This is a genomic window from Streptomyces sp. NPDC048590, assembly GCF_043199535.1.
GTDB lineage: Bacteria > Actinomycetota > Actinomycetes > Streptomycetales > Streptomycetaceae > Streptomyces.
This window is the reverse complement of the sequence record NZ_JBICWC010000006.1, coordinates 340624-397884: the sequence shown is the minus strand read 5'-3', so window position 1 is coordinate 397884 and position 57261 is coordinate 340624. Positions and strand designations below refer to the sequence as shown.

The following is a 57261-nucleotide window of genomic DNA, read 5'->3' as shown; positions in this document are numbered from 1 at the left end:
CTTCTTCACGAAAGGCGACCACAAAGAGCAATCGAGCGGCTACCCTAGGTGAACATGAAGATCGCTTTCGTAGGGAAGGGCGGCAGCGGCAAGACCACACTGTCCTCGCTCTTCATCCGTCACCTCGCCGCCAATGAAGCACATGTCGTCGCGGTGGACGCCGACATCAATCAGCACCTCGGGGCCGCCCTCGGCCTTGACGAGCAGGAGGCGGCCGCACTCCCAGCCATGGGAGCACACCTGCCCCTCATCAAGGACTACCTCCGCGGAAGCAACCCCCGGATCACATCCGCCGCCACGATGATCAAGACCACTCCTCCAGGGGACGGGTCACGGATCCTTCGCGTCCGTGAGGACAACCCGGTCTACGACGCCTGCGCCCGTACGGTCGCGCTCGACGACGGTGAGATCCGCCTGATGGCCACCGGCCCGTTCACCGAGTCCGATCTCGGGGTCGCCTGCTACCACTCCAAGGTCGGGGCCGTGGAACTCTGCCTGAATCACCTGGTCGACGGAGCGGACGAGTATGTGGTCGTAGACATGACCGCGGGGTCGGACTCCTTCGCCTCAGGGATGTTCACCCGCTTCGACATGACGTTCCTGGTCGCCGAACCCACCCGCAAGGGCGTCTCCGTCTATCGCCAGTACAAGGAGTACGCCCGCGACTACGGGATCGCCCTGAGGGTGGTGGGCAACAAGGTGCAGAGCCAGGACGATCTCGACTTCCTGCGCGACGAAACAGGCGACGACCTGCTGGTCGCCGTCGGCCAGTCCGACTGGGTCCGGTCGATGGAGAAGGGACGTCCGGCTCCGTTCGACCTGCTGGAGGCGGACAACCGGATGGCCCTGCAGTCCCTGCAGGACGCGGCGGAGGACTCGTACGAGCTGCGCGACTGGGGGCGCTACACACGGCAGATGGTGCACTTCCATCTGAAGAACGCGGAGAGCTGGGGCAACGACAAGACGGGCGTCGACCTCGCCGCTCAGGTCGACCCCGCCTTCGTCCTGCACGAGCAACTCACGGAGACCGCCGCCCAGCCCGCCTGAGCGGACACGGCGGCATCGGGCCCCTCTTCGTCACCCCGCACCCTCGGAGGGACTGCGGCCTGCCGCCCCGCCCCGCGCTCCTCCGGTGGGCGCGGGGCCGGCTGCGGCCGGAGCCCCGGCCGCAGCCGGCCCCGCCAGGAAGGAAGCCCAGCCCTGCGAGGGCTTCTGCCCCACCTTCAGACTCCCGAGCCTTTCGAGGACCGCCGGGTCCTGGGCGTCGAGCCAATCGGCCAGCTGCCGGAAGGACACGCAGCGAACGTCCCGTTGGGTGCAGACCGTACCGATCGTCTCCTCGACCGCACGCATGTAGGTGCCGCCGTTCCATGACTCGAAGTGATTGCCGATGATGAGCGGCGCCCGATTGCCGTTGTAGGCGCGGTCGAAGGCCTGGAGCAGTCCGTCCCTCATCTGACTTCCCCAGTACTCGTGCTTGTCCGGGTCCCCCTGGGTCGTCGTTCCGGACTGGTTGAACATGAAGTTGTAGTCCATCGAAAGCGTCTCGAAGTCCCGGCCGGGCATGGGAACGAGCTGGAGGGGGATGTCCCAGAGCCCGTCCTTCCTGGCGGGCCAGACCTGATTCCCGATGCCACTCGAGTCGTAACGGAAGCCCATGGTCCGGGCGGCCGCGACCATGTTCTTCCGGCCTTCAAGGCACGGGGTACGGGCACCGATCAACTCCTTGTCGTAGTCGAACGGCAGCGGCGCCTCGGTCTTCAAGGCCGGAGCATTCGTCTTCCAGCCCTTCACGAACGCCTTCGCCTGGCCGATCTCGCTCTTCCACTCCTCGATCGACCAGGTGCCGACGCCCCCGTCCGGCCCGCAGAAGTGGCCGTTGAAGTGAGTGCCGATCTCATTGCCGTCGAGCCATGCGGCACGCAGTTCCGTCAGCGTGTCGCGAATGCCCTCGGTGTCGTTGAAGCCGATGTCCGAGCGGCCCGCCTCGTGCTGGGGCGGGTCGTACAGCGCCTTCCTCTCCTCCGGCAGCAGGTACACCCCGCTCAGGAAGTACGTCATGGTGGCGTCGTACTTCTTCGCCACCGCGCGGAAGTGCGAGAACAGCTTCTGGCTGTCCTCGCCTGCACCGTCCCAGGAGAACACCACGAACTGCGGCGGCTTCTGGCCGGGCTTGAGGCGCTTCGGCACGGAGAGTTTCGGCTGGGCGCCGGTGAAGGCCGTGGACCCGTCGCCGATGAGGTCGACCGCCCCCTTCGGCGCCGCCGCAGGGGAATTCCCCTGCGACGACTCCCTACCGGGCCCGGGGCCCGCGACACCCGGCCCTGCGCCCGAGCATCCGGCGAGACCGACGGTCAGGGCCGCCACAGCGACCCCCAAGGTGATTCGCTTCGAGGCGGCCATCATCCGTCCACCCTCTTCCTTGCGGGATTTGTGCACTGAAGTGCCGACACGGCGCGGCCCACCTCACACGGAGCTCCCGGAAATCATTACGACAAAACAGATGAAAAGCTGCTTATTCACTTGAATGAGTGACACATACAGCCATTTGCTCGAAAACATGGACAGTACTCTTTACTCTCCATTACGATCCGTTTACGGAGAGTTGAGAAATCCCGCCATTGTGCCCACCGCCGCACGCCGTGACCCACGGCCGCCGTCACTCGAACACCGCGACCGCGCTGCCCCGGAGGAGACGGGAACATGTCTGCCTGCGCCCCTACTCGCAACGACCACTCATCCCACAGTCCGCACTCGTCCTCGGCCTCGGGACTCAAGCGTCCCCACAGCCCGCCACCCGGCCGAAGCCGCTTCCGTGTCTCAGGAGCGGACCTGTCAGCCTCGATCACCGTCTTCCTCATCGCCGTTCCCATGTCGCTCGGTCTCGCCGTCGCCATGGACGCACCACTCGCCGCGGGCCTGGTCTCGGCGGCGATCGGCGGCATCGTCGCCGGATCTCTGGGGGGCACACCCCTCCAAGTCAGCGGCCCTTCCGCCGGACTGACCGTCGTCACGGCCGAGTTGATCCAGATCTACGGGTGGCGCACCACCTGCGCGATCACCATCGCCGCAGGTCTGCTGCAGATCCTTCTGGGCTCGCTGAGAGCAGCCCGTAGCGCCCTCGCCGTCAGCCCCGCCATCGTGCACGGCACCCTCGCGGGAATCGGGGTCGCCATCGCTCTCGCCCAGCTGCACATCGTGCTCGGCGGAGCACCGCAGAGCTCGGCACTGGACAACGCCCTCGCGCTGCCCGCGTCCGTCGCGCGGTTCGAGCCGGCCGCCCCGCTCATCGGGGCACTCACGATCGCTCTCCTCGTCGCGTGGCCACGCCTGCCCGGACGGATCGGAGCGTCTCTGGGCAAAATTCCCGCCGCCCTCGCCGCCGTGGCGATCGCGACGGCCGTGGCGGCGGTGGCCACTCCCGGAATCGCCAGGGTGGAGCTTCCCTCGTGGCAGTCCCACGCACTGCCCGAGTTGCCCGAGGGACCAGTGGCGGGCCTGGCCGCCGCGGTGCTCACCGTGATGCTCGTCGCCAGCCTCGAGTCCCTTCTCGCCGCGGTCGCCGTGGACAAGCTGGCCTCCGACCGGGCCAGCGCCGCCCCGAAGGACGGATCGGTACCCACTCCCCTGAGACGGGCCGATCTCGACCGTGAACTGCGAGCCCAGGGCGTGGCCAACGCACTCTCGGGAATGGCCGGAGGACTGCCGGTGTCGGGCGGGGCCGTCCGCAGCTCCGCGAACGTACGGGCCGGTGCACAGACACGGGCCTCCACGGTGCTGCACGGCATCTGGGTGCTGCTCGCCGCCATGCTGCTGGTCACAGCGCTGGAGTGGATTCCGCTGGCCGCGCTGGCAGCGCTCGTGATGATGGTCGGCATCCAGATGGTCAACTTCGCCCACATCCGCAAGGTCCACAAGCATCGCGAATTCCTGGTGTACGGCGCGACCATCAGCGGTGTGGTGCTCGTCGGGGTGCTCGAGGGGGTGGCCATCGGCATCGTCGTCGCGGTGGCCGTCGCCCTGCACCGACTGGCACGGACGCGGATCACCGTGACCGAGAAGGACGGCAGCTATCTGGTCGCCGCTCGTGGCCAGTTGACCTTCCTGGCGGTGCCTCGGTTGAGCCGCGTCCTCGGACGGATCCCGCACGGATCCGCCGTGGTGGTCGAGTTGGACGGCTTCTTCATGGACCACGCGGCATACGAGGCCATCCAGGACTGGTACGCGGCGCAGGCCGCGACAGGCGGCCGGATCGAGTTCACCGGGCGCTCCGGCGGCCGTATCGCCGAACCTGCGTCGGCAGCACACTCCTGTTGCCGCCCGTGGACGCCGTGGCGGAACCATCACTGCCACGACAACGGCGTGCAGGAGGTCGTCCCAACCGTGGCGGGGGCTGTCTCGCACCCCGTGACGATGAAGGCTCCCGCCACCGGACCTGAGGATTCCCCTCGCGCCCGGCGGGGCGCCCATCGTCTCCTCAGCGGTCTCAGTTCATTCCAGCGGACCACCGCCCCGCTGGTACGCGAGGAGCTGGCACGGCTCGCCGCCGAGGGCCAACGTCCCTCTCAGCTGTTCCTCACGTGCGCCGACTCCCGCCTCGTGACCAGCATGATCACCGCCAGCGGCCCCGGCGACCTCTTCACCGTGCGCAACGTCGGAAACCTGGTACCGCCGCCGGACGCCGAGGGCGAGTCGGGCAACGACGACTCGGTCGCCGCCGCCATCGAATACGCGGTGGACGTGCTCGGGGTCGAGTCCATCACCGTCTGCGGCCACTCCGGATGCGGCGCGATGCAGGCCCTGCTGGGGGCGGGTCAGGAAACACCCACGACGCCCCTGTGGCGTTGGCTTCGCCACGGTCTGCCGAGCCTGGACCGGATGCGCTCCCGTCACCATTCCTGGGCCCGCATCGCCGGGCGCATGCCCACCGACGCGGTCGAACAGCTCTGCCTGACCAACGTGGTCCAGCAGTTGGAACACCTGCGTGCGCACGAGTGCGTGGCACGCAGACTGGCGGCCGGCACCCTGCAGCTGCACGGCATGTACTTCCACGTCGGAGAGGCACAGGCCTATCTGCTGACCGAAGGTGCCAGTTCCGGGACGGGGCCGGACGAAGTGTTCGCCCGCGTCGCGCCCGGAGCCGAATGGGAGGAGGCGGAGCTGGACACCGACTCCCTCGACCGGCTCACACCCGGCGCCGCAGTCGGGGCCTGAACCACTCCCCTCCCCGGTCCGTGAGACCTTGTGGTCCCGCTTCCGTCGGGCTCGCCCCCGCGCAGGAAGCGGGACCTGTGGCTCCGTTCACGAGACACAGGTCTAAACCAATTTCCGGCAGGCACTTGTCACCTGGCCCGCAGCCTGATGAGCTGTCCTCCGGGACACAACGGACACCCTGGGAATGGGAGATGTCGTGAGCAACGAAAGCCTGGCCAATCTGCTCAAGGAGGAGCGGCGGTTCGCACCGCCTGCCGATCTGGCCGCGAACGCCAACGTGACAGCACAGGCGTACGAGCAGGCCGAGGCGGACAGGCTGGGCTTCTGGGCCGAGCAGGCCCGTCGCCTGACCTGGGCCGAGGAGCCGACCGAAACGCTCGACTGGAGCAACCCGCCCTTCGCGAAGTGGTTCGCGGACGGCAAGCTCAACGTCGCGTACAACTGCGTGGACCGCCACGTCGAGGCGGGTAACGGCGACCGGGTCGCGATCCACTTCGAAGGCGAACCCGGCGACAGTCGCGCGATCACCTATGCGGAGCTCAAGGACGAGGTCTCCCGTGCGGCCAACGCGCTCACCGAGCTCGGGGTCGGCAAGGGGGACCGGGTCGCCGTCTACCTGCCGATGATTCCGGAAGCCGCCGTCGCGATGCTGGCCTGTGCCCGCATCGGCGCCGCGCACTCGGTGGTCTTCGGGGGCTTCTCCGCGGACGCGATCGCCGCCCGGATCCAGGACGCCGACGCCAAGGTCGTGATCACGGCGGACGGTGGCTACCGGCGGGGCAAGCCTTCAGCGCTCAAGCCGGCCGTGGACGACGCCGTCTCACGCATCGACACCGTCGAGCACGTACTCGTGGTCAGGCGCACCGGTCAGGACACCGCGTGGAACGAGGGCACGGACGTCTGGTGGCACGAGATCACCGCCAGGCAGTCGGCCGACCACACGCCGGAGGCCTTCGAGGCGGAGCAGCCGCTCTTCATCCTCTACACCTCGGGCACCACCGGTAAGCCGAAGGGCATCCTGCACACGTCCGGGGGCTACCTGACCCAGGCGTCGTACACCCACCACGCCGTCTTCGACCTCAAGCCCGAGACCGATGTGTACTGGTGCACCGCGGACATCGGCTGGGTGACCGGGCACTCGTACATCGTCTACGGTCCGCTGGCCAACGGTGCGACCCAGGTCATGTACGAGGGCACCCCCGACACACCTCACCAGGGCCGCTTCTGGGAGATCGTCCAGAAGTACGGCGTCACGATCCTCTACACCGCGCCCACCGCGATCCGTACGTTCATGAAGTGGGGCGAGGACATCCCCGCGAAGTTCGACCTGTCCTCGCTGCGTGTTCTCGGTTCGGTCGGTGAGCCGATCAACCCCGAGGCCTGGATCTGGTACCGCAAGCACATCGGCGCGGACTCCTGCCCGATCGTGGACACCTGGTGGCAGACCGAGACGGGGGCGATGATGATCTCGCCCCTTCCGGGGGTCACGGCGACCAAGCCCGGATCCGCGCAGCGCGCCCTGCCCGGCATCTCCGCCACCGTCGTGGACGACGAGGCCAACGAGGTACCGAACGGCGGAGGGGGCTACCTCGTCCTCACCGAGCCGTGGCCGTCGATGCTGCGCACCATCTGGGGCGACGACCAGCGTTTCATCGACACCTACTGGTCACGGTTCGAAGGCAAGTACTTCGCCGGCGACGGCGCCAAGAAGGACGAGGACGGCGACATCTGGCTGCTGGGCCGGGTGGACGACGTCATGCTCGTGTCCGGCCACAACATCTCGACCACGGAGGTCGAGTCCGCCCTGGTGTCGCACCCGTCGGTCGCCGAGGCCGCCGTGGTCGGTGCCAACGACGAGACGACCGGTCAGGCCATCGTCGCGTTCGTGATCCTCCGTGGCACGGCAACCGCGTCCGACGACCTGGTCGCCGAGCTCCGCAATCATGTCGGCGCCACACTGGGCCCGATCGCGAAGCCCAAGAGGGTCCTGCCGGTGGCAGAGCTGCCGAAGACCCGGTCCGGCAAGATCATGCGGCGCCTGCTGCGCGATGTCGCCGAGAACCGCGAGCTGGGTGATGTCACCACGCTGACGGACTCCTCGGTCATGTCCCTCATCCAGACCCAGCTGCCCTCCGCCTCCTCGGAGGACTGAGGACGGCAGAGAAGGGCGCCGAGGGCGAGGGCGTCTGAGGGCGACACCTTGCCGGTGACCCCCTTGAGACAGCCGACAGGGGCATCCGGAAGAGATCCGGGTGCCCCTGTCGGCTGTCCGGGCGCGGAGGGCCCGCCAGATGATCACCTGACCGGGACCGGATCCCGCCTCCGGAGCTCGCCCTCACCGGGCGGCGGCTCTCGTCTCCGGATACGTTTTCGATGCCCCAGGTAGAGTGAACTTTCAGCCAACGGGCACGTCTGTACGAGTGCCTCGGCATGGCGCTCGGACCGCTTCGTCGGTCCGGGCGAAGAACCACAACCGCAGAGAAAACTCCACAGGGGCGCCGGGAAGTCTGGTCGGCATGTGAGTCCGTCATGCCACCACCGCATCAACCCGACCCCGGAGGTTCGCCCAGTGGCCCCGCCCACACCCTCGTCCGAGCGCCGCAGCACCCTGTTCGACAGGCTGCCACTGCCCGAGCGCAACTACGTCGCGGAGGCGCTGCGCACCGAGACGGTCGGCGGCGTCATCCTGCTCGTCGCTGCGGTCGCGGCGCTGATCTGGGCCAACACGGCCGGCGCCAGTTATCACTCCGTCAGCCACTTCCACTTCGGCCCCGCGGCCCTCGGGCTGGACCTCTCGGTCGCCCACTGGGCCGCCGACGGCCTGCTCGCCGTCTTCTTCTTCGTCGCAGGCGTGGAACTCAAGCGCGAACTGGTCGCCGGTGAGCTCCGGGATCCCCGCGCGGCTGCCCTGCCCGTCGCCGCGGCGCTCTGCGGCATGGCCGTACCCGCGGTCGTCTACACCCTGACCACGGTGATCGGCGGGGGTTCCCTGTCAGGCTGGGCGGTCCCCACCGCCACCGACATCGCCTTCGCTCTCGCGGTCCTCGCGGTCATCGGCACGTCCCTGCCGGCGGCGCTCCGCGCCTTTCTTCTGACCCTCGCCGTCGTCGACGACCTCTTCGCCATCCTCATCATCGCGATCTTCTTCACCGAGGGCATCAGCTTCCTGGCGCTCGGCGGCGCAGTGGTCGGGCTCGTGCTCTTCTACGTGTTGCTGCGCGCAGGAGTGCGGGGCTGGTACATCTACGTTCCGCTCGCCCTGGTGATCTGGGGCCTGATGTACAACAGCGGTGTCCACGCGACGATCGCCGGTGTGGCCATGGGACTCATGCTGCGCTGCACCCGGCACGAGGGCGAGGAACACTCGCCAGGTGAGCACATCGAACACCTGGTACGTCCCCTGTCGGCCGGCGTGGCAGTTCCGCTCTTCGCCCTCTTCTCCGCCGGAGTCACCCTGAAGGGCGATGCCCTGGCAGGCGTCTTCACCCGGCCCGAGACACTCGGCGTGGTACTGGGTCTGGTCGTCGGCAAGACGATCGGTATCTTCGGCGGCACCTGGGTCGTCACCCGCTTCACCAAGGCCCAGCTGAACAAGGACCTGGCCTGGGCGGACGTCTTCGCCGTGGCCACGCTGGCGGGAATCGGCTTCACCGTCTCCCTGCTCATCGGGGAGCTCGCGTTCGACGGCGACGACACCATGATCAACGAGATCAAGGCCGCGGTTCTCATAGGTTCACTGATTGCCGCCCTGTTCGCCGGTGTACTGCTCAGGCTGCGGGTACGCAGATACAGGACGCTGTACGACGCCGAGGAACTCGACGAGGACGAATCGGGGATACCCGACATCTACGAGCAGGACGACCCCGAGTACCACCGGCGCATGGCAGTGATCCATGAGAGGAAGGCCGCCGAGCACCGGCGCCTTGCCGAAGAGGCGGGGGCAGCGAGCAACAAGCCGGACAGTCCGGCATGATCTGACATCGGATGTACGGAAGACGAGAGGGAGTCAGGGATGAGCGACCCCGGCAACTACCCGGGCAGCACCGACCGTAGCCTCGGGCAGCTGTTCGCCTCGGCAACGGCCGAGATGTCCGCGCTGGTTCACGACGAGATCGCCTTGGCGAAGGCGGAGGTGCGTCAGGACGTCAAGCGCGGCGTGATCGGCAGCTTGGCGTTCGTCGTCACAGCCGGGCTGCTGATCTTCGCGATCCCGATGCTGAGTTTCGCCGCGGCCTACGGGATCCACAACCTCGGCCTCGGACTCGCCTGGTCGTTCCTGATCGTCGGGGGCGCGTACATCCTGCTGGGCCTCCTGCTCGCCCTGTTCGGGTACGCCAAGTTCAAGAAGGTCAAGCCGCCGGAGAAGTCCATCGCGTCGGCCAAGCAGACCGCGGCCGTGCTCCAGGGCGTGAAGCCGCACCCACGCCCCGTCGCCACCGCTCGTGCCATCGAACAGGCGCAGGGCAGCACCCTCGCGGACAAGGCCATCGAGAACCGTCCGGTCACGGACAAGGCGCTCCCTGTGACACGCTCGTCCGCATGACCGATCCCGACTTCAGCGCGTACGGCCCGGTGGGGCCGCTGGCACCGTCTGCGGCGTCGGGCGGCCCCGTCCGCCTCGACGGCCCCTGGACCCACCGCGACGTCGCGGCCAACGGTGCGCGCTTCCACATCGCCGAGCTCGGTGACGGGCCCCTGGTGCTGCTGCTGCACGGGTTCCCGCAGTTCTGGTGGACCTGGCGTCACCAGATGACGGCCCTGGCCGACGCCGGGTACCGCGCGGTGGCGATGGACCTGCGTGGAGTCGGCGGCAGCGACCGTACGCCCCGGGGCTACGATCCCGCGAACCTGGCGCTGGACGTCACCGGGGTGATCCGCTCGCTCGGCGAGCCGGACGCGGCCCTCGTGGGGCATGACATGGGTGGCTATCTCGCCTGGACGGCCGCGGTGATGCGGCCGAAGCTGGTGCGGCGCCTCGTGGTCTCCTCGATGCCGCATCCGCGCCGCTGGCGGTCCTCGATGGTCGCGGACTTCGCGCAGTCCAGGGCCGGTTCGCACATCTGGGGCTTCCAGCGGCCCTGGGTACCGGAGCGTCAGCTGGTCGCGGAGGACGCGGCGATGGTGGCTCGGCTGATCCGCGACTGGTCCGGCCCGCGTACGCCGGAGTTCCCCGACGACAGCACTCTGGACGTCTACCGGCGCGCGATGTGCATCCCGTCGACGGCGCACTGCTCGATCGAGCCGTACCGGTGGATGGTGCGTTCTCTTGCCCGCCCGGACGGCGTGCAGTTCAACCGGCGGATGAAGCGCCCCGTGCGCGTACCGACTCTGCACCTCCACGGCTCCCTCGACCCGGCGATCCGCACGCGCAGCGCGGCTGGTTCCGGCAGGTACGTCGAGGCGCCTTACCGATGGCGACTTTTCGACGGTCTGGGGCACTTCCCCCACGAGGAGGATCCGGCCGGGTTCTCGACCGAACTCATCAACTGGCTCAAGGATCCCGAGCCCGACAGGTAGCCGCTGCGCACACCTGTCCGACGAACAGCCAATTGCCTGCCGCATAAGCCAATTGGCCGACTCGCGCGCGATTACCGACCTTGGGTCACGGGCAGACGTCGGGGTATGGGCTGGACGCGCGACTTCAATGACGTAGCACGCAACCGCCGCTCGACCGCTCTTGCTGGTCCGAGCACTCCTGAGGGGGACGGCTCACTGAGCCGGGTGCATGAGGTGAACGATTTCCACGAGCTCAGGCTCGGCATTCCGCGCATTCTCCACCGCCGGGCCCGCTGGGTGTCGGCGCGGCTGCGCCATCCTCGTGGATGACGTAGGAGAGACACAACGACACAGCGTCGGGTTCAGGCCCCGGGCCGGCGGGTCCGGGGCCTGTCCGTGGCATCCGTACGACGTGAGCGGGGCCTCCGTCAGGCGGTCCGCGATGTGCCGGTCGGCCCACGCCTGACCGCCGTTCCGGAAGCGGGCGGTCAGGGCGGCTCCGTCAGAGCGCGCAGCCCTGGCTGTCGACCTCCTGGGCCGCGGACCTGCCGAGCTCGATGTCCTGACGGATCTCGTCTGCGGTCAGCGCGTAACCCGTGTCCGGGTCGTCGAGGGACTTGGCGAACACCACGCCGTACACCTTGCCGTCAGGGGTGAGCAGCGGGCCGCCGGAGTTGCCCTGCCGCACGGTCGCGAAGAGTGAGTACACGTCTCGGCGTACGGTGCCCCGGTGGTAGATGTCCGGGCCGTTCGCGTCGATCCGGCCCCGGATCCGCGCGGAGCGTACGTCGTACGCGCCGTTCTCCGGGAAGCCGGCGACGATGGCGCTGTCGCCGCTCCCCGCGTCGTCATCGGTGCCGGTGAAGCGCAGGGGCTGGGCGTCCAGGTCCGGGACGTCCAACACGGCGATGTCCCGCTGCCAGTCGTAGACCACGACCTTGGCGTCGTACAGCCTGCCCTCTCCCCCGATCTGGACGGTCGGCTCGTCGACACCTCCCACCACGTGGGCGTTGGTCATCACCCGACGGTCGGAGAAGACGAAGCCCGTGCCTTCGAGGACCTTGCCGCAGCCCGGTGCCATTCCGACGACCTTGACGATCGACTTCTTGGCGCGTTCCGCGACAGGGCTGCCGACCAGGGCCGGGTCGGGAGGATCGACCTCGGTGATGGGCTCGTTGGCGAAGGGGCTGAAGACCTGCGGGAAGCCGTTCTGCGCCAGGACGGAGGAGAAGTCCGTGAACCAGGTCGAGGCCTGATCGGGCATCACCCTGGACACCCCGAGCAGGACGGAGGAGCTTCGGACCTCCTTGCCCAGCGTGGGCAGCGAGGTCCCCGCCAGCGCGGAGCCGATGAGCCAGGACACCAGGAGCATGGCCACCACGTTGACCAGGGAGCCGCCCGTGGCGTCCAGGGCTCGCGCCGGTGACCAGGTGATGTGACGCCGGAGCCGGTTGCCGAGGTGGGTGGTGAACGCCTGTCCCACGGAGGCGCACACGATCACGATCACGACCGCGACGATGGCCGCGGTGGAGGAGACCTCCGCGCCGTCGGTCACCTGGTCCCAGACGACCGGCAGCAGGTAGACGGCCACGAGGCCGCCGCCCAGGAAGCCGATCACGGACAGGATGCCGACGACGAAGCCCTGGCGGTAGCCGATGACCGCGAACCACACGGCGCCGACGAGCAGCAGGATGTCCAGCACATTCACCGTCTATAGCCTCGCAGATTCGTCACCTGGCCCGTCCGGTACGACGGGGTCCGGGCCAGGCCCGGAACAGCGCAGCAGAGGAGTCAGCCTGTCATGCGCGCCAGTCGAGCGGCACCTGTCTGGTCCTGTCCCAGGGGCGTTCCCATCCGGCGTAGTGCACAATCCTGTCGATCACACCGGCGGTGAATCCCCAGACCAGCGCGGATTCGACCAGAAAAGCGGGGCCTCGGTGGCCGCTCGGATGAACAGCGGTGGCCCGATTCTCCGGGTCCGTGAGATCCGCCACGGGAGCCGTGAAGACCCTGGCCGTCTCGGCCGGATCGACGGCGCCCACCGGACTGGGTGTGTGCCACCAGCCGAGGACAGGGGTGACGACGAAGCCGCTGACGGGGATGTAGAGCCGCGGGAGCACCCCGAAGAGCTGGACTCCGCTCGGGTCGAGCCCGGTCTCCTCCTCGGCTTCGCGCAGCGCGGCTCTCAGCGGTCCGGTTGTCGTGTGGTCGCCGTCCTCCGGGTCGAGAGAGCCCCCCGGGAACGACGGCTGACCCGCGTGGGCGCGCAGTGTGCCCGACCGCTCCATCAGCAGGAGTTCCGGGCCGCGCTCCCCCTCGCCGAACAGGATGAGTACGGCCGACTGGCGTCCGGCGCCACTCTCCGGGGGCAGGAAGCGGCTGAGCTGCCGGGCCTTGACAGTCCGCGCCGCCCGGGCGACGGGCTCGAGCCAGGCGGGCAGGCCGTCGGCGGAGACGGCGAGCGCGCTGTCGCGGCGGGCCGCCGTCCCGGTGGTGGCCGCTTCGGCTGCGGCCCGTCTGCTCCGTGCGTGCGTCATGAGCACCCCCGTCGTTGCAACGCCTGTGGCCGGCCGTTTCGTTCCGCCCGGGGCGGCCTCGATTCGTCGCACATGCCCGGCCGCGGGTGGTCCACGGGCCTGGCGGGAGTGCGGGTCACCCTGCTCCCAACGGCGGGGCGGGGCTGCCCGGGTAGTCCGGGGGCGGACTGAGCCGCTGGCCCGGCCGGCCGCCCATCTCGTACTTCAGCAGCTTCTTCGCCTTCACCGGGTCCGTCTCGCCCTCCCCGTAGGCGGGGCAGAGTGCGGCGATCGGGCAGGCGCCGCAGGCGGGCTTGCGGGAATGGCAGATGCGGCGGCCGTGGAAGACGACACGGTGCGAGAGCATCGTCCACTCGCTCTTGGGGAAGATCGCGGCGATCTCCGCCTCGACCTTCTCCGGATCCTCCTGCTCGGTCCACTTCCAGCGGCGCACCAGCCGGCCGAAATGGGTGTCCACGGTGATGCCCGGGACGCCGAACGCGTTCCCGAGGACGACGTTGGCCGTCTTGCGCCCGACACCGGGCAGCTTCACCAGATCCGCCAGCCGCCCCGGCACCTCCCCGCCGAAGTCGTCCCTGAGCGCCGCCGACAGGCCCATGAGGGAGCGCGCCTTGGCGCGGAAGAAACCGGTCGGCCGGATGATCTCCTCCAGCTTCTCGGGTACCGCGGCGGCCATGTCCTCCGGCGTCGGATACGCGGCGAAGAGCGCGGGGGTGGTCTGGTTGACCCTCAGGTCGGTGGTCTGGGCGGAGAGAACCGTGGCCACCAGCAGCTCGAAGGAGTTGCGGAAGTCCAGCTCCGGATGGGCGTACGGATAGATCTCCGCCAGCTCGCGGTTGATCCGGCGGGCGCGGCGGACCATCGCCAGGTGCGACTCCGGCTTCGTGGCCGTCGCTCCGGTGGCTGTACCGGAGCGCTTCTTCGCCGGCCCTGCGGAGTCCTTCGCCCGGTCGCCGGACGGCTTGGCCGACGCCTTGCCGGCGGAGCGTTTCACGGCTTTCGCACCACTGCGTACACCCTGTTCGCCCACAGCGGAATTCTTGTCCTCCGACACCCCATCAGCCCCCTCGGCCTGCGCTGTCACCGGCGATCCGGACACTCGCCCAGCCTAGAGCCAGGGACCGACATCCACCCCTGCCGCCACCTGCCCACGCCCAATCGGCCCCCTGCCGTAGGGTCCGGCACGCCCGTGCGTCAAACTGGTTTGTGATCGATCGCACTGTTTTACCGTCCGGCATCATGGAAACCACGCTTCCCTGAACAGGCCGACAAGGAGAGAACTCGTGGACGACGTTCTGCGGCGCGCCCCGCTTTTCGCGGCGCTCGATGACGAGCAGGCCGCGGAGCTCCGCGCCTCGATGAGTGAGGTGACCCTCGCGCGCGGCGACGCGCTGTTCCACGAGGGCGACCCGGGCGACCGCCTGTACGTGGTCACCGAGGGCAAGGTGAAGCTCCACCGCACCTCTCCCGACGGACGGGAGAACATGCTGGCCGTCCTCGGCCCCGGCGAGCTGATCGGTGAGCTGTCGCTCTTCGACCCGGGCCCGCGTACGGCGACCGCGTCCGCCCTGACCGAGGTCAAGCTCCTCGGTCTCGGCCACGGAGACCTGCAGCCCTGGCTGAACGCGCGCCCCGAGGTGGCCACCGCGCTGCTGCGCGCCGTCGCCCGCCGACTGCGCAAGACCAACGACCAGATGTCCGACCTGGTCTTCTCCGACGTGCCCGGCCGTGTCGCCCGCGCACTCCTCGACCTGTCGCGCCGCTTCGGTGTGCAGTCGGAGGAGGGCATCCACGTCGTGCACGACCTGACGCAGGAGGAGCTGGCCCAGCTGGTCGGCGCCTCCCGCGAGACGGTCAACAAGGCCCTCGCGGACTTCGCCGGCCGAGGCTGGCTGCGGCTCGAGGCACGCGCCGTGATCCTGCTGGACGTCGAGCGGCTGGCCAAGCGCTCCCGCTGAGGCCCTCCCGGCCGTACGGCGACGCCTTCGCGGGCGGCCGCCGTGGCCGGATGTGCACACCGCTAACGCCTGAGGCCCCACCGGTCGGTGGGGCCTCAGGCGTTAGCGGATACGGCCGCCCCTGCGATCCGGCCCGGTCAGATGAGACCGTGCTCGCGCAGGTACTCCATCTGGGCCCGCACCGACAGCTCGGCCGCCGGCCACAGGGAGCGGTCCACAGCGGCGTAGACCACTGCCACCACCTCGGAGGGCGTCAGGTGGCCCGCCTCAACGGCCGTCTCGACCTGGGCCAGGCGATTGGCCCGGTGGGCCAGATAGAACTCCACCGCGCCCTGTGCGTCCTCGAGCACCGGTCCGTGCCCCGGGAGGACCGTGTGCACGCCGTCGTCGACCGTCAGCGAGCGCAGCCGCCGCAGGGAGTCCAGGTAGTCGCCGAGCCTGCCGTCCGGGTGCGCGACGACGGTCGTGCCACGCCCGAGGATCGTGTCCCCCGTCAGCACCGCCCGGTCGGCCGGCAGGTGGAAGGAGAGCGAGTCGGCCGTGTGTCCCGGGGTGGGGACGACCCGGAGCTCCAGTCCGCCCGTGGTGACCACGTCGCCGGCCGTGAGCCCTTCGTCGCCCAGCCGCACCGCCACGTCCAGGGCACGCACCTTGGTACGCGTGAGCTCGGCGAACCTGGCGGCGCCTTCCGCGTGGTCCGGGTGGCCGTGGGTGAGCAGGGTGAGGCCGACGCGCCTGCCCGACCTCTCGACCGTGTCGAGGACCGCCCGCAGGTGTATCTCGTCGAGAGGGCCCGGGTCGATCACGACCGCCAGGTCGGAATCGGGCTCCGCCACGATCCAGGTGTTCGTGCCGTCCAAGGTCATCGCCGAGGCATTGGGCGCCAGGACGTTGACGGTCCGCGTGGTGGCGGGACCGGAGAGCACACCGCCACGCGGCTGTCCGGGCAGTGCCGCCGCGTCGCTCATCAGAAGCCTCCGTCCGTGGCGTCGTCCCGCCCGGGGGCGCCGACCGCGGTCGTGGAGGCGGATCCACTCCCGGTCCCCGTCCCGACGTGCTTCGTGAACTCCTCGTGCCCGGGCCAGCTGAGCACCAGCTCGTCACCCTCCATCCGGGCTTCTGCAAGCACCGGGGTGAGGTCCTGGGAATCAGCCGCCTTCATCGCCTCGCCGACCGTCCTGCAAGGCGTCAGAGCCCGCAGGGTCGCCACGGTGGGCGGCATCATCAGCAGTTCGCCCCTGTCGTAGCCGTCGGTGGCCTCGGAGGGCCGGATCCACACCGTCCGGTCCGCCTCGCCGGAGGTCTTCAGGGTGTGCTGCCCTTCGGGGAGCGCGGCCACGAAGAACCAGGTGTCGTAGCGCCGCGGTTCGAACGCAGGGGTGATCCAGCGTGCCCACGCGGCCAGCAGATCGGAGCGAAGCACCAGGCCGCGGCGGTCGAGGAAACCGGCGAAGGACAGCTCATGGGCGACCAGGGCCTCCCGGTCGGCCTCCCAGTCGGCGCCCGTCGTGTCGCTCACGACGCTCTCGGCGGTGGGTCCGGCCAGCAGGACGCCCGCCTCCTCGTACGTCTCACGGACGGCGGCGCAGACCACCGCCTGCGCCTCCGCGGTGGTCGCGACTCCCAGGCGCTCGGCCCAGGTCTCCAGGGAGGGACCCGCCCACCGCACGAGCTGGTCGTCGTCACGCGGATCGACCCCACCACCCGGATAGGCGTACGCGCCCCCGGCAAAAGCCATGGAGGTCCTTCTGCGGAGCATGTGGACCTCGGGAGATGCCGCGCCCGGCCCCGGTACGTCCCGGAGCAGCATCACGGTGGCCGCCCGCCTGGGGGTCACGGCTGTGAGCTCGCCGCTGGCGAGGGCCCGGATCCGGTCGGGCCATTCCGGTGGGTACCACTGACCGTTGGACATGGCCGGAGGCTATCCGGAACCGCGCCGATGTTCGAGGGGCTGCTGGTTCCGGCGTCCGGCCAGGTCACGTGGACGGCCCCTCCGGTCCCGCTCCGGCAGGCGTCGCACGCCGGGTCCCCGACGAACTGATCCCGCCCGGTCGGAACCGGACGGGATCAGGACGGGAGACGTAATGACTCGGGCGTAGGCGCTCAGGCGTCGACGAGCTCGACCTGTACCTCGACCTCCACAGGCGCGTCCAGCGGCAGCACCGCGACGCCCACGGCGCTTCGGGCGTGCACGCCCTTGTCGCCCAGGACCGCGCCCAGCAGCTCGCTCGCACCGTTGATCACGCCGGGCTGACCGGTGAAGTCGGCGGCCGAGGCGACGAAGCCCACGACCTTCACGACCCGCGCGATCCGGTCCAGGTCACCGGCGACCGACTTCACGGCCGCCAGGGCGTTCAGCGCACAGGTCCTGGCCAGTTCCTTGGCCTCGTCCGCCGTCACCTCCGCACCGACCTTGCCGGTCACCGCGAGCTTGCCGTCCACCATCGGGAGCTGGCCGGAGGTGTAGACGTACACCCCGGACCGCACAGCGGGCTGGTAGGAGGCCAGCGGCGGCACGACGTCCGGGAGGGTGAGTCCGAGTTCGGCGAGCTTCGCCTCGACCTCGCCCGCCACTACGGCTTCTCCCTCTTCAGGTAGGCCACGAGCTGCTCGGGGTTGTTCGGGCCGGGAACGACCTGGACAAGCTCCCAGCCGTCCTCGCCCCAGGTGTCCAGAATCTGCTTGGTCGCGTGCACGAGAAGGGGCACGGTCGCGTATTCCCACTTGGTCATGGGCCCGACTGTAATGCCTGGCACACGCGACCTCGTGCGTAGCCTGCCTGCCGACTGGTTAGGCTCGATGACGTGAGCAGGTTCCAGGTCGTCAGCGGCAAGGGCGGGACCGGTAAGACCACGGTCGCCGCCGCACTCGCGCTCGCCCTCGCGACCGAGGGCAGGCGCACTCTTCTCGTAGAGGTCGAGGGCCGGCAGGGCATCGCCCAGCTCTTCGACACCGAACCGCTCCCGTACGAGGAGCGCAGGATCGCCGTGGCTCCGGGCGGCGGTGAGGTGCACGCCCTGGCCATAGACGCGGAGCGGGCACTCCTGGACTACCTCCAGATGTTCTACAAGCTGGGCAGCGCCGGCAGGGCGCTGAAGAAGCTCGGGGCCATCGACTTCGCCACGACCATCGCCCCGGGTGTCAGGGACGTCCTGCTGACCGGCAAGGCCTGCGAGGCGGTGCGCCGCAAGGACAAGCAGGGCAGGTTCGTCTACGACCACGTGATCATGGACGCTCCGCCCACCGGCCGCGTCACGCGCTTCCTCAATGTGAACGACGAGGTGGCCGGACTGGCAAGGATCGGCCCCATACACAACCAGGCGCAGGCCGTGATGCGGGTCCTGAAGTCCCCCGAGACCGCGGTCCATCTGGTGACCCTGCTCGAGGAGATGCCGGTCCAGGAGACCGCGGACGGCATCGCCGAACTGCGCGCCGCCGAACTCCCCGTGGGACGGATCGTGGTGAACATGGTGCGCCCTCATCTGCTCGACGAGGACGCGCTGCGTGCGGCGTCGGGAGGCCGCCGCAAGGAGATCGCGAAGACCCTGACCGGCGCGGGCGTGAAGGCCTCCGCCGGGCTGGTCGGACCGCTGGTCGAGCAGGCCGCGGAACACGCCCAGCGCGTCGGCCTCGAGCGGGAGCAGCGCGCGGTGCTGACCGGGCTCGGGCTGCCTATGGCCGAGCTCCCGCTGGTGGGCGAGGGAGTGGGTCTGCCGGCGCTGCGCGAGCTGGCCGAGGAGTTCCGCAAGCAGGGTGTCGGCGACGAGGGCGCGGACGCGGCGGGCCAGGGGCCCGGGGGCGGGAAGCGCGGTTCCGGAAGAGGGGTGGAGGCATGACACCGGGCACCGGTATCGCGCAGGATCCGGAGACCGCCGGCGCGCCGGGGCTGGAGACCGACCTGCTCCTGGACGACCCGGGGATCCGGATCGTCGTCTGCTGCGGCTCCGGCGGCGTCGGCAAGACGACGACCGCGGCGGCGCTGGGCGTACGGGCGGCCGAACGTGGCCGCAAGGTCGTCGTACTCACCATCGATCCCGCCCGCAGGCTCGCGCAGTCCATGGGCATCGACCGGCTGGACAACGTCCCGCGCCGGGTGGACGGCATCGAGGGCGAGGGCGAGCTGCACGCCATGATGCTCGACATGAAGCGCACGTTCGACGAGACGGTCGAGGCGCACACCGATGCCGAGCGGGCCCGCGCCATCCTCGAGAACCCCTTCTACCAGTCCCTGTCGGCCGGCTTCGCGGGCACGCAGGAGTACATGGCGATGGAGAAGCTGGGTCAGCTGAGGGCGCGCGACGAATGGGACCTGATCATCGTCGACACCCCTCCGTCGCGTTCCGCGCTGGACTTCCTCGACGCACCGAAGCGTCTCGGCTCCTTCCTGGACGGGAAGTTCATCCGCCTCCTGATCGCCCCGGCGAAGATCGGCGGGCGGGCCGGGATGAAGTTCCTCAACGTCGGGATGTCGATGATGACGGGCACGCTGGGCAAGCTGCTCGGCGGGCAGTTCCTGGGCGACGTACAGACCTTCGTCACGGCGATGGACTCCATGTTCGGCGGATTCCGTACCCGCGCCGACGCGACGTACAAGCTGCTCCAGGCTCCCGGTACGGCCTTCCTCGTCGTGGCGACACCCGAACGTGACGCACTGCGCGAAGCCGCGTACTTCGTGGAGCGGCTGGCCGCCGAGGACATGCCGCTCGCCGGGCTGGTGCTCAACCGGGTTCACGGCAGCGACGCTTCCCGGCTCTCCGCGGAGCGAGCGCTGGAGGCCGCAGAAAATCTTGAAGGCCCCGGCATTGTGGATCAGACGGCCGGGAAGGCTGGCTTTGGTGACCCGGCGGACCCGGTGGCCGCCACCTCTCCCGAAGCGCCGGAGTCCCCCCTCTCCCGCGAGCACGACGCGTCATACCCGCACGAGCCGCCACAGCAGGAGCCGCCACAGCGCGACCGCAAGCCGCACGACGCCGAGCAGCGCGGCCGGAAGTCCTCCCGTCCGCCCTCGGACGGCGCTGCCGAACCGCCCGCAGCAGCAGGGCACGACACCCATGACACGGAGGCAGAATCCACCGAGCTGTCCGTCGAGCAGTTGACCGCCGGCCTGCTGCGTCTGCACGCCGAACGGATGCAGGTCGTCGCGCGCGAGCAGGACACACGTGACCGCTTCACCACGCTCCACCCCGAGGTCCCCGTGACCGAGGTGGCCGCACTGCCGGGTGACGTGCACGACCTCTCGGGCCTCAGGGCCATCGGGGAACGGCTCGCCACCGGGACAGCGTCCGGCCCGGCCGGGGCTGCCTGAAGCGACGCACGAGCGGGACTCCGCCGGTTCTCCCGGCGGACCTCACTCGGCGGACCTCACCCGACGGCGGCGAACGTCTCGCGCAGGTCGTCCTCGTGCAGTTCGTCCTCGAGGCCCACCGCTGCGGGCAGCATGCCCGTTGAGCGCTCGTATTCGCTGCGCGCGGTCTCCAGCAGCCGACGCCAGGACGTCACGGTGGGCCGCCGCCTCAGCAGTGCGCGGCGTTCCCTCTCCGTCATTCCGCCCCACACGCCGAACTCGACGCGGTTGTCCAGCGCGTCGGCCAGGCACTCGGTCCGCACCGGACATCCGGTGCACACCGCCTTGGCCCTGTTCTGCGCTGCCCCTTGTACGAACAATTCATCCGGATCGGTAGTGCGGCAGGCTGCCTGCGCACTCCAGTCGGTTACCCAGCCCATGCCGGCGCCGTCCTCTCCCGAATCGAGGCTCCCCCACGGCGGCAGAGGCATATTCACCCCTGCCAGTTGAGGACGTTACGGAAGGTGGCGACAGCACAACACCCCCTTCGGGCCCAATCTTGAATGGCCCGAACGGACTATGCGTACGCGCCAGATCACCCAGGGGAGTGATGCGAGGACATGCGTAACCATCCCGAATAAATTGGGGCGGAATACCCAATTCGGAACGGACATTCAGCGGCAGATGAGGCGAATTCGGGGGCGCCTCGGTGGTTGGCTGAATTCCGCAGTGGGCGGTGCAGAGGGGTTGATGCACCAACAGACTGCTGTGACAGTTGAGAGCAGCTTAGGCCAAGGCCTGTACGCGTGTCCGGCGAATCAGAACGTAGGCTGCCCTCATGCCAAAGAAGCGCTCAGGCGGGGGTCTGACGACGACCCAGCAGGCCGCCAAGTTCCTCGGTGTCGCCGCGCTCTCCGGAGCGGTGCTCGCAGGCATCGCACTGCCTGCCGCCGGCGCACTCGGGCTCGCCGCGAAGGGGACGGTCGAGGGATTCGACGAAATCCCTTCCAACCTCAAGACGCCGCCGCTGAGCCAGCGGACCAGGATCCTCGACAGCGAGGGCGGGCTCATCGCGACCACGTACTCGCGCGACCGGACCGTGGTCCCGCTCAAGGACATCTCCCCGTACATGCAGGACGCGATCATCGCGATCGAGGACTCCCGCTTCTACGAGCACGGGGCCGTCGACCTCAAGGGCATCCTGCGTGCGCTGAACAGCAACGTCCAGGCCGGCGGCGGTACCCAGGGCGCCTCGACGCTCACCCAGCAGTACGTGAAGAACGTCTTCGTCGAGGAAGCGGGCGACGACCCGGACAAGGTGGCCGAGGCGACTCAGCAGACCCTGGGCCGCAAGGTCAAGGAGCTGAAGTACGCCATCCAGGTCGAGGAGGAGCTCGGCAAGAAGAAGATCCTGGAGAACTACCTCAACATCACGTTCTTCGGGCAGCAGGCCTACGGCATCGAGACCGCCTCCCAGCGGTACTTCTCCAAGCACGCCAAGGACCTGAAGCTGGAGGAGGCGGCGATGCTGGCCGGCCTGGTCCAGTCGCCGACCCGGTACGACCCGATCAACGACGCGGAGGAAGCGACCAAGCGCCGCAACACCGTGCTGGAGCGGATGGCCTCCGTCGGGTCGATCTCGCGGCGCGAGGCGGACAAGGCCATCGCGAGCCCGATCGCGCTGAAGGTCAGCAAGCCGAACAGCGGCTGCATCACCGCCGTCAGCGGAGCCGGTTTCTTCTGCGACTACGTGCGCAAGACGATCCTGAGCGACCCGGTCTTCGGGAAGACCGACGAGGAGCGCGCCAAGCTCTGGGCCCTCGGCGGGCTGACGATCCGGACGACCCTCTCGCCACAGGCGCAGCAGGCGGCCGATGACGCGGCGACCTCCAGGGTCGACAAGACGGACAAGATCGCCGCGTCGGTGGTGCAGGTCGAGCCCGGTACCGGCAAGATCCTTTCGATGGCACAGTCCAGGCCCTACGGCCTGGACCTGAAGAAGCACGAGACGGTCCTGAACCTGGCCGTCAGCAACAAGATGGGCGGGAGCACGTACGGCTTCCAGGTCGGCTCCACGTTCAAGCCCATCACCGCCGCGGCCGCTCTGGAGAAGGGCATCAGCCCGGCGCTGACCTTCGACACTCCGTGGAAGGTGTCCATGCCGCTGGACAGCTACCGGACGTGCGACGGCGGTCCCGCAGGCGGTGGCGAATGGTCCGTGCAGAACGAACTGGAGTCGGAGAAGGGCTCGTTCGACATGACGAGCGCCCTCGGCAAGTCCATCAACACCTACTTCGCGAAGCTGGAGCAGAGGGCCGGGCTCTGCGAGACGCTCACGATGGCCGGCAAGGTCGGATACGAGCGCGGCAACGGCAAGCCGCTCACCGAGAACCCCTCGATCACGCTGGGCACGACGGAGAGCACTCCGCTCGCCATGGCCGGTTCGTACGCCACGTTCGCCAACCGCGGCATGTACTGCACGCCCGTCGCCATCGAGTCGATCAAGGACGCCAACGGCAAGAAGCTGCCGATCCCCAAGTCCTCCTGCTCACGTGCGATGAGCGAGAAGACGGCCGACACCCTCAACCAGATGCTGAAGGGCGTGGTCGAGGACGGTACCGGCACGCTGGCAGGCCTCACCGACCGGGACAACGCGGGTAAGACCGGTACGACCGAGCAGCGCGTGGACGCCTGGTTCGTCGGCTACACACCGAACCTCTCCACCGCGGTGTGGGTCGGCTCCGACGGCGGCCAGAAGGTGCCGATGTACGACATCACCATCGGTGGTCAGTACTACGACAAGGTCTGCGGTGGCTGCCTGCCCGGTCCCATCTGGAAGACCGCGATGACCGGGGCGCTCAGCGCCTCCGAGACCCCCTCCTTCAACCCGGTCGTGGTGCCGCGCGCCAAGGAGAAGGTGAAGGAACCGGCGAAGGACAAGGGCCGCGACCGGGACAAGGGCGACGGCAACGACAAGCCGGGGGCAGATCCCATCGGCGGCATCACCCTGCCGCCCGGCATCATCGGCGGGAACGACGGCGGCGGGCGGGGCGGCAACGGCCCCTGACCGCCGCAGGTCGTACGACTGACGACGGAGGGCGCCACCCCTGCCAGGGGTGGCGCCCTCCGTCGTCGGTGAACGGGCCCGGCACCCGGTCGGCCTGCCGCGCGGACGCTGTCCTGATGGCGAGCCGTTCCCCGATGGCCCTGAGGCCCGAGAGGTCGTGCATGCCACCCGGCAGCGCGGCCACCGGCCGCGAGCGGCCCCGCGAGGTTCACGGCAGGGGTTTCCGGCGGGGAGAGAGCGTCACCGTCCTGCCGGGCCGCCGGCGCCGTTCCCGCCTCAGCCCGCGAGCAGCTTCTTCACCGAGGCGGCGACGCGGCCGCCCTCGGCGAGACCCGCGACCTTCGGATTGACGATCTTCATGACGGCGCCCATCGCTCGGGGCCCCTCGGCGCCACCCGCCTTCGCCTCCTCCACGGCCTGCGCCACGATCGCGTTCAGTTCCTCGTCCGTGAGCTGCTTCGGCAGGTAGGCGTCGAGCAGCTCGCCCTCGGCCCTCTCCCGCTCGGCCTGCTCCGACCGGCCGCCCTGCGCGAAGGCCTCGGCAGCCTCACGGCGCTTCTTGGCCTCCTTGGCGATCACCTTCTGCACCTCGTCGTCGGAGAGCTCGCGCGACGCCTTGCCGCTGACCTCTTCCTTGGTGATCGCGGTGAGGGTGAGCCGGAGGGTGGACGAGGTGAGCTCGTCACGCGCCTTCATGGCCGTGGTGAGGTCTTCCTGGAGCTTGGACTTGAGCGTGGTCATGCGGCGATTGTGACAGGTACGGGGCACCTACCGCCCTCCCGTTTTCGTCCCGCCGCGCTGCTTCTGCGACGATGGCACCATGCGCGCACGCTACGGAGTACCCCTGAAAGTCACGGCAGTCGGCGCAGCGGTGGGTGCCGCCGGCCTCGCGTACGCGGCCGGATTCGAGGCACGTTCGTTCCGCCTCCGCCGGATCGCCATTCCCGTACTCCCGCCCGGCGCACGCCCGTTGCGCGTACTCCAGGTGTCCGACATCCACATGGTCAGCGGCCAGCGCAAGAAGCGCGCCTGGCTGCAGTCACTGGCCGGCCTTCGCCCGGACTTCGTGGTGAACACGGGCGACAACCTCTCCGACCCGGAGGGTGTGCCCGAGCTGCTCGACGCGCTCGGCCCGCTGATGGAGTTCCCCGGGGTCTACGTCTTCGGCTCCAACGACTACTACGGGCCCAAGCTGCGCAACCCGGTGCGCTATCTCATGGAGAAGGCGCAGGGCAAGCACGGCCTGAACGGCAACGCTCCAGCCGTCGGCGTCGTCCACAACCCGTGGGAGCCCATGCGGGACGCCTTCGACGAGGCCGGCTGGCTGAACCTCTCGAACACCCGGGGACGGATCAAGGCCGACGGCCTCGAGATCGCCTTCACCGGCCTGGACGACCCGCACATCAGGCGGGACCGCTACGCCGAGGTCGCCGGCGGACCCGAGACCGGGGCGGACCTCTCGATCGGCGTCGTCCACGCCCCCTATCTGCGCTCGCTGGACGCCTTCACCGCGGACGGCTACCCCCTGATCCTCGCGGGCCACACGCACGGCGGACAGCTCTGCATCCCCTTCTACGGCGCTCTGGTCACCAACTGCGACCTGGACACGGACCGGGTGAAGGGCCTCTCGGGCCACACGGTCGGTGAGCGGCGCTCCTACCTCCACGTCTCCGCCGGCTGCGGAACGAACCGGTACACCCCGGTCCGCTTCGCCTGCCCGCCGGAGGCGACCCTGCTGACCCTGACGCCCCGGGACTGAGGGCCGGGGCCCTGCCCCCCCAATACCGGATTTCGCCTCCGGGCGCGGGTGGGCTAAGGTTGTCGATGTCGCCGGGACAACCGGTGGACATCGGGGTGTAGCGCAGCTTGGCAGCGCGCTTCGTTCGGGACGAAGAGGTCGTGGGTTCAAATCCCGCCACCCCGACAGCTGAAACACCAGGTGAGGCACCTACCACTTTTGGTAGGTGCCTCACCTGTTTCTGTCTGCGTGACCACCGCTTCTCGCGTGTCTACGGCCGCAGCGGATCGCCGCCGAAGATCCCGCCCATGGTCACGGCACCGGTCTGGATCACGGGCCGGATCTACTTCCGGTAGATCTCCTCGTTCACTGCCGTCCAACGACCGAGAAAGCGGGAGATCATCTCCAGCGGGACGGCCCTGTCGGAGAGCAGGTACACGAGGCTGTGCCGCAGCTCCCGGAGCGTCCACTCGTCGGCGTCGATCCCGTCGATACCCAACGCCACACCGCGATGCGCGGAGGCCCTGGCGGGTCGGTGTCCGGTACGCCCTTCAGGAAGACGTGGTCCCAGGTGAGCGCCCGCAGCTCCTCGGTACGGGCGCCGGTCAGCAGGGCGACGACGATGTACGTGCACATCAAACCCACGCACGGCGCGGGAGCGCGGTCGGCGCTGGCAGGTTACCTCCTGGCCATCGACGAAGCCCGACCGTCGGTTGGGTCCCGGCCGAGTCTCCGGACCGCCCCCGGACAGGCCGGGGATGCAACCATTCCCTTCAGAGTTGGAACCCCCGGAAGCCGACCGCGCGCTTGAAACCATAGAGGTCGACACTGACAACGGCTCGCGTGTGATGGGCCGCGTGACAACGCAGACGAACAGCGGCGGACGACATCGAACGCCTGCGGATCATCAGCGCAGGTGAGAGGCGCAGCAGGACGAGGGAGCCGCCCCGCACGTGCTTCGGGACGAAGGGGTCGTGGGTTCAAATACCGCCACCCCGACAGCTGAAACACCAGGTCAGAGTCCAGATCTCCGTCAGAGGATCTGGCCCCTTCCGCTTGGTGTGAGGCGTACAGAGAGGCCATCTCCTGCCTCCGCTGCGCCGGAGAGCGGCCGACGGCGACAGATGCGCAAGCACGGCGGGCGGGGCCCGTGGCGGGTACATCACACCGGCAAAGCCGGCGGCCTCGGTCGCGCTGGAGGGCTCGATCACGTTCCCGCGGCGTGCCCGAACGGCCGCAGGGCGAGCTGGACCTGCGCCGAACCAGCTGACCCTCAGCCTCTCCAGGAAGACACGGCAGCCGGCTGAACGAAGAAACTCCCCCATGAAGGAGTGGAGTTGACCTGCGGTGCACCGCCCGACGCACACCGGGCCGTGAGTTAGCGACCGCCGTCGGCGACAGGGAAAGGAGAAGGGCTTGGTCGGCCCCCTCCAGGAGGGGACCGACCAAGCCCTTGTGGTGCACCGGGGCGGCGATGTGGCGCTTCCGCCGTATCGCCGCCGAAGCCGGATCAGGCAGCCGCCGTGGCGCCCTGGGCGACCTGGGCGAGGACCTCGGTCAGCGAGGTGACGACCTCGGCGTCGTCCGCCGGGTGGGTCTCGGCGAAGCGGACCACGGAACCGGGGATCGAGAGCTTCACGTCCTCCAGGACCGCTCCACCCGCGAGGCCGGCCGCCTTGCGGGCCTCGTCCTGGGCCCACACGCCACCGAACTGGCCGAAGGCGGTACCGACGACCGCGACCGGCTTGCCGCTCAGGGCGCCGGCGCCGTACGGGCGGGACAGCCAGTCGATGGCGTTCTTCAGCACGGCCGGCATGGTGCCGTTGTACTCGGGCGAGAACAGCAGGAAGGCGTCGGCCCGGCCGGCCGCCTCACGCAGCTGGGCGGCGGCAGCGGGGACGCTCCCCTCGACGTCGATGTCCTCGTTGTAGAAGGGGACCTCGACGAGGCCCTCGTACAGCTCGACGTCGACACCCTCGGGCGCGTGCTTGACGGCGGCCTCGGCCAGCTGGCGGTTGTGGGAGCCGGCGCGGAGGCTGCCGACGAGGGCGAGGATGCGTACAGACATGGGGGAAGCTCCAGGGAGACGGAGACTGCAGAGGTAAGCGGACCGTGGTCCGTTTAAAGTTGTACCACCTAAACGGACCGTGGTCCACTTACTGCCGTTCGCCACTACCCTGAAACCATGACCGCTCCCCTCCTCCCGTCGGCCGGGCCCTCAGATCCCGGTGAGGCACGGCCGGGCCTCACTCTGGCCACGGCCGACGAACCGGAGACGTTGCGGGCGGACGCCGCCCGCAACCGGGCACTGCTGCTGGACGCCGCGCTGGGCCTCCTGGCCCGCTGCGGCGCGGCGGATCTCACCATGGAGTCGGTGGCCGCTGCCGCCGGAGTGGGCAAGGGCACGGTCTTCCGGCGGTTCAAGGACCGCACCGGCCTGCTCATCGCGCTGCTCGACCACCGCGAGGCCATGCTTCAGGCAGCGTTCCTTTCAGGGCCGCCCCCCTTGGGGCCGGACGCCCCGGCCGCCCAGCGGCTGCATGCGTTCGGCCCGGCCCTGATCCACCACGAACGCGACCACCACGAGCTCATCCTGGCCTCTCGCACCGACCCCCTGCGCGGCTACCACACCCCCGCTCAGCGACTACGGCACAGTCATGTCGCCCTGCTCCTGCGCCAGGCCGGCGCCGAGGGTGAACCGGATCTGCTCGCCCACACCCTGCTCGGCTCGATCGACGCCCCCCTCGTCCACCACCTGACCTGCGAACGAGGCATGGCCGGCGAACGTCTGGAGCAGGGCTGGCACGATCTCCTCACTCGTTACGGGGTGGCCCGCTGAGCCCGCCGTCGACGCACCTGCACCGAGGCGTGCGTCCCACTGGTGCGCCACGCGCGTCCTGAGGCGTCCAGCCGTTCCAGCGCCGACGGGGAGAGGCCCACGGCCACATCGGATTTCAGGGTGCGCAACGAGGCGACGGCACCGGGGAAGTGATCGGTGAGCGCCGCGAACGGCGTGGTCGGCGGCCACAGCCGGTCGCCCACCAGACGGCGATGATTGAGATCGCCCTTCAGGATCGTCACCGCGGCCGCGTCGAACTCGGCCCGAAGGTCCTCCGGCATCTGCTCGTACGGGAGCGGGGCGCAGAAGAAGGGGTGCGTGCGCACATCGAGCCGGCCATCGCCCATCGCCGCCCAGATGCGGGCTCCGATCTCCCCGGCCTGTCCCGGGGCCTCGCACAGTCGTCGGACGCAGTCGACGACGTCGGCGGTCGTCGCGTCGGAGACGTAATAAGGAGCGGGTTTGACGTGGAGCACCACCCGGGCTGCGCGTCCCCGCGCCAGCAGATGGTCTATCAGGACCAGGTCGGGGATCAGTTCACGTCCGGCGTTGTCCGCGATCACGGCGACCGTGCCGGGGGAACCGGGCGGCAGCAGCGCCCACAGTGCGGCGCTGTCGTCGGCCACCAGGGCGGGCACCGCTTCACCGGGAGTGGACGCGTCTCCACCGCTGAACCCGAGATCGGCGCGGTTGCCCCAGAGTGAAGCCTGAAGGAGGGCCTCGCCGCGCGCCTCCGCCGGGACGTCCGCGAGACCGTCCAGCGAGCGCAGTTCCTCCTCGACCGTTTCACCGCGCAGTTCGGCGCGCTTGAAAGGCGCGAAGGGATCGATCCCTTGCCAGGGCCCGTCGGTGAAATAGCCGACCGCGCCCAGCAGCCTTCGGTAGAAGTAGCTCTCCGCCCACAGGAAGGGGGCGTCGAACCATGACCGCCCGAAGTGCGCCGCCCCGTGCTTCGACCAGAACTCGCGGTCCGGACATTCCCGGCCGAGCGGCTCCACGACACCGTGGAGGATCTCGTCGAGCAGCTCGTCCAGAGCGCGGTGCTGCCGGGGGCCGTAGGGGAAGGCACCACGAACTCTCCCGATCAGCTCGGGATGGCGCTTGGCCATCACCCCGTGGGCGAAGCTGCCGTGCTCCCGGCAGGTGATCACCGGAGAGAGGTGGGGAGCGGCCCCCAAGGCCTCGGAATTCGCTCGCGTGTCGCCCATGGGCGACAGTCTGCCTTCCCGCGGCTTCCCCTCGCCTCCGCGCCGCCGAGGTGTGTCCTCGCATGGCCGCACCATGGACCCAACGGCCCTGGTCGAACCGGCACATGAACGGCCGGCGGCCTGGCTACCATGTGCAACGGCTAGACGACTTACCTCAGGAAAAGGAACCCGAAACCATGCCGGCCGAGACGTTCGAGTTTCAGGTAGAAGCGCGCCAGCTCCTGCAGATGATGATCCATTCGATTTACTCGAACAAGGATGTATTCCTGCGTGAGCTCATTTCCAACTCTTCGGACGCGCTGGACAAGCTGCGACTGGAAACGCTTCGCGACGACACGATCAAGGCGGATACGTCCGACCTCCATATCGCCCTCGAAGCTGACCAGGAGAAGCGCACCCTCACCGTGCGCGACAACGGCATCGGAATGTCGCACGACGAGGTCGTGCAGCTGATCGGAACGATCGCGAATTCTGGTACCGCCAAGTTCCTCCAGGAGCTCAAGGAGGCGAAGGACGCCACCGAATCCGAAGAACTCATCGGACAGTTCGGTGTCGGGTTCTACTCGAGCTTCATGGTCGCCGACGAGGTGACCCTTCTGACCCGGCGCGCGGGCGAGGGCACCGGCACCCGCTGGCAGTCCACCGGCGAGGGCACCTACACGGTCGAGTCCGTCGACGACGCCCCGCAGGGCACATCCGTCACACTCCGGCTCAAGCCCGAGGACGCCGAGGACAAGCTCTTCGACTACACGTCGCCCTGGAAGATCAGGGAGATCGTCAAGCGTTACTCGGACTTCATCACCTGGCCCATCCGCATGGCGGCGGTCTCGGGCGAGGAAGGCACGGAGCCCGAGGTGGAGACGGTCAACTCGATGAAGGCCCTGTGGGCCCGCTCGAAGGACTCCGTGACCGACGAGGAGTACAGCGAGCTCTACAAGCACATCAGCCACGACTGGACCGACCCGCTGGAAACCATCCGCATGCAGGCGGAAGGCACATTCGAATACCAGGCCCTGCTCTTCCTTCCTGCCCACGCTCCGCAGGACCTGTTCATGCAGGACCACAAGCGTGGAGTCCAGCTCTACGTGAAGCGCGTGTTCATCATGGACGACTGCGAAGCCCTCATGCCGACGTATCTCCGCTTCGTCAAGGGTGTGGTCGACGCACAGGATCTGTCGCTCAACGTCTCGCGGGAAATCCTTCAGCAGGACCGCCAGATCGAGATGATGCGCCGGCGACTGGTCAAGAAGGTCCTTTCGACGGTGAAGGACATGAGGACCGGATCTCCGGACAAGTACACGACGTTCTGGAAGGAATTCGGCCGAGTCCTCAAGGAAGGGCTGTTCCAGGACTTCGAGAACCGTGACGCGATCCTGGAGATCTGCTCGTTCGCCTCGACGCAGGACGAGGCGGAACCGACCACCCTGCGCTCGTACGTGGAGCGGATGAAGGAGGGGCAGGAGCAGATCTATTACATGACGGGCGAATCCCGCTCGGCCATGGAGAGCTCTCCGCACATGGAGGCCTTCCGCGCCAAGGGCTTCGAGGTGATCCTGCTGACCGACCCCGTCGACGAGGTCTGGGTCCAGTCCGTCCCCGAGTTCGACGGCAAGCCGCTCCGGTCCATCTCCAAGGGCGAGGTCGACCTCGACACCGAGGAGGAGAAGAAGGAGGTCGAGGCCGAGCGGGAGAAGCAGCAGCAGGACTACGCGGACCTGCTGTCCTGGATGACGGAGCAGCTCGGTGACACCGTGAAGGAGGTCCGCCTGTCCACACGTCTGACGGTCTCACCCGCCTGCATCGTCTCCGACACGCACGACGTCACTCCGGCCCTGGAGAACATGTACCGGGCCATGGGCCAGGAGGTGCCGCAGATCAAGCGCATCCTGGAACTCAACCCGTCGCACGCCCTGGTCAGCGGACTCAACAAGGCGTACGCCCAGCGGAACGGCGACGAGGGTGCCTCCACCGAACTCGCCGAGACGGCGGAGCTGGTCCATGGCCTCGCCCTTCTCTCCGACGGTGGCGAACTGAGCGACCCGTCGCGCTTCAGCAGGCTGATGGCCGACCGCCTGGAGCGCACTCTGTAGGCAACGCGCTCCGTAACCCACGCTCCGCCGCGGCCGCCGGGGTCATCCCGGCGGCCGCAGGCGTTCGCGGCGCCGGACCACCCGTGAAGACGAAGTGACGGCGGGAATCGGCGTCAGGCCGACCGCCGGACCCTCCCCGCCGGCATGACGCGAAGGAGCCAGGAGGAGCGCCGGAAGATCCACAACTTCACCCGTTCGAGGGCGAGTTGATGGTTTATCTACGCGCGGAGCATCACCTACCGAACGACCCTTCGGGCATATCAGACGACTTTCCCCGGGCCTGATACCGCCGGGCTCCGAGAGCTGCTAGAAACGTGCCCGCCCCACGAAATCCCCACCCACCCCCCACGTTTCGAAGGGCTGGCAGCCGTGTCAGTACGAACCTTCCGGGCATCCGTCTTCACTCTCGCGATCGCTGCCGTGGCAGCGCTCGGCCTCGCTCAGCCGGCGTCCGCCGCGGGCGAGAACTACGTCGCACTCGGCGACTCCTACTCCTCCGGTGTCGGAGCAGGGAGCTACACGTCGGAGAGCGGCGACTGCATGCGCAGCACCAACGCCTACCCCTACCTCTGGAGCAACGCGAACGCCCCGTCCTCCTTCACCTTCGTCGCCTGCTCAGGTGCGACGACGGCATCGGTGTCCAGCGGCCAGCTGAGCGCGCTCACATCGTCGACCACGCTCGTGAGCCTCACGGCCGGCGGCAACGACGTCGGCTTCGCCGACGTCATGCAGACCTGTGTCCTCCAGAGCGAGGCGACCTGTGTGAGCCGGGTGAACACCGCCGTCTCCCAGATGCAGAGCACGCTCCCTGGACGCCTCGACTCCCTCTACGCGGGCATCAGTTCGCGTGCGCCGCAGGCACATGTGGTGGTCCTGGGATATCCCCGCTTCTACAAGCTGTCGGGCTCCTGCATCGCGGGGCTCACCGAGACGGAGCGCGGCGCGATCAACGATGCGTCGGACGTGCTGAACGGGGTGCTCGCCAAGCGGGCGGCGAACGCGGGCTTCAGCTACTCCAGCGTGGTGGACGAGTTCACCGGTCACGAGCTCTGCTCGGGCGACCCGTGGCTTCACAGCGTGTCCATCCCGGTGAGCAACTCCTACCACCCCAGGGCCATCGGGCAGTCGAACGGCTACCTTCCCGCCTTCAGGTCCGTCGCCTGACGCGCGTAGACGGACACGGCTCCAGGTCCTGGGGCCTGGAGCACCGCGGACAAGCGAGGGCCGGCCGGCGGGCCCCGTACGCCGCTCCGGGCGTGCGGGGCCCGTCGGGGCCGGGGCCGACCCTGGCTCCGGCCCCACCTCTCCGGTGTCCACGTCAGTACCGCTCGACCAGCTGCTCCCTGCCGGCGGGAGGCTCGTAGGGCTCCGGCCAGAAGTCCGTCACCGTGTCGATCCTGCCGTCCGCGTCGAAGGTGAAGAAGTGCACGGCGTGCAGCTCTTCGCTCCCGACGGTGACCAGCGTCCGGGCAGCGGCCTGCCGACCTTCCGCGTCGGCCACTATCCGTTCGATCCGTACGCGCCAGTCCCCCGGGTACTCCCGGTTGAACCGGACGAAGCGCTCTCTGCCGAGGATCCGCTCGCGGCTCTGCGGCAGGTCGTACACCATGTCGACGGCGAGGGTCGCGCTGAACACCGTCCAGTCCCGGGCGTCCGCCGCGGACCAGTACGCCTCCACGGCGGCCCGCACCTCGGCCGCTCCTCGCCCTGTGCCGGCCTCTGCGGCCTTCTCGTCCATGGACCCGAGTGTGGCGCCCGCCACTGACAGTCGACGGGGGCGTCAAGGGGCCGGGATGGTCCGGTGTCCGGGAAGCACCGTCGGGCCGCCCCGTCGTGAGCGCGTCAGGAGTTGTCCACAGGCAGCGACGGCTCATGGGGAACGTCAGGTTTGATGGGGGCATGAGCGACACACAGAACAACGCGTCCGTACCGGATCGGAAGCAGGAGCCGCCGCTGTGGGAACAGCGTTTCCGTGCTGCCCGGGTCTCCCTGCCCGAGTGGGCGGAGGACGCTCCCGACCGCGCGCTGTTCGTATCGAACGCCACCGGCACCTACGAGCTCTACGCCTGGGACCGGGCGACGGGAAAGCAGCGGCAGGTGACGGACCGGCCCAACGGGACGACCGACGGTGTGCTGACCCCGGACGGACAGGCCGTCTGGTGGTTCGCGGACACCGATGGCGACGAGTTCGGTGTGTGGATGCGTCAGCCCTTCGACGGTGGCCCCGACGAGCCCGCGACACCCGGGCTGGAGCCCTCGTACCCCGCCGGTCTGGCGATCGGCCGTGAGGGCACGGCGGTTGTCGGCCGGTCGACGGACGACGACGGCACCAGCGTCCACGTGGTGCGTCCCGGGGCGGAGCCGGTCGAGATCTACCGGCACCGGGAGTCCGCCGGGGTGGGCGACCTCTCGCACGACGGGACCCTCATCGTCCTGGAACACACGGAGCACGGTGACGCGATGCACTCCGCCCTGCGGGTGGTGCGGCCCGACGGCTCGACGGTCGCCGAGCTCGACGACACGGAGGGCGGCACGAAGGAGCTGGGTCTCTCGGTGCTGGGGTTCGCACCGGTGGCCGGCGACACCCGGCTCCTGGTGGCACATCAGCGGCGTGGGCGCTGGGAACCGATGATCTGGGACCCTGTGGCGGGGACGCAGACGGATCTGCCGGTCGACCTGCCCGGCGACACCGGCGCCGAGTGGTACCCGGACGGCTCCGCTCTGCTGATCGAGCACAGCTTCGAGGCGCGCAGCGAGCTGTGGCGGTACGAACCGGGCGCGGCCGGCCCGGTGAGGGTGGAGACTCCGCAGGGCTCGGTCTCGGGCGCCACGGCCCGCCCGGACGGCACCGTGGAGTATCTGTGGTCGTCGGCGGCTCAGCCGCCCGCGGTGCGGTCCACCTCGGGTGCCGTCGTCCTCGACCCGCCCGGTGCGAAGGCCCCGGCGTCGGTGCCCGTGCGGGACGCCTGGGTGGAGGGCCCCGGAGGCCGTGTCCACGCCCTGGTACAGACTCCGGACGCCGGAGAGGGTCCGTTCCCCACGGTCTTCGAGATACACGGTGGTCCCACCTGGCACGACAGCGACGCCTTCGCGTCGGGCCCCGCAGCTTGGGTCGACCACGGCTTCGCCGTCGTGCGCGTCAACTACCGAGGGTCGACGGGCTACGGCCGGGCCTGGACTGACGCGCTCAAGCACCGGGTAGGCCTGATCGAGCTGGAGGACATCGCCGCGGTACGGGAGTGGGCCGTGGCATCGGGCCTGGCCGACCCTGAGCGGCTGGTGCTCGCCGGCGGCTCCTGGGGCGGCTATCTGACACTCCTCGGACTGGGCACGCAGCCGGATGCCTGGGCCCTCGGGCTCGCGGCGGTCCCCGTCGCCGACTACGTGACGGCCTACCACGACGAGATGGAAGCGCTGAAGGCGTTGGACCGGACGCTGTTCGGAGGAACCCCGGAGGAGGTGCCCGAGCGATTCGAGGCCTCGTCCCCGCTGACGTACGTGGACGCGGTGCGTGCGCCGGTCTACATCTCGGCGGGCGTCAACGACCCGCGCTGCCCGATCCGCCAGGTGGAGAACTACGTCGACCGCCTCGCGGCCCGCGACGCCGTCCATGAGGTGTACCGGTACGACGCCGGGCACGGATCCCTCGTGGTGGAGGAACGGATCAAGCAGGTGCGGCTGGAGCTCGACTTCGCGCTGCGCCACCTCGGCCCCGGGCAGGCACGGCCCGGAGGCGCCCGAGCGGGCCGGGACGAGAAGGAACCGACGGCGTAAGGACCGGATAAATGGTGCACCCCGCTCCGTGGCCCCGGAGCGGGGAACCGTACCGTGGAGGGGTGTACCGGTTCCTGCTGACCCCGCGGTGGTGGGGGATCAACCTCTTCGTCGTACTGGCGATCCCGTTCTGCGTCTTCATGGGCACCTGGCAGCTCGGGCGTTTCGAGGACCGTGTGCAGACGCACGAGAAGGCCGACGAGCGCCCCGATCCGGGCACCCGCCCCCCGAGGCCGCTCGACGAGCTGCTGCCCGTGAGCACGGAGACCTCCGGGCGCCCCGCTGTGGCGAGGGGGACGTACGCGGACCAGTTCCTCGTGCCCGGGCGCGAACTGAACGACCGCGAGGGCTACTACGTGCTGGATCTGCTGCGCACCGACAGCGGCAAGGCACTCCCCGTCGTACGGGGCTGGCTGCCCGGCGCCCCTGACACCACCCGGGTGCCCGCCGCGCCCGCAGGTGAGGTCACCGTGAAGGGCGACCTGCAGGCCTCCGAGAACAGCGGGTCCACCGGGGTCGACCTCAGCGGCGGGCTCCCCGACGGTCAGCTCGGCATGATCAGCGCCGCGTCGCTGGTGAACCTCGTCCCGTACGACGTGTACGACGCCTGGATCACCCTGCCCGAGCCCGGTGACGGCGCGGAGGCCGGCATGCTTCCCGTACCCCCCGAGGCAGCCCAGGGAAGCGGGCTCGACCTGAAGGCCTTCCAGAACCTCGGCTACACCGGCGAATGGTTCGTCTTCGGCGGCTTCGTGCTCTTCATGTGGTTCCGGCTGGTGCGGCGCGAGGCGGAGGCAGCCCGCGACCTGCGGCTGGGCCTCGCGGCCGACGCGGACTGACCACCCCGCGTCCGGGGTGGTCCCCCGCCCGTCACGGACGGGCGGGCTCCATCACCGGACGTCCCGGGCCGGCCACGGCTCGGTCTGGGCCCGCCTCCGCGCCGGTGTCCGCTGCCGTGCCGGGGCCGGCGTTAGTTCAGGACGCTTCCAGCACGCCGGTGCGGTAGATCGTCCCCGCGCACGCGTTGTCGATGGTGGTCTCGGCGGTCGGCGCCCCCGCCTCGGGGGTATGGGTCACGGCGATGCTTCCGTCCGCCGGCCCCTCGTCAGCGGCCCCGAACTGCGCGGTGGTGTCCGCCGCGCCCTCAGCCGCCCCCACACCGTCGCCGCCGCCTCCACCGCCGTCCGTGGGCGTCGTCGGGCTCGGCTCACCGGCGGGCGTCGGGCAGGTGTCCGAAGGAACCCAGGCGAAGCGCACCTCGTACGTCATCGCCGGCTTCAGGAACACGGTGCCGGGCTCCAGTGAGGGATCGGGCAACCCTGCCGCCGGATCTCCCGCGGTGTGCTGCACGACGGCGATCTTCAACGGATCGGCCGCGCCGGAGGCCTGGAATCCGACCGTGCCGTTGCTGGTCACGGAGCAGGCGTTGCCGGACACGTTGGCGATCCTGAAGGTTCCGTAGACCGTGCCGTCCGCGCCCGGCGCACCGGCAGCCGCGGAGGCGACACCGAGCTGGCCGGGGTCGCAGGTGGCGGTGGCCGCGGCCGCGGAGCCGGGCAGGTCGCCCGGGCCGGTGGCCGCGGTGCTCTCGGCGTCCGGGTCGGAACCCTTCGAAGGCGACGACTCGTCGGCGTTCTCCCCCTTGCCCGTCTCGCTCCGGCTGTCTCCGGGCCCCGCTGCCTCTCCACCGTCCGCCGCAGCGCCCGCGTCCTCACCGCTGCCGCCCTGTGCCTGCTCGCCATGGCCGGCGATGGCGGGGTTGGCGGTGACGGAGCCGTCCGAATGGGCGACGTGGACGAAGGCGGGTACCGCTGTACCGATCAGGAGCGCCGCGGCCGCCGCGCCCACGACGCCTTGGCGCCGCCTGGCACGTCGGGCGGGTACAGCTCGGTGCAGATGGTCGAGGGTGCCGACAGAGGGCTGGAGCCCTTGGACCGCCCCCTGCAGCATCCGCCGCAGCGCGACCTCGTCCAGGTCGGCGCCGGGGTCCGGAACCTCGGCGCCGGATCCTGTGCCGGGACCGCCGGCGCTCTCGGCACCACCGGTCGGAACACCTCCGCCTCGGCCCCCGAAGAGCTGGGTCAGGGTACCGAAGGGCCCGTCAGCCCCGTCAGCCTCAGCAGGCACTGGAGTCCGGTCGGCCGCATCGGCCTGCCCGGTCACCTCGGCAGCGACACCGCCCGGATCCGCTGCGGCAGCAGCCGCTGCCGCGGAATCAGATCCCGACTCGCCCAGGGCCGCCGTCTCGGATCCGGCCGTACCGGATTCAGGCGCCTCAGGTTCCGACGTGCCCGGCTCGGACGCCTCAGGTTCCGACGTGCCGGGCTCGGACGGGGCAGGCCCGGAAGCCGCCTCCGCGGCCGGGCCTCCGGCATCGCGCTCGGGTTCACCGTCATGCCCGGGCTGAGCGTTCGGGGAGTTCTCCGGCCCGTGGTTCACAATTCCGTTTCCAGTCCGGTCATCATCGTGCGTGTGTTCGGAGCTGCTCATGCCTGCGCCTCCATGACCACGCGCAGTGCCGCGATGCCCCGGGAGCCGTACGCCTTCACCGAGCCGAGCGATATCCCCAGCGTCTCCGCGACCTGCGACTCCGTCATGTCCGAGAAGTAGCGCAGCACCAGCACCTCTCGCTGGCGCCGTTGCAGCCCTTTCATCGCCCTGATCAGGGCGTCACGCTCCAACTGGTCGTAGGCCCCCTCTTCCGCGCTCGCCATGTCGGGCATCGGTTTCGAGAGGAGCTTCAGGCCGAGGATGCGTCGACGAAGGGCGGATCGGGACAGGTTGACCACGGTCTGCCGGAGGTACGCGAGCGTCTTCTCCGGATCGCGCACCCTGTTCCGTGCCGAGTGCACCCGGATGAACGCCTCCTGCACCACGTCCTCGCACGACGCGGTGTCGTCGAGGAGCAGCGCGGCGAGCCCGAGCAGCGAACGGTAGTGGGCCCGATAGGTCTCGGTGAGATGGTCGACCGTCGTTCCTGCGGCCACCGCCTCCTCAGCGCCCTCTCGCTGCGACGGCAGCCTGGCGGGGCGCGCAGCGGGCATGGGAGCGATCACCGGCATGCCGCCGGCTGCGCGGGGCCTCCGGAGCGGACGCACCGAAGCGCCTCGCAACGGGCCCACCACTGTGATGTCGAGAACCTCTGCCACGCCAGTTGGACACGCTTCCCCCCGCCAGGGTTGTACGCGTCAGGCATCCCGTTCGAAGCCGTGCGACATGCCCTCATTCGTACCCGCTCTTCCCCAAATGCCCTGAACTCGCATCCAGCCATGCAAGAAGTGACGGCAAAGACGCGCCGCAACCGCCCAGCGGTTGCAAAGAGCCAGGAGATCATCGTCGGACATGACAACGCCGCAGCTCAAGAGGTTCAGACCAGCGAATCGCTCACAGGGCGCACACAGATCCTACAAAACAGGTTCGATCAGCTGCGAGGAAATTCTCCGGCCACCGACTCCGCGATCTGGGCCACGTTGAGAGCCGCACCCTTTCGGAGATTGTCGCCGCAGATGAACATGTTCACGGCGTTCGGGTCGTCCATCGACTGCCGGACCCGGCCCACCCAGGTCGGATCGGTCCCGACCACATCGGACGGCGTGGGGAAATCCCCGGCAGCCGGATTGTCGAAGAGCACCACGCCGGGCGCCGTCGCCAGAACCTCGTGTGCCCGGTCCACGGGCACCTCGTTCTCGAACCGCGCGTGCACGGACATCGAGTGGGTCGCGACGACCGGCACGTAGACACAGGTCGCCGTCACCTTCAGGTCGGGCAGCCCCAGGACCTTCCGGCATTCCGCGCGGATCGCCAGTTCCTCGGACGACCAGCCGTCTCCGGCATCGGTGCCGGCCCAGGGCACGACGTTCAGCGCCACCGGGGCCGCGAACGGGCCCCCGTCCCCCTCGCCCAGAGCACGCCGCACATCTCCTGGCCGCGTGCCCAGATCAGTACCCGCCACCAGGGCGAGCTGCTCCCGGAGCGCGGCGACACCGTCCCGGCCCGCCTCGCTCACGGCCTGGTAGGAGGAGACGATCAGCTCCCGCAGCCCGAATTCGGCGTGCAGCGCTCCGACGGCGACGATCAACGACAGGGTGGTGCAGTGCGGGGACGCGACGATGCCGCGGGGCCTGAGCCGCGCGGCATGGGGGTTGATCTCCGGCACCACCAAGGGAACGTCCTCGTCCAGCCGGAAGGCCGCCGAGCCGTCCACGACCACGGCGCCCCGGGCGGCGGCGACCGGTCCCCACTGCGCGGACACCTCGTCCGGCGCCAGGAACAGGGCCACGTCCACCCCGTCGAAGACGTCATCGGAGAGCGGAAGGACCTCGGTCTCCTCTCCGCGCACGGCCAGCTTCACGCCGGCCGCCCGCGGAGAGTCGATCAGTCTCACCTCGCCCCAGACGTCCGCGTGCTGCGAAAGGATCTGGAGCATGACGCCGCCGATCGCACCGGTCGCGCCGACGACCGAGAGCGAGGGGCGGCGTCCGGTCATCGGCCGGTGCCTCCGTAGACCACGGCCTCGTCGGAGTCGCTGTCGAGACCGAAGGCGGTGTGCACCGCGCGCACGGCCTCGTTGACGTCGTCGGCACGGGTGACCACCGAGATGCGGATCTCGGACGTCGAGATCAGCTCGATGTTCACTCCGACGTTGGACAGAGCCTCGAAGAAGCCCGCCGTGACGCCGGGGTTGGTCTTCATGCCCGCGCCGACGAGGGAGATCTTCGCGATCTGGTCGTCGTAGCGGAGCGACTCGAACCCTATTCCGGCACGGCTGCGCTCCAGGGCGTCGATGGCCTTGCGGCCTTCAGCCTTGGGCAGGGTGAACGTGATGTCCGTCAGCCCGGTCGAGGCCGCGGAGACGTTCTGGACCACCATGTCCATGTTGATCTCTGCGTCCGCGATGGCACGGAAGATCGCTGCGGCCTCGCCCGGCTTGTCGGGGACGCCGACGACCGTGACCTTGGCCTCGGAGACGTCGTGGGCGACTCCGGAGATGATGGCGTGCTCCACCTGCTGGTCCCCTTGCGGCTCGTTGCTGACCCAGGTGCCGCGCAGTCCGGAGAAGGACGAACGGACGTGGATCGGGATGTTGTAACGGCGTGCGTACTCGACGCAGCGGTGCAGCAGCACCTTGGAACCGGACGCCGCCAGCTCCAGCATGTCCTCGAAGGAGATCCAGTCGATCTTCCGGGCCTTCTTCACGACCCTGGGGTCGGCGGTGAAGACGCCGTCGACGTCGGTGTAGATCTCACAGACCTCCGCGTCCAGCGCGGCGGCCAGCGCGACGGCGGTCGTGTCGGAACCACCGCGACCGAGGGTCGTGATGTTCTTGCCCTCCTGGCTGACCCCCTGGAACCCGGCGACGATGGCGATGTTGCCCTCGTCGATCGAGGTCCGGATGCGCCCGGGCGTGACATCGATGATGCGCGCTTTGTTGTGGACCGAGTCGGTGATGACACCGGCCTGGCTGCCCGTGAACGACTGTGCCTCGTGGCCCAGATTTTTGATCGCCATGGCCAGCAGGGCCATGGAGATCCGCTCTCCGGCGGTCAGCAGCATGTCGAACTCACGCCCGGCAGGCATCGGAGATACCTGCTCGGCGAGATCGATCAACTCGTCCGTCGTGTCGCCCATCGCGGACACCACGACAACCACCTGGTTGCCGTTCCTCTTGGCGTCGACGACTCGCTTGGCGACACGCTTGATGCCTTCGGCATCGGCTACGGAGGAGCCTCCGTACTTCTGCACGACAAGGCCCACGTGCGCTCCTCGCTCAATAATGGTGCGGTCGGCTCAGTTTAACGAGCAGCCCGGAATCGACCCGTCGGTACCGAATGGTGAGATGTCCCGCCCACCACCTGGTACGGCGTGTCGCCCCGAACTGCTCGTGCCGGACTGCTTCCCACTCCCCCGCACCACAAGCCTGTTTGTGTCCCAGGCCACAGAGCACACCCTGGCCGCCGCCGCGGCCACACCACCCACGGACGCAGCCGCACCCACCTGGGCGACGAGTGCGATGTGCGTCCCTTCTGCGCGCCCGGCCGCAGACCCGGCAGGAGGGTTCTACAGGACCGGTCGCAGACCCAGCGGGAGGCCGATCTCCTCGGCCATCACACGTCCCGCCTCTTCCGCCAGGTCCCCGTCGCCGGGGTCCTGGTCCGTGTCCAGGCCGTCGAGCTCCTGCAGCGGCTGGTTCAGGCGGATGTGGGCGATCAGCGACTGGAGGGCGCGCAGGGCGGCCGAGGCGGTGGATCCCCAGTTGGAGAAGTACGAGAACTGCCACCACCACATGGCTTCCGCCGTGCGGTCCGCCTCGTAGTGGGCGAGGCCGTGGCTGAGATCGGTGACCAGGTCGGCCAGGTCGTCCGAGATCCGGTGGGGCACAGGGGCCTTCCGCGGCTCGTACGGGTCGAAGACCTCGGAGTAGACGTCGATGGGCTCCAGGAGCTCCGCGAAGCGCTCGCGCAGGCCGTCGGCGTCCGGCTCGGCGCCCAGGTCCGGCTCGTAGCGCTCGTCCGGGAGGATGTCCTCGTAGGCTCCGAGCCGGCCGCCCGCCAGCAGCAACTGGGAGACCTGGAGCAACAGGACCGGGACGGCCTCCTCGGGCTCCTCTGCCTTGGAGACCTCGGTGACCGCGACGATGAACGTCTTGATCTGGTCCGCGATCTGCACCGCGAAATCGTCCGGGTCCTGCGTGACGGAGTTCAGCGTGGCGTCAGACATCGAGGGTGACCTCCCGTGGGCACGGTCGCGAACGGTGGGTAGAACATATCGCCGCGGGACGTAAGGAGGCCGTCAGACGCCGGATCAGACATCGAGCAGCCGCCTCCCCTCGAAGGCGCGGCCGAGAGTCACCTCGTCCGCGTACTCCAGGTCGCCGCCCACGGGCAGTCCACTGGCCAGCCGTGTGACCCGCAGGCCCATCGGCTTGACCATCCGGGCGAGGTACGTAGCCGTGGCCTCGCCCTCCAGGTTGGGGTCCGTGGCGAGGATCAGCTCCGTGATGGAGCCGTCCGCGAGACGGGCCAGCAGTTCCCTGATCCGCAGATCGTCCGGACCGACACCCTCGATCGGGCTGATCGCCCCGCCGAGCACGTGGTAGCGGCCGCGGAACTCGCGCGTCCGCTCGATCGCGACGACGTCCTTGGGCTCCTCCACCACGCAGATGACCGAGCGGTCACGGCGCGCGTCCCGGCAGATGCCGCACTGCTCCTCCTGCGCGACGTTGCCGCAGACCTCGCAGAAGCGGACCTTGTCCTTGACCTCGAGAAGGGCGTGGGCGAGGCGGCGCACGTCGGTGGGCTCGGCCTGCAGGACATGGAAGGCGATCCGCTGCGCGCTCTTGGGACCGACGCCCGGCAGCCTGCCCAGCTCGTCGATCAGCTCCTGAACCACGCCTTCGTACAACGGAACGCCTCTCGTTTTTCCTGTTCGTACCGTATCCGGTACGCCCGGGTAGCTACAGGGGTCAGAACGGGAGACCCGGCATGCCACCAAGGCCCTGCGCCAGCGGGCCCAGCTTCTGCTGCTGGAGCTGCTGGGCGTTCTCGTTCGCCGCCTGGACCGCGGCGACCACGAGGTCGGCGAGCGTCTCGGTGTCCTCCGGGTCCACCGCGCCCGGATCGATCACCAGGCCGCGGAGCTCGCCGGAGCCGGTCACCGTGGCCTTCACCAGGCCGCCGCCCGCCTGCCCCTCGACCTCGGTCCTCGCCAGCTCCTCCTGGGCGACGGCGAGATCCTGCTGCATCTTCTGGGCCTGCTGGAGGAGCTGCTGCATGTTGGGCTGGCCACCACCGGGAATCACGGTCACTCCAGGCATCTTCGACGACGGATTGTTTCGGTATCCCGAGCCTACGTGCTCGGCGGAAACCGTGCCCCACCCGCCGGGGACCAACTCTTTCGAGTGAGTTCTCAAAACCTTCTGCCGTGCTCCTATACCTGACCAGAGGCCGTGTCCACCCGGGAATCACGCGATTTCGCCTCCGCGGCCCACCATTCGGCGGTAGGAAGAGCATGCGTATCCGTACCCGTACGCATATCGCAGGTAACGCAGAGTTACACGGGAGGGGCTCCGGTCATATGCCGGTGATCGCCCCCTCCGTGACCGAGAGCCGTGCCGATCCGCTTCGATACGCGCCGAACGCTGAGTGCAGAGGAGTGCCCCGGTGAGTCAGCCGGAGATGCAGCCCGACGGGCCGCCCCGCAAGGAGTCCGGTGCGGGTTCCGGTACAGGTACCGGAACCGAACGGTCCGGTACGCGCGACGGTTCGGGGCCCCGCGACCTGGCCGGCCGCGCCTTCCCCCTCGGCGACTGGGGCGAGCCGGCCGAACGGCTCGACGAGCTGTACCGCTGGGTCGAGGCCGGCGCGCTGGAGACCGCCGACTGGTATCTGCGCGACCGGGTCCGCAAACGCCGTATGGCCCGGCTGCTCAGGTTCGCGACGGCGGCGGGAGTGGTGGCCGGGGCGGCGCTGCCTCTGCTCGACCTGACCGGTGAACTGCACGGATCCGCCGGCTGGGGTTACCTGTCCTTGCTGCTGGGGGCCGCGTGCATGGCGTGCGACCGGTACTTCGGACTGACCTCAGGCTGGATAAGGAACCTGGCGACCGCGCAGGCCGTACAGCGGCGGCTGCAGGCGCTCCAGTTCGACTGGTCGTCCGAGTGCGTCAGGGAGGTGCTGGGGCCGACGGAAGGCACCGCGAGCGAGGCGGCGGAGCGCTGCCTGGGGGTGCTCCGCCGGTTCTCCGAGGACATCACCGAGCTGGTCCGGATGGAGACGGCGGACTGGATGGTGGAGTTCCGGGCCGGTCCCGCGCCGATGGGGATGCAGTCGCTGCTCTCGGGCGGGCCGGGCGGGCGCCCCGAACCGGGCACCCCGCCCGGGCGGCTGACGATGCCTTCTTTGGCCAGGCCCAACATGCCGCGCCAGCGGCCGCCCGAGCCTCCGAGATGAACGGCCGCCCGGGCGCGCGGGCGGACCGCATCCTCGCGGGGTCGGCCCGGCTGCCCTGAGCGGCGTTCCGGGCGCTCGACCGCCGGGATGCCCGACCGGTCAACTGAAGATGATCATCGATCCCTGGGCGAGGCTCCGGGTGGCCGCCACGTGCAGCCCGAGCCAGACGTGCCGCTCCCTGGCGAAGGGGTTGTCGTCGTACGGGACCGGCGCGGCAGGCTCCTCCAACTCGGTCGGGCCGGTGGGCGGAAGAGGCGCGGCAGGCGGGTTCGCGGGGTCGATCCCGATGGAGGGCGCGACGAATTCGAGCTCCCGCAGCAGGCCGTGGGAGGACCCCAGCGGGCCGCCGCCCTCGAGGAGCTGGTCGTCGGAGAGCGGGTGCGGGAAGTCCACCGGGATGTAGGCGCCCGCGTGGTCGTAATGCCAGACCAGATGGGACTCCTGTGCGCTCTGCTCGAACATTTCCAGCAACTGCTCGTAGTCACCGCCGAGTTCGTCCACCGGCGTCACGGCGAGGCCGCTCAGCTGAAGCAGGTAGGCGCGGCGCAGGAAGTGCAGCGCGTCGTAGTCGAAGCCCGCGACGGGGGCGACGTCGCCGGTGAGGCCGGGCATGTAGGGGTGGACGGGGACGGGCGGCAGGCCGGCCTCGTCCAGTGCCTTGTCGTAGACGGCGATCTCTTCGGCGAACGGGTTGTCGGGGCTGTGGCACAGCACATCGACGAGGGGGACCAGCCACAGGTCACAGGCCACGAAGTCTCGCTCTCCAACGGGTTCGTGCGATGGTCGGGACAGCGTAATGCGGTACGGGACCCGACGCACAGGGTGTGGACGCCCGGACCGCGCACGCCCGGGCGACAGGGGATGCGTGACCGGGCGACAAGGGGATACGTGCCCTACGGCGTACACGGCGGTGGCCGTCCGCCGGTGCCGGAGGCCGGCTCATGCCGTCGCGCCGGGGTCCCGCGCCCCCGCATCCGCCCGGAGTCGGCGTACGCCCGGGGCGCTCTCGCTCAGCGGTGGCCGGGACCGAGGCCGGGGAGCTCTCCCGATTCCAGTCGGTCCGCCCAGTCGAGCCCGTGCGCGTAGTAGGCGTCCAGCACGGCTCGTACCGCCGGACCGTCGGCGGCCGCGATCGCGTCGACCAGATCCTGGTGACCGCTCCAGAGGCCTTGGCGCGCGTCGCCGTCGCCACGCAGGTACGGGACGGCGAAGGCCCAGGCCTGCATGCGCAGTCGCTGCAGGAACTCGTTGATGTAGGCGTTGCCGATGACCGTGCCGAGTTCCTTCCAGAACCGCAGGTCGTAGCCGATGAGGATGTCGAGGTCACCGCAGCGCGCCGCCCGTGCGGCCTCCTCGGCGCGGCGACGCACGGAGACCAGTGCGGCCTGGTGGGCACCGAGGACTGCGGGCGCCGAACCACTCCCGTCGAAGATCACGCGGAAGACGCCGTCGATGACCAGGGCCCGTGCCTCCACCATCGAACGGTAGTCGGCGACGGTGAACTCGCGGACGTGGAAGCCCCGGTGCTGGTCGGACTCGAGAAGCCCCTGTGCGGAGAGGTCGAAAAGCGCTTCGCGGACCGGCGTCGCGGACACGCCGTACTGCTCGGCGATCTGCTTGACGGTGAACTCCACCCTCGGCTGCATACGTCCCGCGAGCACCTCGTCACGCAGTGCGTCGGCGATCTGCTGCCGCAGCGTGCTGCGGGTCACGCCACCGCTCGCACCCATGACGCCCCCTCCCGTTCTCGGCTTGGGCCACCTTAAGCCAGGGCGCTGCCCGGTTCCGGGCACGGGAGGACGTCGTACCGGATGTTCTCTACACGGTGTGCTCGTCGGCGACCGTAAGAGCGGCGTCCAGGGCGGCAAGCCCTTCCTTGGCCTCGGCCTCGGTGATGTTGCAGGCGGGGACGACGTGGGTGCGGTTCATGTTGATGAAGGGCCAGAGACCGTTCTTCCTGCAGGCCGCGCCGAAGGCCGCCATCGGGGCGTTGGCATCGCCGGTCGCGTTGTACGGGACGAGCGGCTCGCGGGTCCCCCTGTCACGGACGAGGTCCAGCGCCCAGAACGCGCCGGTCCCCCGGACCTCGCCGACGCAGGGGTGGCGCTCCGCGAGCTCGCGGAGCCCGGGACCGAGCACGTGTTCACCGAGGTGGGCGGCGCTCTCCACGACACGCTCCTCCTCCATGACCTGGATCGTGGCGACCGCGGCGGCACAGGCCAGCGGATGGCCGGAGTAGGTGAGCCCTCCCGGGTACGGCCGGGTCTCGAACGTCGCCGCGATCTCGGCGTTGATGGCCACGCCACCCAGCGGCACGTAGCCGGAGTTGACGCCCTTGGCGAAGGTCATCAGGTCCGGAACGACCCCGTCGTGCTCGGCCGCGAACCACTTCCCGGTACGCCCGAATCCGGCCATCACCTCGTCCAGCACGAAGACGATCCCGTACCTGTCACAGATCTCCCGGACGCCCGCGAGATAGCCGGGCGGCGGCGTCATGATGCCCGCGGTGCCGGGGATCGTCTCCAGGATGATCGCGGCGACGGTCGACGGGCCCTCGAAGGCGATCGTGTCCTCGAGGTGCTGCAGCGCTCGGGCGCACTCCTCGGCCTCGGTCTGCGCGTAGAAGGGCGAACGGTAGAGGAACGGCGCCCAGAAGCGCACCACACCGGCCGCGCCGGTGTCGGACGGCCAGCGGCGCGGGTCACCCGTCAGGTTGATCGCGGTGGCCGTGGCCCCGTGATAGGAGCGGTAGGCCGAGAGCACCTTCGGGCGTCCGGTGTGCAGCCGGGCCATGCGGACAGCGTTCTCCACCGCCTCGGCGCCGCCGTTGGTGAAGAAGATCTTGTCCAGGTCGCCGGGGGTCCGCTCCGCGATGAGGCGGGCCGCCTCGGAGCGCGCCTCGACGGCGAACGCGGGCGCGAAGGTGGTGAGCCGGGCCGCCTGTTCCTGGATGGCGGCGACGACGGTGGGGTGCTGGTAACCGATGTTGGTGAAGACGAGGCCGCTGGTGAAGTCCAGATAGCGGTTTCCCTCGTAGTCCCAGAAGTACGCCCCCTCGGCGCCGGCGACGGCGAGCGGGTCGATCAGGCCCTGGGCGGACCAGGAGTGGAATACGTGCGCGCGGTCGGCGGCCTTCACGGCCGCGCCAGCCGCGGGATCGACGAAGGGGGCGCGGGAGGCGTCTGAGGTCATGCCGAGAGCGTATGCGGCGTCAGGGACCGTCCTCCATGGCCACTGTGTACGGCATGGGCCTTGCGGCTCGGCAGGCTGTCGGGTCTTTCCCGGAGCCGGAACGGCTATTGACAGCATGCTGCCACGATGACAACATGCTGTCATACGCCTCGTCGTCAGCCCTGGATCCGCACTCCGCGACCGGAGGTCACCATGACCCGCAGGACCGTCCATCTCGCCGTCTACGACACCTTCGCCGACTGGGAGCCGGGCTTCGCGACCGCCCAGCTCACCCAGCACGGCCACACCGTGCGCACGGTCGGCCTCACCACCGCCCCCGTCACCACCATGGGCGGCCTGAGGGTCCAGCCCGACCTTCCTCTGGCCGATCTGGATCCCCGGGACAGCGACCTGCTCCTGCTCACCGGGGCCTCCCTCTGGGACACCGGCGACACCCTCGCCCCGTTCGCCCGCGCGGCAAGGGCCTTCCTGGAGGCAGGGGTCCCGGTCGCGGGCATCTGCGGAGCGACGGCGGGACTGGCGCGCGAGGGCCTGCTCGACGACCGCGCGCACACGAGCGCGGTGCCCTTCTACCTCGCGGCCACCGGGTACACCGGCGGTGAGCACTACGTCGACGCCGACGCGGTGACGCATCCGGGCAGGGGCTCGGAGGGTGCCCTCATCACGGCCGGGCCGACCGAACCGGTCGCCTTCGCCCGCGAGATCCTCGGACTCCTCGGGGTGTTCGACCCGAAGAGACTCGACGCCTGGTTCCGGCTCTTCCACGACTCGGACGAGGGTGCGTACGAGGTGCTGCAGGGATGACGGAGAACCTCACCGGCCGCACGGATCAGGCGGAGCACGCGCCACAGTCCGAGACTGCCGACGGGCACAAGGGCGCGGCGGACCTCCTGAGCCGCACCGCGCTCGGGGTGTTCCGCCTCAACGGCAGGTTCCTCTCCGTCGCCGAGGAACTGGCGGATCCGGCCGGGCTCACCGCGGCCCGGTGGCAGGTTCTCGGCGCGGTCCTCTCCGAGCCCCTGCCGGTGTCGGGGATCGCACGGGCGATGGGGATCACCCGGCAGAGCGTGCAGCGGATCGCCGACCTACTGGTCGATCTCGGTCTCGCCGAGTACGCGACGAACCCGGCACACCGTCGGGCCAAACTGCTCCGGCCGACCGCCGAGGGCAGGGCTGCCGTGAGCCGCATATCCCCTGCCCACTCGGAGTTCGCCGCAAGGCTGTCCGAGGAACTGGGCGAGGAGCAGTTCGCGCGCACCGTCGAGGTGCTGGAGCGCCTCTCCATCGCCATGGACAGACTCACCTCTCCACCGTCGGCCTCGTTCCCGCCGCCGAACTCCGCCCCGCCCTCGCCCTCGCCCTCGCCCTCACCCTCGCCCTCCGCAGCGTCAGCGTCAGCGTCCCTGGACACGTTGTCGTACCCCGCGGCGCCAGCCACTCCGGCGAAGCCACCTGCCCCCGCCACCCCGCGGCCCACGTCACCGGAGGTGGGGCCGCTCGAACCCCTCGAGGAATGAGGAAGTCCGCGCGAGCCTGGCCGCCGCTATTCTCGACCCACGGTCCGCTACGGCCGTACGGGGGAGGAAGCGCGCCATGGAGAGACTGGGTTCCGGCGATCCACAACGCATCGACGGGTACCGCCTGTTGGGGCGTCTCGGATCCGGGGGGATGGGGCAGGTGTTCCTGGCGCGGTCCGAACGGGGCCGCACCGTCGCCATCAAGCTCGTACGCCCCGAGCTCGCGGCGCAGCAGCATTTCCGCGACCGGTTCCGAGCCGAGGTCCAGGCCGCACGGCGGGTAGGTGGTTCCTGGACCGCTCCGGTTCTGGACGCCGGGGTGGACGCCGCGGTGCCGTGGGTGGCGACGGGTTACATCGCCGGCCCTTCCCTGCACGGCATCGTCTCCGGGCAGCCGGACCCGGGGTCGCCCTCGAAGGCCTACGGCCCCCTTCCCGAGCGCTCCGTGCGCATCCTGGGCGCGGGACTGGCGGAGGCCCTCCAGGACATCCATCGCGCCGGGCTGATCCACCGTGACCTGAAGCCTTCCAACGTACTGATGACGATCGACGGCCCCAGAGTCATCGACTTCGGCATCGCACGTGCCCTCGACCTGGTCTCGGACGGAGGCCTCACCCGCACCGGGGCGTTGGTCGGGTCTCCGGGGTTCATGGCGCCGGAGCAGGTACGGGGCGAGCATCTGACGCCTGCGTGCGATGTCTTCTGCCTGGCCTCTGTGCTGGTCTACGCGGTCACCGGGCGGCTGCCGTTCGGTACTGCGGAGGGCGGGGCCCACGCCCTGATGTTCCGCATCGCCGAGGAGGACCCGGACCTCACCGGTGTTCCCGAGGGCATGGTGGAGCTGATCGGGGACTGCCTCGTGAAGGATCCGGCCGGCCGGCCGGCCACGGACACCCTCCTGCGGCTTCTGCACGACCCGGACACGTCCGAGCCATGGCTCCCGGGCGTGCTGATCGCCCAACTCGGCCGGCATGCCGTGGAGCTCCTCGACTCCGAAGACCCTTCCGACGAAACCGCAGTAGCCCAGGTGAGGGACGGCAGGACCCTCCTCGAGCGAGACCAGCCCTCACCACAAGGGGCGACCTCACCACCCGTCGCCCCGTCCCCTGCCGCCTCACCACCCGTGGCCGCACGTCCTGCATTCGCACCGCACGGATCCGCATCGACCGAATCCACACCGCCTGGATCGGCACCGCCCGGATCCACTTCGCCCGTCGTCGCGCCCCTTGGGTCCGCACCCGTATCCACTCCACCGGAACAGGCGGCCTGGCCGGTTTCTACGGCGCCGCGGTCGGACGGCACCGTCTTCGGCCAACCCTCGGGAGCCGATCGGACCACGCCGGCTCCTCCGACCGCGCATGTGGCGTACGGCCACCCACAGCCTCCCGGCCGTATCCACGGCACGAGCACGGGCGGCCCGTATCCGCCTGAGGTCCAGGTCCTGGGACATCCCGCCCCGGCGGGAGCGGGAGCCCGCCGGGGGCGGGCGCGCTCCGCGCTGCTGCTGTCCGTGGTGGCGCTGCTCGTCGCGCTCGGCACCGGTTGGGGGGTATACGACCTCCTGAGCAGCGGGGATGACGGCACCCGGGGGTCGCGCTCCGGTGGGGCGTCCTCGTCCGGAGTCGAGTCCTCCGGGGACTCCACGGAGGCCCACGGCGACGGTGAGTCTTCCGACGGCGTCATCCCCACAGGCGTCCTGGGGACATGGACCGGGACGGTCCAGGGCGACGGAGGCGCGTCCACCCGCCAACTCGTGTTGACCCAGGGCATGGTGGGCGACCAGGTGCTCACCCTCACCGCTGAGGGACCGCTCGCCGGCGGAGGCACGTACCGCTGTGTCTTCCGGGCCTCGCTGGCGGCCGAACCGTCCAGCGACGGCCCGGTCCGCATCGGACCGTCACGCGTCGCGGAGGGCGAACCGATGTCCTCGTGTACTCCGGGAGAACCCACGGTGCTGACTCTGATGCCCGACGGCACCTTGCACCGGGAGATCACGGCCACCGGCCAGAGCCTGACGTACACGAAGTCCGGCTGACGGGTTCCTGCCACGCACGCGTACCGGCCGGGCTCTCGGTCGGAGGGACGGGCAGGGGCTCAGGTCGTGGCCAGGTCCACCGCCCGGAAAGCGAGCCACAGGTCGTACCGCGCGCTCGGCGTCCGGAGGAGCGACCGGCGCAGCACGGCTTCGAGCCGGGTGAGCCGCTTCCGGACGCCCGTTACGGATATGCCCAGTTCGGCCGCTGTGGGGCTGAGCTGAGCCTCGCAGCCCAGCCAGATCCGCAAGGTCTCCTCACCCACGGGACCGGCCTCGGCGAGGAGACGCACCTGCTGAGCGGCCCAGTCCTGGACGCCGGGGAGCCGCAGGACCGCGTCCAGCGGCTCGGCGATCCCGCCCGCACTCGGCACTCCCGCCGCGGGCCGGTGGAGCATCGGGGTCGCCCTGATACGGAGGGCGAGGTCGACGGCTGCCTGGTCCTCGACCCGGTTCAGATCCAGGCCGAGGAGTTCACCGACGAACTTCAACCGGGCGGCGAGCGTGTTGCGGTGGATCTTCAGGTGCTGGGTGGCGTGCGAGGAGAACGCCAGCCAGGACGCGACGGTCGCCGAGAGTTCCTGGCTGTTCGGGTCCTGGGAGCGACGCGGCAGATGGTTGAGGAGCGGCGCCAGGAGCGCGTCCGCCCAGCTCGCTCCGGCGGCGCCGACGAGCAGCGCGGGTTCAGGCATGGCCCCGAACCTGGCGTGGCGTCCAGGAAGTCCACGGGCGACGGCAAGGGCGTGGAACGCCTGCTGGTAGGCGGTCGCGGTGTCCGGCAGGCGCACCTCCTCGCTGACACCGACCACGCAGTCGTCCACGAGATCAGCGACCGCCAGACCGAGTGTGCAGCCACTCCCCGGTGTCCGTTCCTCGGCCTCTTCGTCCGCCGGCACGATCAGGATCAGATGGCGCGCGTAGACCGGGCAGCGCACGATCCAGGTCCGGCCGCCCGAGGTCTCGGCGCAGATGCGGGCCACCTCGTCCCGCCGGCTCCCGGAGCATTCGACGACGCAGACTCGGACGGGATCGGGGAGTCGGGGCCTCAGCGCGCCCGCCACCTGGTGGGCGATGGAGAGCTGGCCCGTCATGAGCAGATGCAGCACCGCCTCACGGCCACGTGACTCGGCCAGGTCCACCCGGCGGCGCTTGCGTTCGACGCTCTCCGCCGCCCACGAGAGTCCCAGGGGCATCACGGCATCGGCCAGCAGCGTCGGCAGCCCCTCAGGCATGGGCCCGGGCGCGACCACGGCGACGACAGGGCCGTGCTTCCCGGACGCCCCGTCGAGCGGGGCCCGGTCCGGCGAGGACCGGTCGGCGAAGCCGCGGTCGGAGGAGGTGCCGTCGTGACGGCTCAATTCGGGCGAGAGGTTCCGGTGATTCCGCTCCATCGGGAACAGCAAGGCCGCACGACCGTCGGCGTCGAGGGCGTAGGAGGACGCTCCGCGCACCGTCAGCTCCCGTGCGGCCCGGGCGGCGAGGTCCGCCGCCTCGTGAGCAGGCAGGTGGATGTTGCCCGCGACAGCCTGGAGCAGAGTCCCGTCGGCATCGAGGATCCCCGCCCAGCCGTCCGCCCGCCGGGCCAGACCGCGCAGCAGCTCGGGGGTCCCTCCAGTTCGGGCCAGCCGGTACATCAGCAGTACGTCGTCGGCCCTTTCACGCGCGCGCACGCCCTCACCTCCCCGAAACCGGAGTGCAGAGTACCGGTCCGGTTGTGCGGTTTGATACCCGTCGGGATCCACACGGTGCGAACTGATTCTCCCCCCGGGCCGCCAAGTCCCTCTAGAGTCACGGGGTGTTCCGGGACGTCCGGAGGACGTCGGGGGACGTCCGGACGTTCTGGATCCGGAGGTCGGAGGGCGTCGGGGACGTCCGGCCGGCACACATCCGGGGGCCGGCCCGAAGGCATCGGGGGACATCCTGAAGGCACCCACCGGGAAGCCCGAGGACGTCGGGGGACGTCCGGACGGCACGCGACGGCAGCGGCTCACGGGGGTGGTCGCTGTCGTCGCCCGCCGCTGCTTCCCACGGACGGCCCGCCGCGCCTCGTGCCCTTAGGGCCCGCCGCGCCTCGTTCGGGCCGACTCGTACGGCTCAGCACTCATGGGGCTCAACTCGTACGGCTGGAGCGGCACCTCGCGACCGTGCCGGGCCCGGCCCGCCCCAAGCCACCCCACCCCCGCAACGCCCGCAACGCCCTCAAGCCGGCAGGATCGCCGTCTCCCCCACCGCGGCCAGCAGCCAGATGGGGAACTCGGGGTCGGCCTGTCCCACGGTGAGACCGAGCCATCGCGTTCCTCCGGGCGGCTGCCAGACCTGCATGCTGCCCGCCAGGTTGCAGAGTTGCCCCAGGGGCTCGGGGACAGCCTCACCGCCCTCCTCGTCCTCCTCGTCCTCCTCGAGCCAGGGCCAGAGGTCCACGGTCCTCGGTTCGCCCCACCGCTCGCTCAGCGCGGTGGCCAGTGCACTGAAGTCCGCCTCGATCTCCTGCTCGGCGGGCTCCACCGTCTCCGGGGAACGGTCGTCCCAGAAGTCCTCGCCGGCGCGCAGGATCAGCAGGTGGTGCCCCGGCCCGCTGCTCCGCCCTTCATCGTCCGAACTCTCCTCCCCCACGGGGAAGGGCAGGGCCAGGAGGCCGTCGATCCGGGCGAGGAGGGCCGCGTGCGTCTCGTGCGGTGCGTCACCGCTGTCCGTGGTCATGGGACCCGATCCTGCCAACGCCCGCCACCGGCAGACGAATCGGGGGCGCGCCCGGCCGTCGGCCGGACACGCCCCCGATCCCCGGGACGGACCAGGTTCAGCAGCTCAGGTTCGAGCCGGGGGTGGTTCCGAGGATCTGGACGAACGCCTGGTACTTGTCGATACGGCTCTGCACCTGGGCCGGGTTGCCGCCGTTGCACTCCAGGCTGCCGTTGATGGAACGGATGGTCTCACCGAAGCCGGCGCCGTTGACCATCGCGTTGTGCGGCGTCATGGTGCCGGGGCCGGACTGGGTGTTCCAGTACCAGAGACCGGTCTTCCAGGCCACGGAGGCGTTCTGCTCGACGAGGTACGGATTGCCGAGCAGGTCGATGCCGAGGGCGTCACCGGCGGCCTTGTAGTTGAAGTTCCAGCTGAGCTGGATGGGACCACGGCCGTAGTAGGCGGCCTGACCTGCCGGGCAGCCGTAGGACTGGGTGGCGTCGCAGTAGTGCGGGTAGTTGGCCTCGTTGATCTCCTTGATGTACACCAGCCCGCCGGTCTCGTGGCTGACGTTCGCGAGGAAGGCCGCGGCCTCCTGCTTCTTCACCGCGTCACTGCCGGTGTTGGCGAAGCCCGGGTAGGCGCTGAGCGCCGCGGTGAGACCGCTGTAGGTGTAGAAGGAGTTCCTGTTCGGGAACATCTGGTTGAACTGCGCCTCGCTGACGACGAAGCCCGAGGGGTCCGGGTCGGTGGTGCCGCCGGTCCCGCAGGCACCCTGGTCGGCCCAGACGTCGGCCGAGCCTGGCCGCTCGTTCTGCGTCCACCACTTCGCCGACCAGTTGTGCCCGTTGTACGAGGCGGAGCCGCCGCCCACGTAGACGGCCGAGGCACTCCACGCGGGGGCGCACGCGGCCGCCGAAGCGGTCGTGGCGGGGAGGAGGACGAACGTCGCGACGACCGCGGCCAGCGCGGCAATCAGGCTCATGACACGTTTGAACACGTGATCACTCCTTCGGCGCGGCGCTCGCGCCGAGCGTGCGCCGCCATGGGGGGTACGGATACCCAAGCGCTGATGGTCTGGACCTGTCAAGGTCTAGACCAAAACTCACGTCTGGCGGCTCCCTTGCCAACTGCACTCCCCCGCACGCGTGTTGAACAACAGAACCGCCACGTTGAACGCCGGACGAACATCACCGGAAGGAAGCCCGCAGCCGGCCCCGCGCACACCCTCCCAGCTCTACGGTGACCGGCACACGACAGGGGCGCACGGGCACACGGGCACACGGGGGAGCGCGAGGCACATGGAGTGGGTCAGCGCGGAGAACATCATCGCCGTCCTCACCGCGTTTCTCGGCGTGGCCACTTCGGCGGGCGTGCTCTGGTACGAACGCCGCGTCCCGCGCCGTAAACGCATCGGCTACCGCGTGCAGATGGACACCCCTATAGGCAGTGAGGTCAGCCAGGGCCGGGCGAACGTCCGGCTCGGTCTCTTCGACGAGACCCCCGACATGGCCGACGCCACTCTCGTCCTGCTGCGCGTGGAGAACGACGGCTCGCAGTCGATCGGCTACGAGGACTACACCGGCCGCGGTGAACTCAACGGACTGACGGTGGAGTTCACCGGACGCACGGTCCGTGGGATCGCCGTGACCCACTCGTCCGACGCCGACCATCTGGCGGACCACTTCACCCCCGCCGCTGGGCTGCGCCACGACGGCTCGTTCATCCGGCTGCCACGAGTCCCGCTCAACCGCAACGAACACTTCAAGCTCCTGGTCCTGCTGACCGGTTCGCACGTCGGCGGTCCGATCAGGATCACCGGAGGCATCCGGGACGGCGTGGTCGCGCGGAACAAGGCGGCCCGCCCCGACGAGAAGCCTCCGCTGTTCGGCCCGGCGTCCAGAATCATCACCGTGGCCCTCACCACCTGCGTCGTCACGCTCGCCGGAATCATCGTCGTCCGGGACGATTCGCCGCCCCCGATGGACTGCGCCAAGGGCACCCTGACGATCACCGGATCCACCGCGTTCAGGCCGGTCGTGGAGGAGCTGAAACAGAAGTACGAGGAGGAGTGCGAGGGCGCCACGATCCGCCTGGACATCCACGGCAGCAACGCCGGTGTGCGGAAGCTCGACAGGGAGGGCGCCGGGGCATCCCGCTCCCCCTCCATGATCGCGCTGTCCGACGGTCCCCGGCCGGCCGCTCTCACCTCCCTGCACGGGAAGGAGGTGGCGATCTCCCTGTTCTCGCTGGTCGTCAACGACAGCGTGCCCGTGAAGAACCTCTCCCTCGACCAGATCAGGAAGATCTACCGCGGTGAGATCGTCAACTGGAACCAGCTCGCCGCGGACGGCCCCGACCTGGACATCCGGCTCGTCAGCCGGGACGCCAACTCCGGCACGCGGGAGGTGTTCCAACGTCGCGTCCTGGACGCCAACGAGCCCGCGACCTCCTCACGCGACTGCACCACCAAGGACTACGCCGACGCCCCGGTACTGCGCTGCGAACTCGACGGGACCGACCAGGTCCTGGCAGAGGTCGCCAGGCTCGACGGGGCGATCGGTTACACCGAACTGCGCGGCGGTACCGTGCCGGACGGCGCCCACCGGACCTCCATCGACGGCGCCTTCCCCTCCGTAGACACCCTCGATACCAGCAGCTATCCGTACCGGGAGATCGAGTACGCCTACACCTACGGGTCGCCGCCCGCCGACTCACTGGTGGCCGGCTTCCTGAACTACCTGGACAACTACGGCGAGGAGATCATGCGCACCAACGGCCACCTGCCGTGCGCGACGCCGAAGGGGACGCGGCTCTGCGGGGAGGGCTGGGCCCTACCCGGGTAGGGGGCGCGAACAGTACCTCGGTGTCTCGTGTCCGGTTCCGGCCCGGCCTTAGCCTCCGCGCCCATGGACACCACAAGGCAGCGTTCCTCCCGGCCCACGGCCACCGCCCCTTCTCACGCCGCGCGTCGCATCGCCCGGCAGGCACTGACCGCGGTCACCCTGCTGCCCCGGGGCGTGGCCGCCCTCCTCATGGCCGTCGCCGGCCGCGAGGGTTCCGTACACGCTCTCCTGAAGTCGGATCCGGCGGCCGCCGGGCAGCGTACTTCGAGGCCGGGCAGGACACGGATGGCCGCCCTGGCCGGAGCCACGGCGCTGCTGGGCGCGCTGTCCCTGGTCCTCACCGCCGTGCTCCTGACGGCGGTGGCCCGCGGGCCGTTCTACGGGCTCGTGGACCAGGGGCCCTACGACCACTCCTGGGGAGGTCCCGGGCGGACGGGCGCGTGGCTCGCCCACTTCGCCGTCGCCGCGCCCGTCTCGATCGCCGCGTTCGCCGCCCTGTACGGCGTCGCCGGCCTCCAGCGCCGGCTGACGGCTCCCCTGCGCGGGGAGCCCAGGGCCCGCTGGGTGGTGCCGTCGGTGCTGGTGTGCTGCGCGGCCGGAGCGTCCTTCGCGGTCGCCTTCAGCCGGCAGTTGCCCTGACACAGGACCGTCTCCGGCCACCCGCGGTCAGCGGCGGCTCGCTCCACCCCTGACGAACGGCGGCGGGGGGGGCCCCCCGGGGGGGGGGGGGGCCCCCCCCCGGGGGGGGGCCCCCCCCCGCGGGGGGGGGGGGCCCCCCCGGGCGGGGGGGGGGGGGGGGGCGGGGGCGCGCGGGGGGGGGGGCGCGGGGGGGGGGGCCG

Annotated in this window: 48 protein-coding genes, 1 tRNA gene and 2 pseudogenes; 24 read left to right on the top strand and 27 right to left on the bottom strand. The window is 69.8% G+C overall.

Annotation, left to right across the window (positions count from 1 at the left end):
* The first annotated feature begins 54 nt into the window (after window positions 1-54).
* Window positions 55-1047: an ATP-binding protein gene (locus ACGFNN_RS20250; RefSeq protein ID WP_393557564.1), complete on the top strand. Its 993-nt coding sequence runs from the start codon at window positions 55-57 to the stop codon at window positions 1045-1047.
* Window positions 1048-1077: 30 nt separating this feature from the next.
* Here ACGFNN_RS20250 and ACGFNN_RS20245 read toward each other — a convergent pair whose 3' ends face one another.
* Window positions 1078-2406, bottom strand: coding sequence for a hypothetical protein (locus ACGFNN_RS20245; protein WP_393557562.1), 1329 nt, complete (start codon window positions 2404-2406; stop codon window positions 1078-1080).
* 297 nt (window positions 2407-2703) lie between these two features.
* Between ACGFNN_RS20245 and ACGFNN_RS20240 the strand changes: the two genes are divergently transcribed.
* The 6 genes from ACGFNN_RS20240 to ACGFNN_RS20215 all read left to right on the top strand — a co-directional run bounded on the left by ACGFNN_RS20240 (window position 2704) and on the right by ACGFNN_RS20215 (window position 11040).
* Window positions 2704-5214: a SulP family inorganic anion transporter gene (locus tag ACGFNN_RS20240; RefSeq protein WP_393557560.1), complete on the top strand. Its 2511-nt coding sequence runs from the start codon at window positions 2704-2706 to the stop codon at window positions 5212-5214.
* Between the two features lie 184 nt (window positions 5215-5398).
* A complete protein-coding gene (gene acs, locus ACGFNN_RS20235) occupies window positions 5399-7366 on the top strand; it encodes an acetate--CoA ligase (RefSeq protein WP_393557558.1) in 1968 nt (655 codons plus the stop codon).
* A gap of 417 nt (window positions 7367-7783) precedes the next feature.
* The gene (gene nhaA, locus ACGFNN_RS20230) at window positions 7784-9187 is read left to right on the top strand and encodes a Na+/H+ antiporter NhaA (RefSeq protein ID WP_393557556.1); all 1404 of its coding nucleotides are present in this window, start codon (window positions 7784-7786) and stop codon (window positions 9185-9187) included.
* A gap of 39 nt (window positions 9188-9226) precedes the next feature.
* A complete protein-coding gene (locus ACGFNN_RS20225; RefSeq protein ID WP_393557555.1) occupies window positions 9227-9757 on the top strand; it encodes a phage holin family protein in 531 nt (176 codons plus the stop codon).
* The gene (locus ACGFNN_RS20220; RefSeq protein ID WP_393557553.1) at window positions 9754-10731 is read left to right on the top strand and encodes an alpha/beta fold hydrolase; all 978 of its coding nucleotides are present in this window, start codon (window positions 9754-9756) and stop codon (window positions 10729-10731) included. Before ACGFNN_RS20225 ends, ACGFNN_RS20220 begins: the two co-directional genes overlap by 4 nt.
* Before the next feature lie 105 nt (window positions 10732-10836).
* Window positions 10837-11040, top strand: coding sequence for a hypothetical protein (locus tag ACGFNN_RS20215; protein WP_362546243.1), 204 nt, complete (start codon window positions 10837-10839; stop codon window positions 11038-11040).
* Between the two features lie 172 nt (window positions 11041-11212).
* On the opposite strand, the gene ACGFNN_RS20210 is transcribed toward ACGFNN_RS20215, so the two are convergent.
* The 3 genes from ACGFNN_RS20210 to nth all read right to left on the bottom strand — a co-directional run bounded on the left by ACGFNN_RS20210 (window position 11213) and on the right by nth (window position 14301).
* Entirely contained in the window at window positions 11213-12418 is a 1206-nt protein-coding gene (locus tag ACGFNN_RS20210) for a MarP family serine protease (RefSeq protein WP_393557551.1), read from the bottom strand.
* 91 nt (window positions 12419-12509) lie between these two features.
* The gene (locus ACGFNN_RS20205) at window positions 12510-13247 is read right to left on the bottom strand and encodes an NUDIX hydrolase (RefSeq protein WP_393557549.1); all 738 of its coding nucleotides are present in this window, start codon (window positions 13245-13247) and stop codon (window positions 12510-12512) included.
* A gap of 115 nt (window positions 13248-13362) precedes the next feature.
* Complete coding sequence (gene nth / locus ACGFNN_RS20200) at window positions 13363-14301, bottom strand: endonuclease III (protein ID WP_393557547.1); 939 nt, start codon at window positions 14299-14301, stop codon at window positions 13363-13365.
* Between the two features lie 229 nt (window positions 14302-14530).
* On the opposite strand from nth, the gene ACGFNN_RS20195 reads away from it, so the two are divergent.
* On the top strand, window positions 14531-15205 hold the full coding sequence (locus tag ACGFNN_RS20195; RefSeq protein ID WP_031090867.1) for a Crp/Fnr family transcriptional regulator: 675 nt from the start codon (window positions 14531-14533) through the stop codon (window positions 15203-15205).
* A 137-nt stretch (window positions 15206-15342) separates the two neighbouring features.
* On the opposite strand, the gene ACGFNN_RS20190 is transcribed toward ACGFNN_RS20195, so the two are convergent.
* From ACGFNN_RS20190 to ACGFNN_RS20175, 4 genes are all read right to left on the bottom strand, one after another.
* Window positions 15343-16173, bottom strand: a complete 831-nt coding sequence (locus ACGFNN_RS20190; RefSeq protein WP_393557545.1) for an MBL fold metallo-hydrolase — start codon at window positions 16171-16173, stop codon at window positions 15343-15345.
* The gene (locus ACGFNN_RS20185) at window positions 16173-17117 is read right to left on the bottom strand and encodes an NUDIX hydrolase (RefSeq protein WP_393557543.1); all 945 of its coding nucleotides are present in this window, start codon (window positions 17115-17117) and stop codon (window positions 16173-16175) included. The genes ACGFNN_RS20190 and ACGFNN_RS20185 overlap by 1 nt, the downstream gene beginning before the upstream one ends.
* A 191-nt stretch (window positions 17118-17308) precedes the next feature.
* Window positions 17309-17779, bottom strand: coding sequence for a RidA family protein (locus ACGFNN_RS20180; protein ID WP_393557541.1), 471 nt, complete (start codon window positions 17777-17779; stop codon window positions 17309-17311).
* The gene (locus ACGFNN_RS20175; RefSeq protein WP_019992579.1) at window positions 17779-17937 is read right to left on the bottom strand and encodes a DUF4177 domain-containing protein; all 159 of its coding nucleotides are present in this window, start codon (window positions 17935-17937) and stop codon (window positions 17779-17781) included. The genes ACGFNN_RS20180 and ACGFNN_RS20175 overlap by 1 nt, the downstream gene beginning before the upstream one ends.
* A 72-nt stretch (window positions 17938-18009) precedes the next feature.
* Here ACGFNN_RS20175 and ACGFNN_RS20170 point away from each other — a divergent pair, with 72 nt between their 5' ends.
* Together ACGFNN_RS20170 and ACGFNN_RS20165 are read left to right on the top strand one after the other, a co-directional pair.
* Window positions 18010-19041 carry an ArsA family ATPase gene (locus ACGFNN_RS20170; RefSeq protein WP_393557539.1) on the top strand — a complete coding sequence of 344 codons (1032 nt, stop codon included), beginning with the start codon at window positions 18010-18012 and terminating at the stop codon, window positions 19039-19041.
* Window positions 19038-20510: an ArsA family ATPase gene (locus tag ACGFNN_RS20165; RefSeq protein ID WP_393557537.1), complete on the top strand. Its 1473-nt coding sequence runs from the start codon at window positions 19038-19040 to the stop codon at window positions 20508-20510. The genes ACGFNN_RS20170 and ACGFNN_RS20165 overlap by 4 nt, the downstream gene beginning before the upstream one ends.
* A 56-nt stretch (window positions 20511-20566) precedes the next feature.
* On the opposite strand, the gene ACGFNN_RS20160 is transcribed toward ACGFNN_RS20165, so the two are convergent.
* Window positions 20567-20929, bottom strand: a complete 363-nt coding sequence (locus ACGFNN_RS20160; protein ID WP_362546215.1) for a WhiB family transcriptional regulator — start codon at window positions 20927-20929, stop codon at window positions 20567-20569.
* A 398-nt stretch (window positions 20930-21327) separates the two neighbouring features.
* Between ACGFNN_RS20160 and ACGFNN_RS20155 the strand changes: the two genes are divergently transcribed.
* Window positions 21328-23556 (top strand): transglycosylase domain-containing protein, encoded by a 2229-nt coding sequence (locus tag ACGFNN_RS20155; protein ID WP_393557535.1) that lies wholly within the window; start codon window positions 21328-21330, stop codon window positions 23554-23556.
* A gap of 276 nt (window positions 23557-23832) precedes the next feature.
* Here the strand turns inward: ACGFNN_RS20155 and ACGFNN_RS20150 are convergent, their stop codons facing one another.
* Entirely contained in the window at window positions 23833-24297 is a 465-nt protein-coding gene (locus tag ACGFNN_RS20150) for a GatB/YqeY domain-containing protein (RefSeq protein WP_362546209.1), read from the bottom strand.
* A gap of 79 nt (window positions 24298-24376) precedes the next feature.
* Between ACGFNN_RS20150 and ACGFNN_RS20145 the strand changes: the two genes are divergently transcribed.
* Both ACGFNN_RS20145 and ACGFNN_RS20140 read left to right on the top strand, forming a co-directional pair.
* Window positions 24377-25315 carry a metallophosphoesterase gene (locus tag ACGFNN_RS20145; RefSeq protein WP_393557533.1) on the top strand — a complete coding sequence of 313 codons (939 nt, stop codon included), beginning with the start codon at window positions 24377-24379 and terminating at the stop codon, window positions 25313-25315.
* A 91-nt stretch (window positions 25316-25406) separates the two neighbouring features.
* Window positions 25407-25480 (top strand) — tRNA-Pro (locus ACGFNN_RS20140).
* A gap of 85 nt (window positions 25481-25565) precedes the next feature.
* On the opposite strand, the pseudogene ACGFNN_RS20135 reads toward ACGFNN_RS20140, so the two are convergent.
* Together ACGFNN_RS20135 and ACGFNN_RS20130 are read right to left on the bottom strand one after the other, a co-directional pair.
* A pseudogene (locus ACGFNN_RS20135) lies at window positions 25566-25930 on the bottom strand (hypothetical protein); the annotation flags it as partial.
* 874 nt (window positions 25931-26804) lie between these two features.
* The gene (locus ACGFNN_RS20130) at window positions 26805-27362 is read right to left on the bottom strand and encodes an NAD(P)H-dependent oxidoreductase (RefSeq protein ID WP_362675410.1); all 558 of its coding nucleotides are present in this window, start codon (window positions 27360-27362) and stop codon (window positions 26805-26807) included.
* A 117-nt stretch (window positions 27363-27479) separates the two neighbouring features.
* On the opposite strand from ACGFNN_RS20130, the gene ACGFNN_RS20125 reads away from it, so the two are divergent.
* The gene (locus tag ACGFNN_RS20125; protein ID WP_393557531.1) at window positions 27480-28133 is read left to right on the top strand and encodes a TetR/AcrR family transcriptional regulator; all 654 of its coding nucleotides are present in this window, start codon (window positions 27480-27482) and stop codon (window positions 28131-28133) included.
* Here the strand turns inward: ACGFNN_RS20125 and ACGFNN_RS20120 are convergent.
* Window positions 28115-29341, bottom strand: a complete 1227-nt coding sequence (locus tag ACGFNN_RS20120; RefSeq protein ID WP_393557529.1) for a damage-control phosphatase ARMT1 family protein — start codon at window positions 29339-29341, stop codon at window positions 28115-28117. The two genes, ACGFNN_RS20125 and ACGFNN_RS20120, sit on opposite strands and share 19 nt — an antisense overlap.
* A gap of 176 nt (window positions 29342-29517) precedes the next feature.
* Here ACGFNN_RS20120 and htpG point away from each other — a divergent pair, with 176 nt between their 5' ends.
* Both htpG and ACGFNN_RS20110 read left to right on the top strand, forming a co-directional pair.
* Window positions 29518-31431 carry a molecular chaperone HtpG gene (htpG, locus tag ACGFNN_RS20115; RefSeq protein ID WP_393557527.1) on the top strand — a complete coding sequence of 638 codons (1914 nt, stop codon included), beginning with the start codon at window positions 29518-29520 and terminating at the stop codon, window positions 31429-31431.
* A 369-nt stretch (window positions 31432-31800) separates the two neighbouring features.
* A complete protein-coding gene (locus ACGFNN_RS20110) occupies window positions 31801-32595 on the top strand; it encodes an SGNH/GDSL hydrolase family protein (RefSeq protein WP_362667564.1) in 795 nt (264 codons plus the stop codon).
* A 154-nt stretch (window positions 32596-32749) separates the two neighbouring features.
* Here the strand turns inward: ACGFNN_RS20110 and ACGFNN_RS20105 are convergent, their stop codons facing one another.
* Entirely contained in the window at window positions 32750-33169 is a 420-nt protein-coding gene (locus ACGFNN_RS20105; RefSeq protein ID WP_393557525.1) for a nuclear transport factor 2 family protein, read from the bottom strand.
* A gap of 161 nt (window positions 33170-33330) precedes the next feature.
* Here ACGFNN_RS20105 and ACGFNN_RS20100 point away from each other — a divergent pair, with 161 nt between their 5' ends.
* On the top strand, window positions 33331-35205 hold the full coding sequence (locus ACGFNN_RS20100) for a S9 family peptidase (protein WP_393557523.1): 1875 nt from the start codon (window positions 33331-33333) through the stop codon (window positions 35203-35205).
* A 62-nt stretch (window positions 35206-35267) separates the two neighbouring features.
* Window positions 35268-36044, top strand: a complete 777-nt coding sequence (locus ACGFNN_RS20095; RefSeq protein WP_393557521.1) for an SURF1 family protein — start codon at window positions 35268-35270, stop codon at window positions 36042-36044.
* A 136-nt stretch (window positions 36045-36180) separates the two neighbouring features.
* Here the strand turns inward: ACGFNN_RS20095 and ACGFNN_RS20090 are convergent, their stop codons facing one another.
* From ACGFNN_RS20090 to ACGFNN_RS20060, 7 genes are all read right to left on the bottom strand, one after another.
* Window positions 36181-37332 carry a hypothetical protein gene (locus tag ACGFNN_RS20090; protein ID WP_393557519.1) on the bottom strand — a complete coding sequence of 384 codons (1152 nt, stop codon included), beginning with the start codon at window positions 37330-37332 and terminating at the stop codon, window positions 36181-36183.
* 359 nt (window positions 37333-37691) lie between these two features.
* Window positions 37692-38267: a SigE family RNA polymerase sigma factor gene (locus ACGFNN_RS20085; protein ID WP_362546175.1), complete on the bottom strand. Its 576-nt coding sequence runs from the start codon at window positions 38265-38267 to the stop codon at window positions 37692-37694.
* Window positions 38268-38626: 359 nt separating this feature from the next.
* On the bottom strand, window positions 38627-39691 hold the full coding sequence (locus ACGFNN_RS20080) for an aspartate-semialdehyde dehydrogenase (RefSeq protein WP_393557517.1): 1065 nt from the start codon (window positions 39689-39691) through the stop codon (window positions 38627-38629).
* Window positions 39688-40959: an aspartate kinase gene (locus tag ACGFNN_RS20075; RefSeq protein WP_393557515.1), complete on the bottom strand. Its 1272-nt coding sequence runs from the start codon at window positions 40957-40959 to the stop codon at window positions 39688-39690. The genes ACGFNN_RS20080 and ACGFNN_RS20075 overlap by 4 nt, the downstream gene beginning before the upstream one ends.
* 303 nt (window positions 40960-41262) lie before the next feature.
* Complete coding sequence (locus ACGFNN_RS20070; RefSeq protein WP_362546166.1) at window positions 41263-41922, bottom strand: DUF5063 domain-containing protein; 660 nt, start codon at window positions 41920-41922, stop codon at window positions 41263-41265.
* Window positions 41923-42006: 84 nt separating this feature from the next.
* On the bottom strand, window positions 42007-42606 hold the full coding sequence (gene recR, locus ACGFNN_RS20065) for a recombination mediator RecR (protein ID WP_362546163.1): 600 nt from the start codon (window positions 42604-42606) through the stop codon (window positions 42007-42009).
* Window positions 42607-42667: 61 nt separating this feature from the next.
* On the bottom strand, window positions 42668-43003 hold the full coding sequence (locus ACGFNN_RS20060) for a YbaB/EbfC family nucleoid-associated protein (RefSeq protein WP_362546522.1): 336 nt from the start codon (window positions 43001-43003) through the stop codon (window positions 42668-42670).
* A gap of 361 nt (window positions 43004-43364) precedes the next feature.
* Between ACGFNN_RS20060 and ACGFNN_RS20055 the strand changes: the two genes are divergently transcribed.
* Window positions 43365-44153, top strand: coding sequence for an SLATT domain-containing protein (locus ACGFNN_RS20055; RefSeq protein ID WP_362546160.1), 789 nt, complete (start codon window positions 43365-43367; stop codon window positions 44151-44153).
* A 99-nt stretch (window positions 44154-44252) separates the two neighbouring features.
* On the opposite strand, the gene ACGFNN_RS20050 is transcribed toward ACGFNN_RS20055, so the two are convergent.
* The 3 genes from ACGFNN_RS20050 to ACGFNN_RS20040 form a co-directional block, all read right to left on the bottom strand.
* Window positions 44253-44903, bottom strand: coding sequence for a hypothetical protein (locus ACGFNN_RS20050; protein ID WP_362546158.1), 651 nt, complete (start codon window positions 44901-44903; stop codon window positions 44253-44255).
* A 260-nt stretch (window positions 44904-45163) separates the two neighbouring features.
* The gene (locus ACGFNN_RS20045; RefSeq protein ID WP_393557512.1) at window positions 45164-45883 is read right to left on the bottom strand and encodes a GntR family transcriptional regulator; all 720 of its coding nucleotides are present in this window, start codon (window positions 45881-45883) and stop codon (window positions 45164-45166) included.
* A gap of 88 nt (window positions 45884-45971) precedes the next feature.
* The gene (locus ACGFNN_RS20040; RefSeq protein WP_393557510.1) at window positions 45972-47345 is read right to left on the bottom strand and encodes an aspartate aminotransferase family protein; all 1374 of its coding nucleotides are present in this window, start codon (window positions 47343-47345) and stop codon (window positions 45972-45974) included.
* Between the two features lie 192 nt (window positions 47346-47537).
* Between ACGFNN_RS20040 and ACGFNN_RS20035 the strand changes: the two genes are divergently transcribed.
* The 3 genes and pseudogenes from ACGFNN_RS20035 (at window position 47538) to ACGFNN_RS20025 (ending at window position 50897) form a co-directional block, all read left to right on the top strand.
* Window positions 47538-48149, top strand: a complete 612-nt coding sequence (locus ACGFNN_RS20035; protein ID WP_393557508.1) for a DJ-1/PfpI family protein — start codon at window positions 47538-47540, stop codon at window positions 48147-48149.
* Window positions 48146-48685 (top strand): annotated as a pseudogene (locus ACGFNN_RS20030) (MarR family winged helix-turn-helix transcriptional regulator); the annotation flags it as partial. The gene ACGFNN_RS20035 and the pseudogene ACGFNN_RS20030, both read left to right, overlap by 4 nt.
* Before the next feature lie 253 nt (window positions 48686-48938).
* Window positions 48939-50897: a protein kinase gene (locus tag ACGFNN_RS20025; RefSeq protein ID WP_393557506.1), complete on the top strand. Its 1959-nt coding sequence runs from the start codon at window positions 48939-48941 to the stop codon at window positions 50895-50897.
* Between the two features lie 59 nt (window positions 50898-50956).
* Here ACGFNN_RS20025 and ACGFNN_RS20020 read toward each other — a convergent pair whose 3' ends face one another.
* From ACGFNN_RS20020 to ACGFNN_RS20010, 3 genes are all read right to left on the bottom strand, one after another.
* A complete protein-coding gene (locus ACGFNN_RS20020) occupies window positions 50957-52528 on the bottom strand; it encodes a helix-turn-helix domain-containing protein (protein WP_393557754.1) in 1572 nt (523 codons plus the stop codon).
* Between the two features lie 565 nt (window positions 52529-53093).
* Window positions 53094-53594, bottom strand: coding sequence for a hypothetical protein (locus ACGFNN_RS20015; protein WP_393557504.1), 501 nt, complete (start codon window positions 53592-53594; stop codon window positions 53094-53096).
* Between the two features lie 97 nt (window positions 53595-53691).
* Window positions 53692-54576, bottom strand: coding sequence for a glycoside hydrolase family 19 protein (locus tag ACGFNN_RS20010; RefSeq protein ID WP_362546141.1), 885 nt, complete (start codon window positions 54574-54576; stop codon window positions 53692-53694).
* A 301-nt stretch (window positions 54577-54877) separates the two neighbouring features.
* Between ACGFNN_RS20010 and ACGFNN_RS20005 the strand changes: the two genes are divergently transcribed.
* Both ACGFNN_RS20005 and ACGFNN_RS20000 read left to right on the top strand, forming a co-directional pair.
* Window positions 54878-56422, top strand: coding sequence for a substrate-binding domain-containing protein (locus ACGFNN_RS20005; protein WP_393557502.1), 1545 nt, complete (start codon window positions 54878-54880; stop codon window positions 56420-56422).
* 63 nt (window positions 56423-56485) lie between these two features.
* Window positions 56486-57061, top strand: coding sequence for an NUDIX hydrolase (locus ACGFNN_RS20000; RefSeq protein WP_393557500.1), 576 nt, complete (start codon window positions 56486-56488; stop codon window positions 57059-57061).
* The last annotated feature ends 200 nt before the right edge of the window (window positions 57062-57261 follow it).

Coding starts and splice junctions, on each gene's coding strand:
- ACGFNN_RS20040 (WP_393557510.1), bottom strand. CDS start 47,345: ATGACCTCAGACGCCTCCCGCGCCCCCTTCGTCGATCCCGCGGCTGGC.
- ACGFNN_RS20190 (WP_393557545.1), bottom strand. CDS start 16,173: ATGAGCGACGCGGCGGCACTGCCCGGACAGCCGCGTGGCGGTGTGCTC.
- ACGFNN_RS20240 (WP_393557560.1), top strand. CDS start 2,704: ATGTCTGCCTGCGCCCCTACTCGCAACGACCACTCATCCCACAGTCCG.
- ACGFNN_RS20160 (WP_362546215.1), bottom strand. CDS start 20,929: ATGGGCTGGGTAACCGACTGGAGTGCGCAGGCAGCCTGCCGCACTACC.
- ACGFNN_RS20080 (WP_393557517.1), bottom strand. CDS start 39,691: ATGACCGGACGCCGCCCCTCGCTCTCGGTCGTCGGCGCGACCGGTGCG.
- ACGFNN_RS20225 (WP_393557555.1), top strand. CDS start 9,227: ATGAGCGACCCCGGCAACTACCCGGGCAGCACCGACCGTAGCCTCGGG.
- ACGFNN_RS20070 (WP_362546166.1), bottom strand. CDS start 41,922: ATGTCTGACGCCACGCTGAACTCCGTCACGCAGGACCCGGACGATTTC.
- ACGFNN_RS20085 (WP_362546175.1), bottom strand. CDS start 38,267: ATGCCGGTGATCGCTCCCATGCCCGCTGCGCGCCCCGCCAGGCTGCCG.
- ACGFNN_RS20105 (WP_393557525.1), bottom strand. CDS start 33,169: ATGGACGAGAAGGCCGCAGAGGCCGGCACAGGGCGAGGAGCGGCCGAG.
- ACGFNN_RS20185 (WP_393557543.1), bottom strand. CDS start 17,117: ATGTCCAACGGTCAGTGGTACCCACCGGAATGGCCCGACCGGATCCGG.
- ACGFNN_RS20130 (WP_362675410.1), bottom strand. CDS start 27,362: ATGTCTGTACGCATCCTCGCCCTCGTCGGCAGCCTCCGCGCCGGCTCC.
- ACGFNN_RS20100 (WP_393557523.1), top strand. CDS start 33,331: ATGAGCGACACACAGAACAACGCGTCCGTACCGGATCGGAAGCAGGAG.
- ACGFNN_RS20250 (WP_393557564.1), top strand. CDS start 55: ATGAAGATCGCTTTCGTAGGGAAGGGCGGCAGCGGCAAGACCACACTG.
- ACGFNN_RS20165 (WP_393557537.1), top strand. CDS start 19,038: ATGACACCGGGCACCGGTATCGCGCAGGATCCGGAGACCGCCGGCGCG.
- ACGFNN_RS20015 (WP_393557504.1), bottom strand. CDS start 53,594: ATGACCACGGACAGCGGTGACGCACCGCACGAGACGCACGCGGCCCTC.
- ACGFNN_RS20020 (WP_393557754.1), bottom strand. CDS start 52,528: ATGTACCGGCTGGCCCGAACTGGAGGGACCCCCGAGCTGCTGCGCGGT.
- ACGFNN_RS20175 (WP_019992579.1), bottom strand. CDS start 17,937: ATGACCAAGTGGGAATACGCGACCGTGCCCCTTCTCGTGCACGCGACC.
- ACGFNN_RS20215 (WP_362546243.1), top strand. CDS start 10,837: ATGGGCTGGACGCGCGACTTCAATGACGTAGCACGCAACCGCCGCTCG.
- ACGFNN_RS20120 (WP_393557529.1), bottom strand. CDS start 29,341: ATGGGCGACACGCGAGCGAATTCCGAGGCCTTGGGGGCCGCTCCCCAC.
- ACGFNN_RS20125 (WP_393557531.1), top strand. CDS start 27,480: ATGACCGCTCCCCTCCTCCCGTCGGCCGGGCCCTCAGATCCCGGTGAG.
- ACGFNN_RS20145 (WP_393557533.1), top strand. CDS start 24,377: ATGCGCGCACGCTACGGAGTACCCCTGAAAGTCACGGCAGTCGGCGCA.
- ACGFNN_RS20045 (WP_393557512.1), bottom strand. CDS start 45,883: ATGGGTGCGAGCGGTGGCGTGACCCGCAGCACGCTGCGGCAGCAGATC.
- htpG (WP_393557527.1), top strand. CDS start 29,518: ATGCCGGCCGAGACGTTCGAGTTTCAGGTAGAAGCGCGCCAGCTCCTG.
- acs (WP_393557558.1), top strand. CDS start 5,399: ATGGGAGATGTCGTGAGCAACGAAAGCCTGGCCAATCTGCTCAAGGAG.
- ACGFNN_RS20245 (WP_393557562.1), bottom strand. CDS start 2,406: ATGATGGCCGCCTCGAAGCGAATCACCTTGGGGGTCGCTGTGGCGGCC.
- ACGFNN_RS20155 (WP_393557535.1), top strand. CDS start 21,328: ATGCCAAAGAAGCGCTCAGGCGGGGGTCTGACGACGACCCAGCAGGCC.
- ACGFNN_RS20220 (WP_393557553.1), top strand. CDS start 9,754: ATGACCGATCCCGACTTCAGCGCGTACGGCCCGGTGGGGCCGCTGGCA.
- ACGFNN_RS20205 (WP_393557549.1), bottom strand. CDS start 13,247: ATGACGCACGCACGGAGCAGACGGGCCGCAGCCGAAGCGGCCACCACC.
- ACGFNN_RS20035 (WP_393557508.1), top strand. CDS start 47,538: ATGACCCGCAGGACCGTCCATCTCGCCGTCTACGACACCTTCGCCGAC.
- ACGFNN_RS20000 (WP_393557500.1), top strand. CDS start 56,486: ATGGACACCACAAGGCAGCGTTCCTCCCGGCCCACGGCCACCGCCCCT.
- ACGFNN_RS20005 (WP_393557502.1), top strand. CDS start 54,878: ATGGAGTGGGTCAGCGCGGAGAACATCATCGCCGTCCTCACCGCGTTT.
- ACGFNN_RS20150 (WP_362546209.1), bottom strand. CDS start 24,297: ATGACCACGCTCAAGTCCAAGCTCCAGGAAGACCTCACCACGGCCATG.
- ACGFNN_RS20025 (WP_393557506.1), top strand. CDS start 48,939: ATGGAGAGACTGGGTTCCGGCGATCCACAACGCATCGACGGGTACCGC.